The 56,912-nt window shown below is 61.7% G+C and carries 56 protein-coding genes and 2 tRNA genes (1 of these 58 running past the window's edge); 31 read left to right on the top strand and 27 right to left on the bottom strand.

The annotated features are described in order from the left end of the window. The 11 genes from flgH to flgB all read right to left on the bottom strand — a co-directional run. Positions 1–254 carry the 5' portion of a flagellar basal body L-ring protein FlgH gene (gene flgH, locus NGM28_RS12305; protein ID WP_240064284.1) on the bottom strand. It extends 442 nt beyond the left edge of the window, so 254 of the gene's 696 nt are visible here — the first part of the coding sequence; it begins with the start codon at positions 252–254; its stop codon lies beyond the left edge, outside the window. Positions 255–333: 79 nt separating this feature from the next. Beyond that, a complete protein-coding gene (gene flgG, locus NGM28_RS12300) occupies positions 334–1,119 on the bottom strand; it encodes a flagellar basal-body rod protein FlgG (RefSeq protein ID WP_213657743.1) in 786 nt (261 codons plus the stop codon). A 48-nt stretch (positions 1,120–1,167) separates the two neighbouring features. After that, positions 1,168–1,908 (bottom strand): flagellar basal-body rod protein FlgF, encoded by a 741-nt coding sequence (flgF, locus tag NGM28_RS12295; RefSeq protein WP_252090372.1) that lies wholly within the window; start codon positions 1,906–1,908, stop codon positions 1,168–1,170. A 216-nt stretch (positions 1,909–2,124) separates the two neighbouring features. Next, entirely contained in the window at positions 2,125–7,752 is a 5,628-nt protein-coding gene (locus NGM28_RS12290) for a calcium-binding protein (protein WP_252090368.1), read from the bottom strand. Positions 7,753–7,815: 63 nt separating this feature from the next. Continuing rightward, positions 7,816–9,129: an HlyD family type I secretion periplasmic adaptor subunit gene (locus NGM28_RS12285; RefSeq protein WP_252090366.1), complete on the bottom strand. Its 1,314-nt coding sequence runs from the start codon at positions 9,127–9,129 to the stop codon at positions 7,816–7,818. Beyond that, the gene (locus tag NGM28_RS12280; RefSeq protein WP_252090364.1) at positions 9,126–10,838 is read right to left on the bottom strand and encodes a type I secretion system permease/ATPase; all 1,713 of its coding nucleotides are present in this window, start codon (positions 10,836–10,838) and stop codon (positions 9,126–9,128) included. The genes NGM28_RS12285 and NGM28_RS12280 overlap by 4 nt, the downstream gene beginning before the upstream one ends. A 119-nt stretch (positions 10,839–10,957) precedes the next feature. Next, on the bottom strand, positions 10,958–11,143 hold the full coding sequence (locus tag NGM28_RS12275; RefSeq protein WP_240064288.1) for a hypothetical protein: 186 nt from the start codon (positions 11,141–11,143) through the stop codon (positions 10,958–10,960). A gap of 84 nt (positions 11,144–11,227) precedes the next feature. Next, complete coding sequence (flgE, locus tag NGM28_RS12270) at positions 11,228–12,619, bottom strand: flagellar hook protein FlgE (protein WP_240064289.1); 1,392 nt, start codon at positions 12,617–12,619, stop codon at positions 11,228–11,230. A gap of 30 nt (positions 12,620–12,649) precedes the next feature. Continuing rightward, entirely contained in the window at positions 12,650–13,354 is a 705-nt protein-coding gene (gene flgD / locus NGM28_RS12265; protein ID WP_240064290.1) for a flagellar hook assembly protein FlgD, read from the bottom strand. A 15-nt stretch (positions 13,355–13,369) separates the two neighbouring features. Continuing rightward, positions 13,370–13,813 carry a flagellar basal body rod protein FlgC gene (gene flgC, locus NGM28_RS12260; RefSeq protein WP_011534933.1) on the bottom strand — a complete coding sequence of 148 codons (444 nt, stop codon included), beginning with the start codon at positions 13,811–13,813 and terminating at the stop codon, positions 13,370–13,372. A 2-nt stretch (positions 13,814–13,815) separates the two neighbouring features. Further along, complete coding sequence (gene flgB, locus NGM28_RS12255) at positions 13,816–14,223, bottom strand: flagellar basal body rod protein FlgB (protein ID WP_011534934.1); 408 nt, start codon at positions 14,221–14,223, stop codon at positions 13,816–13,818. A gap of 354 nt (positions 14,224–14,577) precedes the next feature. On the opposite strand from flgB, the gene NGM28_RS12250 reads away from it, so the two are divergent. After that, positions 14,578–17,172: an autotransporter family protein gene (locus NGM28_RS12250; protein WP_252090362.1), complete on the top strand. Its 2,595-nt coding sequence runs from the start codon at positions 14,578–14,580 to the stop codon at positions 17,170–17,172. Between the two features lie 170 nt (positions 17,173–17,342). Here the strand turns inward: NGM28_RS12250 and cheR are convergent, their stop codons facing one another. Together cheR and NGM28_RS12240 are read right to left on the bottom strand one after the other, a co-directional pair. Continuing rightward, on the bottom strand, positions 17,343–18,170 hold the full coding sequence (gene cheR / locus NGM28_RS12245; protein ID WP_011534936.1) for a protein-glutamate O-methyltransferase CheR: 828 nt from the start codon (positions 18,168–18,170) through the stop codon (positions 17,343–17,345). A 51-nt stretch (positions 18,171–18,221) separates the two neighbouring features. After that, positions 18,222–19,151: a chemotaxis protein CheV gene (locus tag NGM28_RS12240; RefSeq protein WP_011534937.1), complete on the bottom strand. Its 930-nt coding sequence runs from the start codon at positions 19,149–19,151 to the stop codon at positions 18,222–18,224. Between the two features lie 63 nt (positions 19,152–19,214). On the opposite strand from NGM28_RS12240, the gene flgA reads away from it, so the two are divergent. From flgA to NGM28_RS12220, 4 genes are all read left to right on the top strand, one after another. Further along, positions 19,215–19,964: a flagellar basal body P-ring formation chaperone FlgA gene (gene flgA / locus NGM28_RS12235; protein ID WP_252090360.1), complete on the top strand. Its 750-nt coding sequence runs from the start codon at positions 19,215–19,217 to the stop codon at positions 19,962–19,964. 177 nt (positions 19,965–20,141) lie between these two features. Next, complete coding sequence (gene flgM / locus NGM28_RS12230; RefSeq protein WP_240064293.1) at positions 20,142–20,456, top strand: flagellar biosynthesis anti-sigma factor FlgM; 315 nt, start codon at positions 20,142–20,144, stop codon at positions 20,454–20,456. Positions 20,457–20,503: 47 nt separating this feature from the next. Beyond that, a complete protein-coding gene (locus tag NGM28_RS12225; protein ID WP_240064294.1) occupies positions 20,504–20,971 on the top strand; it encodes a flagella synthesis protein FlgN in 468 nt (155 codons plus the stop codon). Positions 20,972–21,051: 80 nt separating this feature from the next. Beyond that, positions 21,052–21,795, top strand: a complete 744-nt coding sequence (locus NGM28_RS12220; RefSeq protein WP_240064295.1) for a flagellar brake protein — start codon at positions 21,052–21,054, stop codon at positions 21,793–21,795. Between the two features lie 67 nt (positions 21,796–21,862). Here the strand turns inward: NGM28_RS12220 and NGM28_RS12215 are convergent, their stop codons facing one another. The 5 genes from NGM28_RS12215 to bkdR all read right to left on the bottom strand — a co-directional run bounded on the left by NGM28_RS12215 (position 21,863) and on the right by bkdR (position 27,205). Beyond that, positions 21,863–22,855, bottom strand: a complete 993-nt coding sequence (locus tag NGM28_RS12215; RefSeq protein ID WP_252090358.1) for a nucleotidyl transferase AbiEii/AbiGii toxin family protein — start codon at positions 22,853–22,855, stop codon at positions 21,863–21,865. Beyond that, positions 22,852–23,577: a DUF6088 family protein gene (locus NGM28_RS12210; protein WP_252090356.1), complete on the bottom strand. Its 726-nt coding sequence runs from the start codon at positions 23,575–23,577 to the stop codon at positions 22,852–22,854. The genes NGM28_RS12215 and NGM28_RS12210 overlap by 4 nt, the downstream gene beginning before the upstream one ends. Before the next feature lie 92 nt (positions 23,578–23,669). Continuing rightward, positions 23,670–25,010, bottom strand: a complete 1,341-nt coding sequence (locus NGM28_RS12205) for an MFS transporter (RefSeq protein WP_252090353.1) — start codon at positions 25,008–25,010, stop codon at positions 23,670–23,672. Between the two features lie 130 nt (positions 25,011–25,140). Then, on the bottom strand, positions 25,141–26,382 hold the full coding sequence (locus NGM28_RS12200) for a glutamine synthetase family protein (protein ID WP_252090455.1): 1,242 nt from the start codon (positions 26,380–26,382) through the stop codon (positions 25,141–25,143). 334 nt (positions 26,383–26,716) lie between these two features. Beyond that, positions 26,717–27,205, bottom strand: coding sequence for a Bkd operon transcriptional regulator BkdR (gene bkdR, locus NGM28_RS12195; protein WP_011534944.1), 489 nt, complete (start codon positions 27,203–27,205; stop codon positions 26,717–26,719). A 197-nt stretch (positions 27,206–27,402) separates the two neighbouring features. Here bkdR and NGM28_RS12190 point away from each other — a divergent pair, with 197 nt between their 5' ends. The 5 genes from NGM28_RS12190 to NGM28_RS12170 all read left to right on the top strand — a co-directional run bounded on the left by NGM28_RS12190 (position 27,403) and on the right by NGM28_RS12170 (position 33,151). After that, positions 27,403–28,635: a 3-methyl-2-oxobutanoate dehydrogenase (2-methylpropanoyl-transferring) subunit alpha gene (locus NGM28_RS12190; protein WP_252090352.1), complete on the top strand. Its 1,233-nt coding sequence runs from the start codon at positions 27,403–27,405 to the stop codon at positions 28,633–28,635. Between the two features lies 1 nt (position 28,636). After that, positions 28,637–29,695 carry an alpha-ketoacid dehydrogenase subunit beta gene (locus tag NGM28_RS12185; RefSeq protein ID WP_252090350.1) on the top strand — a complete coding sequence of 353 codons (1,059 nt, stop codon included), beginning with the start codon at positions 28,637–28,639 and terminating at the stop codon, positions 29,693–29,695. Continuing rightward, positions 29,696–30,964, top strand: a complete 1,269-nt coding sequence (locus NGM28_RS12180; protein WP_252090348.1) for a dihydrolipoamide acetyltransferase family protein — start codon at positions 29,696–29,698, stop codon at positions 30,962–30,964. It abuts the gene before it with no gap. A gap of 2 nt (positions 30,965–30,966) precedes the next feature. Next, positions 30,967–32,346, top strand: coding sequence for a dihydrolipoyl dehydrogenase (gene lpdA / locus NGM28_RS12175; protein ID WP_252090346.1), 1,380 nt, complete (start codon positions 30,967–30,969; stop codon positions 32,344–32,346). A gap of 235 nt (positions 32,347–32,581) precedes the next feature. After that, complete coding sequence (locus tag NGM28_RS12170; RefSeq protein WP_252090344.1) at positions 32,582–33,151, top strand: hypothetical protein; 570 nt, start codon at positions 32,582–32,584, stop codon at positions 33,149–33,151. Positions 33,152–33,190: 39 nt separating this feature from the next. Here the strand turns inward: NGM28_RS12170 and NGM28_RS12165 are convergent, their stop codons facing one another. Next, a complete protein-coding gene (locus tag NGM28_RS12165) occupies positions 33,191–34,606 on the bottom strand; it encodes an aminotransferase-like domain-containing protein (protein WP_240064302.1) in 1,416 nt (471 codons plus the stop codon). A gap of 513 nt (positions 34,607–35,119) precedes the next feature. Between NGM28_RS12165 and NGM28_RS12160 the strand changes: the two genes are divergently transcribed. The 6 genes from NGM28_RS12160 (at position 35,120) to NGM28_RS12135 (ending at position 41,999) form a co-directional block, all read left to right on the top strand. Beyond that, positions 35,120–36,325 (top strand): benzoate/H(+) symporter BenE family transporter, encoded by a 1,206-nt coding sequence (locus tag NGM28_RS12160; protein ID WP_240064303.1) that lies wholly within the window; start codon positions 35,120–35,122, stop codon positions 36,323–36,325. Beyond that, positions 36,322–37,494 (top strand): NAD(P)/FAD-dependent oxidoreductase, encoded by a 1,173-nt coding sequence (locus NGM28_RS12155; RefSeq protein ID WP_240064304.1) that lies wholly within the window; start codon positions 36,322–36,324, stop codon positions 37,492–37,494. The genes NGM28_RS12160 and NGM28_RS12155 overlap by 4 nt, the downstream gene beginning before the upstream one ends. 43 nt (positions 37,495–37,537) lie before the next feature. Next, a complete protein-coding gene (locus tag NGM28_RS12150) occupies positions 37,538–37,975 on the top strand; it encodes a Rid family detoxifying hydrolase (protein ID WP_240064305.1) in 438 nt (145 codons plus the stop codon). Positions 37,976–38,045: 70 nt separating this feature from the next. Next, complete coding sequence (thrC, locus tag NGM28_RS12145) at positions 38,046–39,290, top strand: threonine synthase (protein ID WP_252090342.1); 1,245 nt, start codon at positions 38,046–38,048, stop codon at positions 39,288–39,290. A 10-nt stretch (positions 39,291–39,300) separates the two neighbouring features. Then, complete coding sequence (gene glyA / locus NGM28_RS12140; protein WP_252090340.1) at positions 39,301–40,533, top strand: serine hydroxymethyltransferase; 1,233 nt, start codon at positions 39,301–39,303, stop codon at positions 40,531–40,533. 251 nt (positions 40,534–40,784) lie between these two features. Beyond that, positions 40,785–41,999: a site-specific integrase gene (locus NGM28_RS12135; RefSeq protein WP_252090338.1), complete on the top strand. Its 1,215-nt coding sequence runs from the start codon at positions 40,785–40,787 to the stop codon at positions 41,997–41,999. Positions 42,000–42,004: 5 nt separating this feature from the next. On the opposite strand, the gene NGM28_RS12130 is transcribed toward NGM28_RS12135, so the two are convergent. Further along, complete coding sequence (locus NGM28_RS12130; protein WP_252090335.1) at positions 42,005–42,478, bottom strand: hypothetical protein; 474 nt, start codon at positions 42,476–42,478, stop codon at positions 42,005–42,007. Between the two features lie 192 nt (positions 42,479–42,670). Here NGM28_RS12130 and NGM28_RS12125 point away from each other — a divergent pair, with 192 nt between their 5' ends. The 4 genes from NGM28_RS12125 to NGM28_RS12110 all read left to right on the top strand — a co-directional run bounded on the left by NGM28_RS12125 (position 42,671) and on the right by NGM28_RS12110 (position 44,057). Next, complete coding sequence (locus tag NGM28_RS12125; protein ID WP_252090334.1) at positions 42,671–42,871, top strand: helix-turn-helix domain-containing protein; 201 nt, start codon at positions 42,671–42,673, stop codon at positions 42,869–42,871. Further along, the gene (locus NGM28_RS12120; protein ID WP_252090332.1) at positions 42,871–43,242 is read left to right on the top strand and encodes a hypothetical protein; all 372 of its coding nucleotides are present in this window, start codon (positions 42,871–42,873) and stop codon (positions 43,240–43,242) included. The genes NGM28_RS12125 and NGM28_RS12120 overlap by 1 nt, the downstream gene beginning before the upstream one ends. Before the next feature lie 84 nt (positions 43,243–43,326). Beyond that, entirely contained in the window at positions 43,327–43,596 is a 270-nt protein-coding gene (locus tag NGM28_RS12115) for a helix-turn-helix domain-containing protein (RefSeq protein WP_252090330.1), read from the top strand. A gap of 59 nt (positions 43,597–43,655) precedes the next feature. After that, a complete protein-coding gene (locus NGM28_RS12110) occupies positions 43,656–44,057 on the top strand; it encodes a helix-turn-helix domain-containing protein (protein WP_252090328.1) in 402 nt (133 codons plus the stop codon). Between the two features lie 337 nt (positions 44,058–44,394). Here the strand turns inward: NGM28_RS12110 and NGM28_RS12105 are convergent, their stop codons facing one another. Both NGM28_RS12105 and NGM28_RS12100 read right to left on the bottom strand, forming a co-directional pair. Then, complete coding sequence (locus NGM28_RS12105; protein ID WP_252090326.1) at positions 44,395–44,865, bottom strand: hypothetical protein; 471 nt, start codon at positions 44,863–44,865, stop codon at positions 44,395–44,397. 91 nt (positions 44,866–44,956) lie between these two features. After that, on the bottom strand, positions 44,957–45,184 hold the full coding sequence (locus NGM28_RS12100) for a hypothetical protein (RefSeq protein ID WP_252090324.1): 228 nt from the start codon (positions 45,182–45,184) through the stop codon (positions 44,957–44,959). 172 nt (positions 45,185–45,356) lie between these two features. Here NGM28_RS12100 and NGM28_RS12095 point away from each other — a divergent pair, with 172 nt between their 5' ends. From NGM28_RS12095 to NGM28_RS12050, 10 genes are all read left to right on the top strand, one after another. After that, positions 45,357–46,016 (top strand): DUF4145 domain-containing protein, encoded by a 660-nt coding sequence (locus NGM28_RS12095; RefSeq protein WP_252090322.1) that lies wholly within the window; start codon positions 45,357–45,359, stop codon positions 46,014–46,016. Between the two features lie 437 nt (positions 46,017–46,453). Beyond that, positions 46,454–46,792: a hypothetical protein gene (locus NGM28_RS12090; RefSeq protein ID WP_252090321.1), complete on the top strand. Its 339-nt coding sequence runs from the start codon at positions 46,454–46,456 to the stop codon at positions 46,790–46,792. A gap of 703 nt (positions 46,793–47,495) precedes the next feature. Further along, a complete protein-coding gene (locus NGM28_RS12085) occupies positions 47,496–47,687 on the top strand; it encodes a hypothetical protein (RefSeq protein WP_252090319.1) in 192 nt (63 codons plus the stop codon). Further along, complete coding sequence (locus tag NGM28_RS12080) at positions 47,684–48,502, top strand: hypothetical protein (protein WP_252090317.1); 819 nt, start codon at positions 47,684–47,686, stop codon at positions 48,500–48,502. The genes NGM28_RS12085 and NGM28_RS12080 overlap by 4 nt, the downstream gene beginning before the upstream one ends. After that, complete coding sequence (locus NGM28_RS12075; RefSeq protein ID WP_252090315.1) at positions 48,499–48,945, top strand: DUF5681 domain-containing protein; 447 nt, start codon at positions 48,499–48,501, stop codon at positions 48,943–48,945. Before NGM28_RS12080 ends, NGM28_RS12075 begins: the two co-directional genes overlap by 4 nt. Then, complete coding sequence (locus NGM28_RS12070; RefSeq protein WP_252090312.1) at positions 48,942–49,385, top strand: hypothetical protein; 444 nt, start codon at positions 48,942–48,944, stop codon at positions 49,383–49,385. Before NGM28_RS12075 ends, NGM28_RS12070 begins: the two co-directional genes overlap by 4 nt. Then, on the top strand, positions 49,382–49,723 hold the full coding sequence (locus NGM28_RS12065; protein ID WP_252090310.1) for a hypothetical protein: 342 nt from the start codon (positions 49,382–49,384) through the stop codon (positions 49,721–49,723). Before NGM28_RS12070 ends, NGM28_RS12065 begins: the two co-directional genes overlap by 4 nt. Beyond that, positions 49,723–50,343, top strand: coding sequence for a tail assembly protein (locus NGM28_RS12060; protein ID WP_252090454.1), 621 nt, complete (start codon positions 49,723–49,725; stop codon positions 50,341–50,343). Before NGM28_RS12065 ends, NGM28_RS12060 begins: the two co-directional genes overlap by 1 nt. 52 nt (positions 50,344–50,395) lie before the next feature. Then, complete coding sequence (locus NGM28_RS12055; protein WP_252090308.1) at positions 50,396–50,878, top strand: hypothetical protein; 483 nt, start codon at positions 50,396–50,398, stop codon at positions 50,876–50,878. 222 nt (positions 50,879–51,100) lie between these two features. Next, positions 51,101–51,718: a recombinase family protein gene (locus tag NGM28_RS12050; RefSeq protein WP_252090306.1), complete on the top strand. Its 618-nt coding sequence runs from the start codon at positions 51,101–51,103 to the stop codon at positions 51,716–51,718. Here the strand turns inward: NGM28_RS12050 and NGM28_RS12045 are convergent. The 3 genes from NGM28_RS12045 to phnN form a co-directional block, all read right to left on the bottom strand. Continuing rightward, positions 51,708–53,036 (bottom strand): hypothetical protein, encoded by a 1,329-nt coding sequence (locus NGM28_RS12045; RefSeq protein ID WP_252090305.1) that lies wholly within the window; start codon positions 53,034–53,036, stop codon positions 51,708–51,710. The two genes, NGM28_RS12050 and NGM28_RS12045, sit on opposite strands and share 11 nt — an antisense overlap. Positions 53,037–53,172: 136 nt before the next feature. Further along, positions 53,173–53,249: transfer RNA gene (locus tag NGM28_RS12040), tRNA-Arg, on the bottom strand. A gap of 74 nt (positions 53,250–53,323) precedes the next feature. Then, on the bottom strand, positions 53,324–53,947 hold the full coding sequence (gene phnN, locus NGM28_RS12035) for a phosphonate metabolism protein/1,5-bisphosphokinase (PRPP-forming) PhnN (RefSeq protein WP_252090302.1): 624 nt from the start codon (positions 53,945–53,947) through the stop codon (positions 53,324–53,326). A 346-nt stretch (positions 53,948–54,293) separates the two neighbouring features. Between phnN and NGM28_RS12030 the strand changes: the two genes are divergently transcribed. Then, complete coding sequence (locus NGM28_RS12030; RefSeq protein WP_003254499.1) at positions 54,294–54,620, top strand: Arc family DNA-binding protein; 327 nt, start codon at positions 54,294–54,296, stop codon at positions 54,618–54,620. Positions 54,621–54,792: 172 nt separating this feature from the next. Here the strand turns inward: NGM28_RS12030 and mgtE are convergent, their stop codons facing one another. Both mgtE and NGM28_RS12020 read right to left on the bottom strand, forming a co-directional pair. Then, positions 54,793–56,235: a magnesium transporter gene (gene mgtE / locus NGM28_RS12025; RefSeq protein WP_240064327.1), complete on the bottom strand. Its 1,443-nt coding sequence runs from the start codon at positions 56,233–56,235 to the stop codon at positions 54,793–54,795. 492 nt (positions 56,236–56,727) lie between these two features. Further along, a tRNA-Arg gene (locus NGM28_RS12020) sits at positions 56,728–56,804 on the bottom strand. Positions 56,805–56,912 lie beyond the last annotated feature (108 nt).

The following is a 56,912-nucleotide window of genomic DNA, read 5'->3' as shown; positions in this document are numbered from 1 at the left end:
GCGTTCTTGCTGGCCGAGGTCCGCTCGTTGAGGGTGATGGTGATGATGTCACCGACCCGGAACGCCTTGCGGTCGGTGTACAGCCCCTGCTCGAAACCGGCCTGGTAGATCGAACCATTGTTGGCCGCTGCCGGCAGCGGGGTGCGCGGCAGGACCGGCGCGTAGTACGGGTCGTTGGGCTTGGGCGTCGGCGCGACGCAACCGGCCAGCAACACCGCCCCCCCAAGGGCGAAAACGGACAACAGATGTTTCATGACGCTTACCTCACGGTGGAACAGGCGCTGCGACAGCGAGCGGATGGTCAGTGGCCCGCGCCAGGCGGGCCACCCGGGCTTACAGCTGCTGGGTGACGAACGACAGCATCTTGTCGGCGGCGGAGATGACCTTGGAGTTCATCTCGTAGGCACGCTGGGTGGTGATCATGTTCACCAGCTCTTCCACGGTGCTGACGTTGGAGTTTTCCAAGGTCTTCTGCAGGGTCAGGCCAAAGCCGTTCAGGCCTGGGGTGCCGACCTGCGGCGCGCCGCTGGCAGCGGTCTCGAGGAACAGGTTGTTGCCGATCGCCTGCAGGCCGGCCGGGTTGATGAAGTCGGCGGTCTGGATGTTGCCGATGACCTGGGCGGCCGGGTTGCCGGCGGTGGTGATCGACACGGTGCCGTCCTGGCCGACGGTGAAGGTCTGCGCTTCTGGCGGCACGACGATGGCCGGTTCCAGGGCGAAGCCGTTGGCGGTGACGATCTGGCCGTCGGAGTTCAGGTGGAAGGTACCGTCACGGGTGTACGAGACGGTGCCATCCGGCTGCAGGATCTGGAAGAAGCCACGGCCGTTGACCGCCATGTCCAGCGGGTTCTCGGTGTTCTGCAGGCCGCCGGTCTGGAAGTTCTTCTGGGTGCCGACGACACGCACACCGGTACCGACCTGCAGGCCCGAAGGCAGCTCGCTGTCCTGGGTGGACTGCGCGCCTGGCTGGCGCTTGATCTGGTACAGCAGGTCCTGGAACTCGGCGCGATCACGCTTGAAGCCGGTGGTCGAGACGTTGGCCAGGTTGTTCGAGATGACCGTCAGGTTGGTGTCCTGGGCGGACAGGCCGGTTTTAGCGACCCAAAGAGCCGGAAGCATTTAGTGTTCTCCTCGTGCGCCTGTTTTACGGCACCCGTTCAAATGTGATTAGCCGATTTGCAAAACCCGAGCCATGGCTTGATCGCCTTCCTCGGCCGCTTTCATCATCTTGACGTGCAACTCGAACTGGCGGGACAGCGCCAGCACCGAAGTCATTTCTTCCACGGCGTTGACGTTGCTGCCTTCCAGGAAGCCCGACACCACGCGCACATTGACATCGGCGTCGGCCGGCTGGCCGTTCTTGGTGTGGATCAGCCCGTCCGGCCCCTTGGTCATGTTCTTGATGTCGGGGTTGACCAGCTTGATGCGGTCGACCTCGGCCATCACCCGCGGGTCCTCGCCCATGGCGCGGATGCTGATGGTGCCGTCGTCGCCGACCTCGACCTTCTGCTCCGGCGGAATCGCGATCGGGCCACCGTTGCCCATCACCGCCATGCCGTTGCCGGCGCGCAGCACGCCCAGGGCGTCAATGTTCAGGCTGCCGGTGCGCACGTAGGCTTCGCTGCCGTCCGGGGCCTGCACGGCCATGAAACCATCGCCAGTGACTGCCACGTCCAGCTCGCGACCAGTCTCGACCATGGGGCCGGCGCTGAAGTCGGTGGCCGGGCGCTCGCTCATGGCAAACGCACGCGCCGGAAAGCTGTCACCGAACACCGGCATCGAACGCGCCTGCTCGAGGTCGCGCTGGAAACCGTTGGTGGAAACGTTCGCCAGGTTGTTGGCGTGGGCCTTCTGCGCCAGCGCGTTCTGGCTGGCGCCGGTCATGGCCACATAAAGCATCTTGTCCACAGTCATCCTCCGCTGCACGGGCGGTCGATTGCCGCTCGCCGTGGCTTTGCGGTGCTTGGAGCAAGTTTCGCGCCAAGTGCTGCAGAAATGACAAAGGCCCCGTGTTTGCGGGGCCTTTGCTGAAACAGCCGCCGAGCGAGAGACAAAATCTCGGCGGCGGACTGCCGTCAACGGCAAGGGCTGGCCGCCCCGCCGTCATCGATCGTCACTTCGCTGTCAGGTGATGGTGAAGGTGTCTCCGTTGTTGGTCTGGAACGACTCGATGGTGTTGGCGCCGGCATACCAGTCGACGAGCTTGACACCCGAATCGACCTTGCCGGTTTCCCAGTTGGCCTTGGTGAACAGGTAGGCATCGTCGCCCAGGCGGCTGAGCACGACATCGCTGAAGGCTTCGAATTTCTTCAGGATGACCTTGTCGGTGCCGACGCTACCCGTGTCCTGGATCGAGACCTGCGCCCAGGAGTCGACGGTGTAGGTGTCGCCACCCTCCCCGCCATCGCCAAAGCCGGCAGCGTTCATGGCCAGTTGATCCGAGCCGGCGCCACCGAACAGCTTGTAGCCGACGCCATTGCCGGCCAGGCGGTCATTGCCATCATCCCCATAGGCCGTCCCTCTGGCGGTCAGGATGAAGTCGTTGCCCGCATCGCCATGATGGATGCCGCCGAGGTCGTTGCCGCCACCATAGATGGTGTCATCGCCATCGCCACCATTGATGATGTCGGCCTGGGCGATCAGATGGGTATCGGTGCGGGCGAACGTACCGAAATCGCCATAATAGATCCCGTCACCATAGAGGAAGTCGTTCCCCGCGCCACCATTGATGACGTCATTGCCCTCGGCACCGAAGATCGTGTTGGCGCCAACGTCCCCATTGAGCACATCGTCGTAGGCCGAACCCGCCAGCCCTTCGATACCGACCAGCACATCACCTTCGGCGTCGCCGCCGGTATTGACACCTGTGGCGAGGTTGACCGACACGCCGGCCGAGCTGTTGACGTACCAGGCGAAGTCCTTGCCCGCGCCGCCATTGATGCTGTCGGCACCGGCACCGCCCACGAAGTTTTCGTCGCGCGAGGTGCCGATCAGGGTGTCGTTGAAGGCCGAGCCTTCGAAGCTCTCGATGTTGAGGTAGGTGTCAGCGCCCGTCGCATTGAGGTTCAGGGTGATGCCAGCACCTTCGCCGGCGAACGTCAACAGATCGACACCCCCTGCACCATCGATGTAGTTGGCGTCGTCGTTGACGACAAACACATCACTGGCACCTGAGCCAGAGAAGCGCTCGATGCTGTCGAACGTATCGCCCGCCGCCACACCGGTATGCACCCCGGTCTTGAAGTTCAGGGTAACGCCCATCGCACTGTCGCCGTACGACACAGTGTCCAGGCCCGCACCACCAATGAAGCGGTCGGCGCCACCAGCTCCCGCATAGAACGTGTCATTGCCAACACCACCGGTGATGATGTTGTCGCTGGCACTGTCATAGGCCACGAAGTTGCCGGTGCCCAGGTAGGTCAGCGCCTCGACTTCGTTGGTCAGGCGGTAGCTGCCCAGAGTGGTGCGCACTTCGTCGTAGCCGCCACCCGCCTCCTCGAACACCGTCGCATTGCCATTGATGAAATACACATCGTCACCCGCCCCACCACGAAACGCCGTGGCAGCGGATGCAGTGGTGAAGGTATCGGCGAACGCCGTACCGGTCACCGTGGCAAAGCCGGTGAATACATCACCCTGGGCATCGCCACCGACGCCAGTGCCACGACCGGTGTTATCGACGTTGAGGGTGATCGCCTGGGCGGATGTCGAGTAGTCCAAGGTATCAGCGCCACCGCCCCCTTCGAAGAGGCGCGCGGTGCCGTCGCTCACGAAGACGTCGGCGAAGGTCGAGCCCCTGAAGACTTCGATGCTGTCGAAGGTATCGCCTGCGGCAATGCCGCCATGCACGCCGGTCTTGAAGTTCAAGGTGACCCCGACTCCGCCAGCGGCATCACCGTACGAAACGGTGTCATTGCCCGCGCCGCCGACGAAACGGTCCGCACCCGCGCCACCGTACAGCGTGTCGCTGCCGACGCCACCGGTGATGACGTTGTCGCTGGCGTTGCCATAACCGACGAAGTTGCCCGAACCCTGATAGGTCAGCGCCTCGACATCATTGGTCAGGCGATAGCTGGCCAAGGTCGTGCGCACCTCATCGTAGCCACCACCCGCGGCCTCGATGACTGTCGCGTTTGCATTGAGGTAGTAGATGTCGTTGCCTTCACCACCGCGCAGCGAAGTGGCCGCCGCCCAGGTGGTAAAGGTGTCGTCGAAAGCCGAACCGCCGACAGTGGTGATACCGGTGAACACATCCCCGGCAGCATCGCCGCCGGCACCAGTACCGCGCCCGGCATTGTCGACCGTGATGGCAATGGCCTGGCCGGAGCCCGAGTAGTCCAACGTGTCAGCACCGCCACCTCCTTCGAAGGTGTGGGCAGTGGCGTCACTGATGAAGGTGTCGGCTGCGGCCGAGCCACGGAACACCTCGATTCCTTCGAAGGTGTCCCCGGTGGCGATTCCAGTGTGTTGACCGGTCTTGAAATCAAGGGTGATGCCTGTGCCGCCATCGGCATAAGACACCGTGTCGACACCCGCACCACCGACGAAGCGGTCGCCACCGGCGCCACCGAACAGCAGGTCGTTGCCCACGCCACCAGTGATCACGTTGGCGCTGGCATTGCCGTAGCCGGTGAAGCTGCCACTGCCGATATAGGTCAGCGCCTCGACTTCATTGGTCAGGCGATAATTGGCCAAGGTCGTGCGCACTTCATCGTAGCCGCCACCGACCTGCTCGAGCACGCTCGCGCCGCCATGCAGGATGTACACATCGTCACCGGCGCCACCTTGCAGGTAGGACGAGGTCGACGACGTGAAGGTGTCGTTCTGCGACGATCCCATCACCGTGGTGATGCCCGTGAACACATCGCCCTGGGCGTCACCGCCCACGCCCGTGCCACGGTTGGTGTTGTCGATGGTGATGGTGACCGCTTGCGCGGAGCCCGAATAGTCCAGCACATCGAGGCCGCCGCCACCTTCGAAGGTATGTGCCGCGGCATCGCTGACGAAACGGTCGGCTGCAGCCGTGCCACGGAACACCTCGATACCCTCGAAGGTGTCACCCGCCGCGAACCCGGTGTGCACGCCGCTCTTGAAGTCGAGGGTGATGCCCATGCTGCTGTCGGCATAGGACACGGTGTCGACACCCGCGCCACCGACGAAGCGGTCGCCGCCGTCACCACCGAGCAGCAGGTCGTTGCCGGCACCGCCAGTGATCACGTTGGCGCTGGCATTGCCGTAGCCGGTGAAGTTGCCGGTGCCGACGAAGGTCAGCGCCTCGACTTCGTTGGTGAGGCGATAGGTGGCCTGGTTGGTGCGCACTTCGTCGTAGCCACCACCGGCCAACTCGTACACGCCTGCACCGCCATACACGTAGTACACATCGTCACCCACACCACCCTGCAGCGTGAGCGAGGCCGTCGAGGTCAGGGTGTCGTTGAACACCGAACCGATCACCGTGGACATACCGGTGAACACGTCGCCCTGGGCATCGCCGCCCACGCCCGTGCCACGACCGAGGTTGTCGATGGTGATGCTGACCGCCTGCCCCGACCCCGAGTAGTCCAGCACGTCAAGGCCACCACCGCCTTCGAAGGTATGCGCGGTGGCATCGCTGACGAAACGGTCGCCCACAGCGGTACCACGGAAGACTTCGATACCCTCGAAGGTGTCACCCGCCGCAATGCCGGTGTGCTGGCCGCTCTTGAAGTCAAGGGTGATACCCGTGCTGCTGTCGGCATAGGACACGGTATCGACCCCCGTGCCACCGACGAAACGGTCGCCACCGGCACCGCCGAACAGCAGGTCGTTGCCCGCGCCACCGGTGATCACGTTGGCGCTGGCATTGCCGTAACCCGTGAAGTTGCCGGTGCCGACGAAGGTCAACGCTTCGACTTCGTTGGTCAGGCGATAGGTGGTCTGGTTGGTGCGCACCTCGTCATAGCCACCACCGGCAAGCTCGTACACACCTGCGCCGCCATACACGTAGTAAACATCGTCACCCGTGCCGCCTTGCAGCGTGAGCGAAGCTGTCGAGGTCAGGGTGTCGTTGAGCGCCGAACCGATCACCGTGGAGAAACCGGTGAACACGTCGCCCTGGGCATCGCCGCCCACGCCAGTGCCACGGCCGAGGTTGTCGATGGTGATGTTGACCGCTTGCGCAGAGCCCGAATAGTCCAGCACATCGAGGCCGCCGCCCCCTTCGAAGGTATGCGCGGTGGCATCACTGACGAAACGGTCGCCCACGGCCGTGCCACGGAAGACCTCAATACCCTCGAAAGTGTCACCCGCCGCAATGCCGGTGTGCTGGCCGGTCTTGAAGTCGAGGGTGATACCGGTGCTGCTATCGGCATAGGACACGATGTCGACACCCGCGCCACCGACGAAGCGGTCGCCACCGGCACCGCCGAACAGCAAGTCGTTGCCGGCACCGCCAGTGATCACGTTGGCACTGGCGTTGCCATAGCCGGTGAAGTTGCCAGTGCCGACGAAAGTCAGCGCCTCGACTTCGTTGGTCAGGCGATAGGTGGTCTGGTTGGTGCGTACCTCGTCATAGCCGCCACCGGCCAGCTCGTACACAGCCGCGCCACCGTACAGGTAGTACACATCGTCGCCCGCGCCACCCTGCAGGGTGAGCGAGGCCGTCGAGGTCAAGGTGTCGTTCAACGCCGAGCCCATCACCGTGGTGAAGCCGGTGAACACATCGCCCTGGGCATCGCCACCCACGCCGGTGCCACGACCGAGGTTGTCGATGGTGATGTTGACCGCCTGCGCGGAGCCCGAATAGTCCAGCACGTCGAGGCCTCCGCCACCTTCGAAGGTGTGCGCCGTGGCATCGCTGACGAAACGGTCGCCCACGGCCGTGCCACGGAAGACTTCGATGCCCTCGAAGGTGTCACCCGCCGCAATCCCGGTGTGCTGGCCGGTCTTGAAGTCGAGGGTGATGCCCGTGCTGCTGTCGGCATAGGACACGGTATCGACACCCGCGCCGCCGACAAAGCGGTCGCCACCGGCACCGCCGAACAGCAGGTCGTTGCCGGCGCCGCCGGTGATCACGTTATTGCTGGCGTTGCCATAGCCGGTGAAGTTGCCAGTGCCGACGAAGGTCAGCGCCTCGACTTCGTTGGTCAGGCGATAGGTGGTCTGGTTGGTGCGCACCTCGTCATAGCCGCCACCGGCCAGTTCGTACACAGCCGCGCCACCGTACACGTAGTACACGTCGTTACCCGCTCCGCCCTGCAACGTGAGGGAGGCCGACGAGGTGAACGTGTCATTGAGCGCCGAACCGATCACCGTGGAGATACCGGTAAACACGTCGCCCTGGGCATCGCCGCCAACGCCGGTGCCACGCCCGGTGTTGTCGATGGTGATGTTGACCGCCTGCGCGGAGCCCGAGTAGTCCAGCACATCGAGGCCGCCGCCACCCTCGAAGGTGTGCGCCGTGGCATCGCTGACGAAACGGTCGCCCACGGCGCTACCGCGGAAAACCTCGATGCCTTCGAAGGTGTCGCCTGCGGCGAACCCGGTATGCGCACCGGTCTTGAAATCAAGCGTGATGCCCGTCGTCGAATCGGCATAGGACACCGTGTCGATCCCCGCCCCACCGATCAGCCGGTCGGCGCCATCACCACCAAACAGCGTGTCGTTGCCCGCCCCGCCATCGATCACATCGTTGCCGGCGCGCCCATAGATCTGGTCATCCGCGGCGGTGCCGACCAGGTTGTCGGCCCCTGCGGTTCCTTGAATAACAGCCATCGCAACTCCTTCCTTGCTCCAATGTTGAACGTCCCTGTGCTGACGCCAATCCTTCGATGGCGCTCACCCTTCCCTGAATGCCCGTTGCGCGTGGTCGCCTACTGGCTTGAGCAGATAGGACAGCACGGTGCGACGACCCGTCTGGATCATCGATTCCACCGGCATGCCCGGCACCAGCGTGAGGCCGTCGAGCTTGCGCTGCTCGGCCCTGTCGATATGAATACCGGCGCGGTAGTAGCCGAGCCCGGTCTGCGGGTCGCTCACCAGGTCGGCGGAAAGCCGGACCACCCGCCCCATGACTTCGGGGGTGGTGGCGCGGTTGAAGGCGCTGAAGCGCAGCAAGGCATCCTGGCCGAGCATCACCTGGTCGATGTCCTGCGGGCTGACCCGCGCCTCGACCAGCAGCTCGTCGCCCAATGGCACGATCTGCATCAGGGTTTCGGCCGGCGAGATCACGCCACCCACGGTGTGCACGGTGAGCTGCTGGACGCGCCCGGCACTGGGTGCCAGGACATCAACGCGGCGAAGTTGATCGGCGGCAGCGACTTCGCGCTCCACCCACTCCCCTTGCCGGGCCATGAGGTCGCGCAGCTCTTCGGAAACCTGTTCGCGGAAACGTTGATCGACCTGCAGCAATTCCAGCTGGGTCTCGGCAATGCGTGCGCGGGCTTCGGCAATCGAGGCGATCAGTTGGCCGCGCTCGCCCTGCAGGCGGGCGATGCCGCGTGCCAGGGCATTGACCCGATCAAGGGTCATCAGGCCTTTCTTCTGCAGCGTCTTGACCGCCTGGTATTCCTCGTCGATCAGGCGGATTTCCTCGGCTTTGGTACGCTGCTGCAGATCGTGACCGCCGATGGTCTGTTTGAGCTGCTCGATGCGCTCGCGCAGTTGCGACTTCTGCCCCTCGCGGGACTGCCGGCGATCGGCAAACAATTGCCGCTCGCTGGCCATGACCGCTTGCACTTGTTCATCCGCTTGGCGCGACACCAGGCGCGCAGGCATCTCCACCTGCGCCTTGCCGTCACGCTCGGCCTCCAGCCGGGCCTGGCGGGCCTGGGCTTGGTCCAGCGCCTTGGCGACTATGGCGTGGCTGGCCTCCTGCACAGTGGCATCCAGGCGCACCAGCACCTCGCCCGCCTGCACCGCCTGCCCCTCGCTTACCAGCAACTGCGCGACCACACCGCCATTGGGGTGCTGCACTTTCTTCACACTGTCCTGCACGGCGACGGTGCCCGGCGCGATGACCGCCCCGGCCAGCTCGGTGACGGCCGACCACATCAGAGAACCACCCAGCAGCACCACCACCACTGTGGCGCCCACCCAGAGGTGATTGCGCAACGACCCCAACAGCTGCTTTTCGTTATCGACAGTCTTCATGCCTGAGCCCCTCCCTTCACGGCCACCGGCCGCGCCAGCACCGCGTCCCGCGGGCCAAAGGCGGCCTGGGCACCCTGCTCCAGCACCAGCACCTGGTCCATCACCGACAACAAACCCGAGCGATGGGCGATGGCAACCACCACGCCGCCGCGCGCCTTGACCCCCAGGATCGCCCGCGCCAACGCCCGCTCGCCCTCGGCATCGAGGTTGGCGTTGGGCTCGTCGAGCACCACCAGGAAGGGGTCGCCATACAACGCCCGGGCCAGGCCGACACGCTGACGTTGCCCGGCGGACAGGTTGGCGCCACCAGCGCCGATCGGCGTGTCGTAGCCTTGCGGCAGTTGCAGGATCAGTTCATGCACGCCGGCTTGTTGTGCGGCCGAGACAATGGCCGCGGCATCGGCGTCAGGGTCCAGGCGTGCGATGTTCTGCGCCACGGTCGCCTCGAACAGGTCGACACTCTGCGGCAGGTAACCGGTCTGCGCCGCCCGCGTGGCATCCGGCCACAAAGTCAGCGCCGCGCCATCCAGGCAGACCTGGCCACGCGCTGCCGGCCAGGCACCCACCAGCGCCCGCGCCAGCGACGACTTGCCCGAAGCGCTCGGCCCGACCACCGCCATGGCACTGCCTGCGGCCAACGTGAAGTTGATGTTGTTCAGTACCAGGCGTTGCCCACCGGGCGGCGCGACGCACAAGCCCTCCACCTGCACCTGATGCCGCGCGGTCGGCAGCGCGGTCTTTTCGGCAGGCGCCGGGAAAAGCGCCAGCACCTCTTGCAGTTGCTGCCAGGCCAGCCGCGCCGACACCAGGCTGCGCCAGGTACCAATGATCTGCTCGGCCGGCGCCAGTGTACGGGCGACAATGATCGAGGCGGCCACGATGGCACCGCCACTGAGGTCGCCCTGGATCACCAGCCAGGCGCCCACGCCCAGCGACGCCGACTGCACCAGCTGGCGCAAGGCCTTGGTGATGCCACCGTAGAAACCACTCACGTCGGCGCTGCGCCGCTGCAAGGTGGCGTAGTGCGCCTGCAAGCCCTGCCAGCGCTCGGCGGCGCGCCCGGTCATGCCCATCGCGGCAAGCACCTCGGCGCCGCCGTGGGCCTGCTGGCCCAAACGATTGCGCTGGCTCGCAAGCTCGGCAGCATCACGCATGTCCTGGCGGGTACCGCGATCGGTGAGCCAGGTCAGCAGCACCATCAGCATGATCATGCCCAGCGCCAGCAACCCCAGGGAGGGATGGATATAGAAGCTGACCGCCAAGTACACCGGCATCCAGGGCAAATCGAAGAAGGCCATGAGCCCTGGGCCTGCGATGAAAGCGCGGATCTGCTCCAGCTCATGGGCGGGCTTGAGCGGGTCATGGCGCATGACGATCTTCAGCGGCGCCCCGGCGATGGCCCGGAACACTTGCGCGGACAGCGCGCTGTCGACAGACGCAGCCACCCGCGACATGACCCGGGCACGGATGATGTCGACCAGCGCGAACACCACGTAGATACCCAGCACCAGCAACCCCAGCGCCACCAGCGTGGGCAGGCTGCGGCTGGGGATGACCCGGTCGTAGACTTCAAGCATGAACAAGGGGCCGACCAACGCCAACAGGTTGATCACACCCGAGAACAGGGCCGCACCGATCAAGCCCTTTTTCAGGGCCACAGACAGCCGCTCCGGCAGCACGCGTGCGCCAGCATCCTTACTGCTTTTCAAGAGTTCCGGTCCTTGGAAGAGAGACGTTGCGAGACACGCAAACGAATGGGGATGTCGCGGATCATACCTGAAGGAAATGCCGCAATCGATGGCCTCAAGCCATCAATTTTTGCCTTGCGTCAAAGCGCTCGGCAGGCGGCATTGTTGTAGGGCCCGGCAAAGCGTTTCCAGCCATCGCCCGGCGACCATTGCGAGCAGACCAGGCGCCCATCGGCCTGGCTTTCCCAGCGCCACCAGGGCGCCATGGCGGCCTGGGCCTGGAGCAGGCAGAACGCCGCGGCAACAGCGACGATCAGTGTTTTCATGAGCCAACCCTCAAAGACGACGAACCCCTTCGCGAGAAAGGGGTTCGTGTGGTTACGCGTAGTGCGGCGACCTGCCAGCGACCATCAGGTCATCTGGATGATGGTCTGCATGATGGTGCTTTCGGTGGAGATGGTCTTGGCGTTGGCCTGGTAGTTGCTCTGCGCCTTGATCAGCTCGACCAGCTCCTGGGTCAGGTTGACGTTGGAGGCTTCCAGCGAGTTGGACTCGACGCTGCCCAGGGTGCCGGTCTTCGGCGCATCGATGCCCGGGATGCCCGAGGCGAACGACTCTTTCCAGCGGGTGCCGCCGATCTGCTGCAGGCCCTGCGGGTTGGCGAAGCTGGCGATGGCGACCTGGCCGATGGCGCGGGACTGCTGGTTGCTGAAGCTGGCGAACATCACGCCGGTGGAGTCGATCGACAGGTTCGACAGGATACCGGTGGCATAGCCGTCCTGGGACTGCGACATGCGCGCGGTCTCGGTGTTGTACGAGGTGGTGCTGTTCATCGACAGACGCATGCCCGCAGCGTTGCCGACCGCGCCATTCGACGCCCAGTTGCCGGCGGAGTCCTTGGCCGCAGGCACCCAGCCTTTCATGCTGAAGATGTTGTTGGTGACGCTCCAGTCGAACTGGCCAACCGGCGTGCTCGGCACGCCCGTGGCGGCGGTCGTCATGCTCTTCACGCTGCCATCGGGGTTGAAGTCAATGGTGCCAGTCAGCGGAGTGGTACCCGCTGGGGCGGCAGCACCTGGGGTGAATGGGTTGCGCCCATCGACCAGGGTATACATGGTCCACTGGTTGGTGCCGGTCTTGCGGTAGAACTGCTCCATGACGTGCTCGTTACCCTGGCTGTCGTACACCTTGGTCGGGAACGAGTCGGAGTAGGTGCTGCGGTCGGACGGATCGAACGGCTTGTTCGGCACCATCGCCGGTGGCGTCGCGGTAGGGTCCCATACCTGCAGCGGGATATCGACGGCCGACGAGTTCAGGTTGATACCCTGATCGATCAGGGTGGTGGACTTGGGCGCCAGCGCCGAGGTGTCGATCTTCAGGTCGGTCAGCACGCCCTTCTGGATCTTGCCATTGGCATCGGCGGCATAGCCCTGCAGACGCACGCCGTCGGAGGTGACGACAAAGTTGTCCTTGTTGGTCTGGAACGCACCGGCACGGGTGTAGCTCAGCGAGCCGTTGTCGGACAGCACGAAGAAGCCCTGGCCCTGGATGCCCATGTCCAGCACGTTGCCGGTGTTGTTCACGTCACCCTGGCCGAACTGCTGGGACACGTTGGCCAGGCGCACGCCGTTGCCGACCTGGTTCTTGCCCACGCCCAGGCGGTTGGCGCCGGCATAGACGTCGGCGAACTCGGCGCGCGACGACTTGAAGCCGTTGGTGTTGACGTTGGCGATGTTGTTGCCGGTGACGTCCAGTTGCTTGTTGGCTGCGTAAAGACCGCTAAGGCCGATATTGAAAGACATGTATTCGCTCCTTCTGCCGTTCTAGCGGCCTTAGATTCCGATGGTTTGTACTTTGGAGATACCCAGCTTGCCGATCCCGGCAAGGTTGAGCATCATCTCGCCGCCGTTCTGGAAGCTGACGCTGTTCACCGTGGCCGGCAACAACGTGTACATGGTCGCTGCCTTGCCATCGACCATGGTGGTGGCGGTGAAGGTGTAGTTGCCTGGGCTGAGCTTCTCGCCCTTGTCGTTGGTGCCGTCCCAGATGAAGTCGGCGTTGCCCTTCTTCTGCTCGCCCAACTGGATGGTCTTGACCACGTTGCCATCCTTGTCCTTGATGGTGACCTTGCCCTCGGTGATGTTCTGCGGCACGACCACCTGGCCGGTGAAGCTCTTGGTGGTGTCGACCATGGCCTTCTCGTTCTGCACGATCACCGAGCGCCCGACCAGGGACGAGGCCTGCAGCGCCTGGGACGAGCCCATGCCGGTGATGATCGAGTTGACCGAACTGTTGAGGGTCTGGATACCCTCGAGGCTGCTGAACTGCGCCAGTTGGGCCACGAACTCGCCGTTGTCCTGGGGATCCAGCGGGTTCTGGTGCTGCATCTGGGTGACCAGCAACTGCAGGAACGCATCCTTGCCCAGGGCGTTCTTGTCGGTCTTCTCGGTGGTGGGCTTCTTGGTCGTGCCGTCGCTGACGCCCGAGTTCTTCAGGACATCATTGAGGTTCACGCCAGTAGTGCTTTCGACTGCCATGGTCCGGTTTCCTTATCACTGACCCAGGGTCAGCACTTTCTGCATCATGGTCTTGGCGGTGTTCATCAGCTCGGCGTTGGTCTGGAACGCACGGCTGGCGGAGATCATGTCGGCCATCTCCTCGACCACGTTGACGTTCGGGTAGTAGACGTAGCCGTCCTTGTTCGCCGCCGGGTGGTTCGGTTCGTAGCGCGCCTCGAGGTTGCTCTGGTCCTCGATGATGCCCTTGACCTGCACGCCCTGCCCCGCCTCGCCCTGGTCCTCGAACAGCGACTGGCCGACGCCGCCCTGGGCCTGCTGGAAGGTGGTGGCGAACACCGGGTGACGGGCACGGTAGGTCTGGTCGAGGCTCGACGAGACGGTCTCGGCGTTGGCGATGTTCGAGGCAACGGTGTTCAGGCGCGTGTTCTGCGCGCTCATGCCGCTACCGGCGATATTGAAGACACTGGCAAGGGACATGGTCACTCTCCGCGCAGGGCTGCGACCAGCCCTTTGAATTTACTGTTGAGCAGGGTGAAGCTGGCCTGGAAGCCGACGGCGTTCTCGGCGTAGTTCGACTGCTCCATCTGGGCGTCCACGGTGTTCTGGTCGATCGACGGCTGCATCGGCGTGCGGTACTGCAGCGTGTCGTCGGCCATCGCCAGGCCTTCGGCCTCGATGTGACGGCTGTTGGTACGGTCGAGGGCGATGCGCCCCTTCTGCTGCTTGTCGGCCTCGGCGGCGAGCACCGACGAGAAGTCCATGTCACGCGCCTTGTAGTTGGGCGTGTCGGCGTTGGCGATGTTATTGGCCAGCACCTCGGCGCGCTGGGCGCGGAAGCCCAATGCCTTTTCGTGGATGCCGAGCGCTTTATCGAAGCTGATGCTCATGTCGGGGAAACCTTCGAAGGTTGACCAGAATTTCGTTGGCAAAGCTTTAGCAAGGGTTGTGCCAACCAACAAATCCCCGATAAATACTGGCCTCTCGCCCTTCCCATCGCCCGACAGCTGCCAGAAAAGCGGCAAAGTGCTTCCGCCTCGCGGAGCGCGAGCGGCAAATGACAGGCGGCAAAAGCGGCAAATCAAAAAATTGACGTCAACAGAAGTGTCAATGTGCCACCACCTGAGATAGGATTCGCTCCCCGCGCAGAGGCGTGCCCGAAGGACACTCCCGAGAGGATTGCAGACCTCCCGTCACGCATGGATGCGCGCCGCTTCCCAAGACGATTTCCAAGGAACGAAAACGTGCCTGCGCCCACCTTCCGCAAGACCCTGCTGGCCCTGACCATCGGCGCCAGCCCCCTGCCTGCCTTGGCAGTACCCGCCCCCCAGACCATCGTCCTGACGGACGCCGGCTATAGCAGCCAGCACCAGACCTACGGCGACGATCTCACATTCACCGGGAGTTCCACCGACATCTTCCGCACCGCCATCGACCTGACCGATGCCAAGGTGCAGGGTGACCTGGCGTTCGATAGCGCGATCAACGCCAACAAAGGCAACACCTTCGGTTCGAAGAGCGGGGTCGACGGCATCCGCATCACCGACAGCCAACTCAACGGCTACTTCTATAACCGCGGCATCGTGAAGACCACCAGCGCGCAGGGCTCCGCCCTGAAGATCAGCGCAACCGTGCTCGACGGCGACCTGGTCAACGAAGGACTGCTGCAGGCAGGCGGTGATATGACCTCGGGGCCTTTCAACCCTGCGAAGGCCGCCATCGACTTGAGCACTCACAATGGCGGTCGCACGGTCATCAATGGCGACCTGATCAATGCCAATGGCGCGCGCATCGTCAGCAACGGCACGCAATCGCGCGGTATCAACCTCGCCGGCGCGAGCCTTGAAGGGCGGGTCATCAACAATGGCGAAATCAATGTCGTCGGCCCCAGCGCAATCGGTATCGACGCCACCACCGGCAGCGTCCTGGCCGGCGTGACCAACACCGGCCTGTTGTACATCGGGGCGCAGGAATCGATCGGCATCAACCTGGACGGCACCACCCTCGTCGGCGGCATTAACAACCACGTGGTCAACACCGGAAGGATCACCGCCGGCAACATCGCGATCAAGGTCGGCAATGTCGTCTATGACGGGCCGGGCCTGCAGCCGCAATACAAGGCCAACGGCGACCTGAACATCTTCAACAGCGGCCGGATCTGGTCCAGGGTGGCTGTCGACGCCACCACCAGCAACCGCCCGGTTGAGCTGATCATGCGCGAGGGCAGCGATATCCTCGGCGACCTCAATGGCCTGGCCAACATCGAAGTCGAGGGTAATGCCAGTTATGGCGCCTACTACCCCTCCCTGGGCAACATCCGCTTGCGCGATGGCGGCTGGCTCGAGGTCGGCAGCGCCGACGAGCCTCCGATCACCTTCAACCTGGACAGCCAACAGATTAACCTCGAAGGTAACCTGCGGGTCGCGGACCACTCTTCGCTGGGCCTGTACCTGAGCGAGGAGAGCAACCCAGCCCTGCCCGTGCTCAAGGTCAGCGGTATTGCCGAGTTCGGCCAGGATGCACGAATCGCGCTGGCCCCCGAGAGCGAAGACTACCTGCCCGCTGGCGGGCGCTATCTGCTGCTCGAGGCCGGGCAGGTCCAGGTGCTCGACGCCAGCGGCCAGGCCGTCGACCCTAACGGCAAGCCCAAGGTGGTCAGCACATCGGCACTGCTGAACGTGCGCACCAGCACCCTGGAAGACAACAAGGTCTATGTCGAGGTCAACACCAAGTCAGAGCAGGCCATCGATGAGATGGTCCAGGAACAAGGTGGCGACAACAACGCCCAGCACGCCCTGAACGGGCTGGCCGGTTCCGGCCTGCTGGCGCTGTTGAGCAAGGACGATCCGCTGCTGCGCATCGCGTCCCAGGCCGACGAGGCGCAACTGACCCGGCTGGCCGAGCAACTGGCCCCGGATGTCAGCGATGGCGCCCGCCAGGCCGCCACCGCCAGCCAGCGCCTGATCAGCAACGTCACCCTCAACCGCACCAGCGGCCTGCGCGGGGTCGCCTCGGGCGACACGCTCAAGGACACCGGCGTGTGGGTGCAAAGCCTGTACAGCGACGCCACCCAGCAACGCCGGGACGGCATCGCCGGCTACAACGCCTACAGCCGCGGCATCGCCGTCGGTGCCGACGGCAAGCTCGACGACCAACTGACCCTGGGCCTGGCGTACAGCTTCATCAATACCGACGTCAACGGCCGAAGCGGCAGCAAGACCGACGTCGAGGGCCACGCCTTTACCCTGTACGGCGGCTATGAGCTGGGCAACTACTTCGTCGACGGCAACCTCACCTACGGTTTCAACGACAACGAAGGCAAGCGCGACATCGCCGGCACCCGCGCCAAGTCCGACTACGACAGCAAGCAACTGGGCCTGAACCTGATCGCCGGCTACACCTGGCAGGCCAGCTCGCAATGGCTGGTCGAGCCGCGCATGGCCGCGCGCTACAACCGGGTCGACATCGATAGCTACAAGGAGAAAGGTTCGTCCGCCGCGCTGAAGATCGAAGACCAGCGCTACGAAGCCATCGAACTGGGCGCCGGCGTGCGCCTGGCAGGTAGCTACGCCCTCGGCGCCGGCACCCTGGAGCCGCAGTTCAAGCTGATGACCTATCACGACTTCGCCGCCGACAAGGTACAGAACACCTCGACCTTCCTGGTGGGCGGCACACCGTTCGTGACCAACGGTGCCAGTACCGCGCGCAACAGCTACGAGGCCGGCGTGGGCGCCGACTACAAGCTGGGCGCGGTCACCGTCGGCCTGAACTACGACTATGTCGGCAAGTCAGGCTTCGATGCCGACGTGTTCTCGGCCAAGGTGCGCTACGACTTCTGACGGTTCGCCCGCAGGAAATCTCTGTAGGAGCGGCTTCAGCCGCGATCACCCGCGAAGCGGGTGCCAGACACCGCATCGCGGCTAAAGCCGCTCCTACAGGCGAACCACCCGATTGATCAACAAAAAAGGCCGGCATCTCGCGATGCCGGCCTTTTTTGCCTCATCCAGCCTTACTTGGCCTGGTAGATGATCCCCGGGCTGCACTGGACCATCTGGTAATGGTCCGGCAACCCGTTGAGCGCCTCGGATGCCCCGAGGAACAGATATCCGCCCGGCTTCAGCGTGCTGTGAATACGCATCAGGATGTCCTTCTTGACCTGGGCCGAGAAGTAGATGAGCACGTTGCGGCAGAACACGATGTCGAACTTGCCCAGCGGCGCATAGCTGTCGAGCAGGTTGTACGAGCGGAACTCGACACGGCTGCGGATCGGCGGCTTGATCGCCCAGCGCCCTGGGCCCTTGGTGTCGAAGTATCGTTGCAGGCGCTCCTGGGACAAGCCGCGGGCGATGGCCAGGCTGTCGTACTCGCCGGTCTTGCAGTTGTTGAGCATGGCACCGGAAAGGTCGGTGGCGACGATCTGCGCGCCCATCTTCAACTGGCCGAGGTTGGTGCGCTCGAACTCGTCGATCGACATCGAGATCGAATACGGCTCCTGCCCCGACGAGCAGGCCGCCGACCAGATGCGCAGGCGCTGGCCCGGGTTGTTCTTGATGAACTCCGGGATCACCTTGTTCTTGAGCACCTCGAACGGATAGGTGTCGCGGAACCACAGCGTCTCGTTGGTGGTCATGGCATCGACCACCTGTTCGCGCAGGCCGCCCCGTGGCTGCGCCTGGATGCGCTGCACCAGTTCGCCAAGGGACTTGATGCCCTGCTGCTCCATCAGCTTGTTGAGACGGCTGGAGACCAGGTACTGCTTATTCTCGCCCAGCAGGATGCCACAGGCTTTCTCCAGGAAGACCCGGAACTGTTCGAAATCCAAATTACCCGTAGACAATGCTGCCGCCTCTTTCTAAATCGCTAGCGCCGGGGACAGGCCCCGGCCGTTTCAATGGGACGCCTTGATCCGGTCGACCACGCGCTGGGCGAGATCGTCCGGCCTGAACTTGGCCAGGAAGTCATCGGCACCGACCTTCTTGACCATCGCCTGGTTGAATACCCCGGACAACGAAGTATGCAGGCAGATGTGCAACTTTTGCATGCGCGGATCGCTGCGAATCTCAGCGGTCAGGGTATAGCCGTCCATCTCCGGCATTTCAATATCCGAGATCATCATGAGGAACTCGTCCTCCGGACGCTTGCCCTCGTCCACCAGCTTGCGCAGGTAATCCAGGGCCTGGCGACCGTCGTTGAGCGCCACCACCTCGACTCCCACGGTCTGCAGGCAACGGCTGACTTGCTTGCGCGCCACCGATGAGTCGTCGACGGTCAGCACCCGCAGCATCACGGCCTTGTCCTGCACCTCGGCATCCACCACGCCCGCCGACACCGATTCGGACGACGGCGCCACTTCCGCCAGCACCTTCTCGACATCGATGATCTCGACCATGCGGTTGTCGACCCGGGTCACCGCGGTGAGGTAGTGATCGCGACCGGTGCCCTTGGGTGGCGGATGGATCTCTTCCCAGTTCATGTTGACGATGCGTTCGACCGAGTGCACCAGGAAGCCCTGGGTCTTGGTGTTGTACTCGGTGATGATCACGAAACTGTTGCGCGTTTCTTCCTGCAGCCCTGGCAACCCGGTCGCCATCGACAGATCCAGGATCGGGATCGTCGCCCCGCGAATATTGGCCACGCCGCGCACCACTGGGTGGGACCTGGGCAGCAGCGTCAGTTCCGGGCACTGCAGCACTTCCCGGACCTTGAACACATTGATGCCGTAGAGCTGGTCGCCATTGAGGCGAAACAACAGCAGCTCCAGGCGATTCTGCCCCACCAGTTGCGTGCGCTGGTTGACCGAATCCATCACTCCAGCCATGCCAGTCTCCTTCAACGATTGCCTGTTTACCAAGTCGGCACGGGCTTTGCTTTTTTGAGCGCCATGTATACGAAAACGACATTTTTCCGACGACTGACGCACCTGCTGACCGGCTCGCTCGCCGCGATGTGCCTGATGGCACCCGGCGTTCGCACGCTGGCGGATGCGTTTACCTTGCCTGAACAGCTTATCGGTGTCACCCAGGGCTTTCTTGAATTCACCGTAGAGGATTATCTGGCGACCACCCAGACCCAGGGCCGCTACGAGATCCAGGTCAACACCCTCGACCCGCGCCTGCGCATGCCGTTGTGCAGCCAGCAGCTGGACGCCTCGCTGGAAAGCCCGACGCCGCTGGGGCGGGTCACGGTCAAGGTGCGCTGCGACGGCACCGCGCCCTGGACGGTATTCGTGCCGGCCCAAGTACGCCTGCTGCGCGAAGTCGTGGTGATGACCCGCCCGCTCAAGCGTGAAAGCGTGATCGACCAGGGCGATGTCGCCCTGCGCGAGCGCGACGTGGGGACGCTGACGCAAGGCTACCTCACCCAGCTGGAGCAGGCCGTGGGCATGAAGCTGGTGCGCCCCACCGTGCTCGACCAGGTGCTCACCCAGCAACACATGGAGCAGGCCGACGTGATCCGCAAGGGCGACCAGGTGGTGATCGTCGCCCGCAGCGGTAGCCTCAGCGTGCGCATGCCCGGCGAAGCGCTGGACAGGGGTGGCATGGAAGCGCAGATCCGGGTGCGCAACCTGAATTCCAAGCGTGTGGTCAAGGCACGGGTGACCGGCCCAGGCCAGGTCGAGGTGGCCATGTAGGGGAAAAGGGCGACAGGATGACGACAGAAAGCTGGCGGTGAGTAGGCACTCCCCCTAAACTGTGTCGGAAATCGGGTTACGCAAGCCAACTGACCGGCGGTGATGCATTCCTGCCTAAAGTTTCTTTCGGGTTGGCCGAAAACCAGGCATGCGTCCAAATACCCAGAGGTTCTGATCATGGTCATCGACTTCAGTCGTTTGAATAATTCTCCGTCCGTCACGGGCGGCGTGCGCGGTAATGCCGCGGCCAGCCAGGCTGACAAAGCCGACGTGGCAAGCGCTGCGCCCAAGCAGGCCAGCGCCAGCGGAGAAGCGGTACACCTCAGCCAAGAGGCACAGCAGTTGCAGAAGATCAGCGACAAGCTGCGCGATCAGCCGGCAGTCAACAGCGCCCGCGTGGCCGAGTTGAAGCAGGCTATCGCCGACGGCAGCTACAAGGTCGATGCCGGCCGGGTCGCCAGCAAACTGCTCGAATTCGAAGCCCAGCGCTGACCTCCAGGCGCGCTGACTTCAAGGACGCAACAAGCCAAGAGTTAGCCATGCACGACATCACTCTGCTGCAATTGATCGAAGACGACATCGCACCCACGCAGGAACTGCTCGACCTTCTACAAAAGGAAGCGGTGGCCCTGCATGGCCGGGAAATGGGAATGCTGGAACAGATCCTGGCCCGCAAGCAGTCATTGATCGTGTTGCTCGAGCAGCAGGGCCTGCGGCGCAACCAGCTGCTCGCCAGCCTCGGCCTCAGCGCCGACCGCGCCGGCGTGCAGGCGGTGGCCGCGCAGTCGCCCAACGGCGAGATCATCCTGCAACAACTCGATGTGCTCACCCAGTTGATGGATGCCTGCCAGAAGGTCAACGAGACCAATGGCCGGATCATCCAGGTACAGCAGTTCGCCACGGCCAACCAGATCAGAATCCTCATGGGCGGCGATTCTCCGTCGCTCTACGACAGCCGTGGCGCCACTTCGCCGATGGACAGGCCCCAGGCGCTTAGTCAGGTGTGATTAGTTCTATCAAGGCACGGAACATACTGGCAAAATGCCGTTACTTGCGTGTGTCGTTTTTGCCTGGAGATTGATAACCCGTGTTCAATGAATCCGATGCTCCCCAGCCGCCAAAGGTGCTCACCACGCCTCTGGAGATTGCGGCCAACCTGCGCCAGCTGCTGGAGAGCCACGACCCGCTGATCATCAGCTTCCACGAGCGCAGCCAGCGGTTCCAGAGCTACGTGGTGCATGTCGACCGGGACAGCAACGCCCTGGCGCTGGACGAGATGATCCCGCGCGACGGCGAAAAATACATCGAGAACGGCGAACCGTTCCGCGTCGAAGGCTTCCACGACGGCGTGCGCATCGCCTGGGAATGCAACACCCCGCTGACCATCAGTGCAATCGACGGCCACCGCTGCTACCGCGGCCCGCTGCCTGAAGAAGTCACTTATCACCAGCGCCGCAGTGCCTTCCGCGCCGCCCTGAAGCTGTCGCAACTGGTCGACATCGTCCTCGACGGCACCCACCTCAAGGGCAATGGCGCCCTGCGCGGCAAGCTGCTGGACATCTCCGCCACCGGTTGCAAGCTGCGCTTCGAAGGCAATGTCGAAGATCGCCTGCAACTGGGCCAGGTCTACGAGCGCTTCAAGGCCGGCAACCCACTGGGCCTGAGCGACACCATGGTCGAGCTGCGCCACTTGCATTTCGAGGAGCGCATCAACACCACCTTCGCCGGTGTGCGCTTCCATAACCTCAATGGCCAGGCGCAGCGCAAGATCGAAAGCTTCGTGTACCAGTTGCAACGTGAAGCGCGGCGCTTCGACAAAGACGATTACTGATCGGCTGCCGAACGCAAAAACGCCACCCTCCGGGTGGCGTTCTCATTTCAGCTGGCAAACGCCAATGTCAGCATGATGCCTTGGTAGATGTCTCAACATGAAAGCGCTCCAGGCATTTGCCAAGCCGTTGAAGCACCTGAATCACCTCATCTTGATCCGGGATATCATCGTCGTAGAGCATATCCTTGAAACTACCGTAGAACTCCTCGGCAATTTCTCCCCATACACGCTCCGCCTCAGCGAACAAGCAGGCGGCGTGCAAAGGTTCCAATAACCAAGTACAGCTTCCCTTAAACTGGCGGCGATCAGTGTCAGCTACAATCTCGACCATCTCCAAAAATTGCTCCGTATCAAGAAAGCCCTTGATGCGCTCATGCCTTAGCATCATGCAAACATCGTAGACATGCCTGATCTTCTGCTTCAACGCATGGGCGTAATCTTGCTCCTGACTTGCCCTCACCAAGCCAAATATTTTTTCAACAAGCGTGCGCTCCACACACAACACCATGACCTGAAACTCCACCAGCTCATATTGCTCAACGAGCTCTGCACGGCCTTTCTCTAGAAGAGCCTGGGCAATAAGCGCACAGATAGGCCTTGGCTCGGCTGGCTCAGGTGTCGTGAATGAGTTGGTCTCGATTAGAATGTGGCGCCCAACCTGCCCCATGCCTTCTTGATCAAAAACACTGGGATACTGGTACACCACCTTTCTGAACTGGCTGCCCTTGCTGATTCTTATGTCATCCAGTACTTCCACCAAGTCGCCAGCCACAAGTGCTTCAGCTTTGCTGATGCTCTTTTTGATCTGTGCGCCCGTCACCGTACCAAAACAGATAGCTAGATCAATGTCTTCAGAGAATCTATTGATCATCCCGTAAGCCTTGGAGAGAGAAGTCCCGCCCTTAAAAACAATATGCCGTGACATCTCAGGCACACTAAGGTTTTTCAAAGCCCGCGTAACCCAGTAATCCTTTTCAACGTAAGACTCAGGAACCCTCATAAATTGAGCAGTTAATTGAACAAATTCTTGGAACGCATCCTTGTCCTCATGAAGTTTCATTTTACATACCAGCTCCTTGCCAGCGGCCATTCAGCCAGACTAATCGACAAGTTGTAAACTGTCGAAGGATTCAAACTATAGCGTAGATCATCAAGCACCTTGGCGCCTGAGCTCTCCACCATCAACCCTACAATAGCACGCACCACGGGCGGGTAGTATTCCGCAGCGAGGCGCTGGATCCTTACAACCTCGGACTCCTTCAAGCCGCGCACACGAGGATATATAAGAGTCAGCGCTTCACGCGAAGAAGTATCAGGAATCGATTTTATACCTTTGAACACATCAAGAATCTCAAGACATGGAATATCTGTTTCCACTACTGGCGCCAGCGCCTCTACCAGCCTGACTCTAAAGCTATTAAAATCCTTTACCTGACGCGCCCGAGCGGTGGCTACCTCAATGGTTTTAGGCTGCTGAGTACTTAGACCCATTCGATTATAAAGAGCAGCGCCCGTCACATACCCCGTACGCCTACCCGCTTTATAAAGCAAGGTTTTCAAGACATCATTATCGCTAGGCCTTAGCTCACCCAAAATCCCCTTTTTGGGTACATAGTAAAGACCTTTGCTTATTTTTTTTAATTTATCAGCAACTACCATACGACTGAGCGCCTTAAGCGTCGCCGTAGGGTTTATTTGGTACACAGTAATTTCTGAGCAATCAAAAATCTGCCCCGGTTTAAACTCTTTTATCGAGTCCCTGACCTGAGTCGCCACATTCACGACATCACCTCTCTTGAAGACCTAATGATGCAAAGGTGGCCGCACACAACGTCAAAGTCAAGTTTTTAACGTGAAAAACCTGACGACTGGAGCTAGCGCTTCCGCTCTAAGTCAGCAGCTTTAAGGTCGTCCGCTTCCTTGAGTTGACTGTCCTCTTCGGTATCCTCCGCCGCCACCGGCGCCTGCATCACCTCCTGCACCGTCTGCTCGTCGACCCGCGGATCGAGCGCCGCCGACAACGGCGAACCCGCCGCCGGCATGGCCACGTGGCCCAGCGGCGCGTCCTGGACCTGATGCAGCCCAGTGACCGCCTTGGGCCGAATGCGCCAGACCAACACCAGGGCGAAGAACAGGAAGAAGGCATACAGCATCTGCGGCCCGAACACTTTCATCAGCACCCCGGCCGCCAGAGGCCCGATACAGGCCCCCACGCCATAAGTGACCAGCAGCATGGCCGTGAGCGATACCCTTCGCTCGCTCTCCACATGGTCGTTGGAAAAAGCCACTGCCAGCGGATACAGGCAGAACTGCAGCAGCGAAATGACGAAACCGATGGCGAACAGCAACTCCAGCGGTACGCCCGGCAGGATCGCCAAGGGCGCCGAAGCCAGCGCCAGGCCAATGGCCGCGCCACGGATCAACACCGCGCGGTCATAGCGATCGGACAGCCAGCCCAACGGCCACTGCACCACCAGCCCGGCAAAGATGCAGCTACCCATGAACAAACCGATCTGCTCGGTGGTCAGCCCCTGGGTGGCCGCATACAACGGTGCCAGGCCGTAGAAGGAACCGACGATCAGGCCCGAGCCGAGCACCGTGGAAAGCGATTGCGGCACCCGCTTGATGAAGAACTTCGGCTCCATCGGAGCAGGACGCAACGGCGCGGGGTGGATGCGCCGGGTCATCGCCACCGGCACCAGGCACAGGGCAAAGCACATGGCGACCAGCATCAGCAGTTCTGGCCCCAACTGCGGGTGCACGACAAGGATCAGCTGCCCTAGCACCAAGCCGAGGTACGAGGCGATCATGTAGCCGCTGAACACCGCGCCACGGTGCTTGGCGTCGGCCTGCTCGTTGAGCCAGCTCTCGATGACCATGTACTGGCACATCATCCCCAGGCCGACGATCATCCGCAGCCCGACCCAGGCCGGCAGCCAACTGGTCAGGCCATGCCCGAGCACCGCCGCGCCAACGATGCCGGCACAGGTGGCATAGGCACGGATATGCCCGACCCGACCGATCAACCGGTGCCCTACCTTGCCACCGACCGCCAGGCCGAAGTAGTTGGCCGCCATCAGCGCACCGACCCACAGGCTGTCGACATGATCCGCGGCCAGGCGCAGCGCCAGGTAGGTGCTGAGCAAGCCCGAGCCGATCAGCATCATCAGGGCGGCGAAGTACAGCGACTGAAACGGCTTCCAGATGTTTCGCATACGTCCCGTCAAGCTCCTTGATCAGGTGGCGTTGGGTTGCAGCCAAGCATAAGGGCAAATCCGTCGCGACGCAGGCCCCCGGCGGTGAAAGTGGCCGCCGAGGGCGCATCCAGAGGGGGTCGTGTCGCGCTCAGGCCTGTGCCGCCAGCACGCGCCGCTCCCAAGGTGTGATCTCGTCGAAGAAATCGGTCAGCTCCAGGGTCTTGGTGGCGATGTAGCCTTCGATGAACTCCCGGCCGAACAATTCCCGCGCCAGCTCACTGCGCTTGAGGCGCTCCAGCGCCGCATGCAAGGTGCAAGGCAGGCTCAGGTGCTCCGGCACCTCGAATTCACCCTGGATCGCTGGTGCCGGAGCGATCTGCCGCTCGATGCCATGCAAGCCCGCAGCCAGGCTGGCGGCGATGGCCAGGTAAGGGTTGGCGTCAGCGCCCGGCAAACGGTTCTCGACCCGTCGCGCCACCGGTGAACTGGCCGGAATGCGCAACCCGGCCGCACGGTTGTCCTCGGACCAGCAGGCATTGTTGGGCGATGCGTAGGGGTGGCACAGGCGCTGGTAAGAGTTGACGTTGGGCGCGAACAGCACGGTGAAGTCGGCCAGGCACGCCTGCAGGCCGCCGATGAAATGGTGGAAGGTATCGGTCGTCCTGCCCTGCTCGTCGCTGAACACATTGCGCCCGGTGGCGATGTCCACCAGGCTCTGGTGAATGTGCATCGAACTGCCGGGGGTATGCGCCAGCGGCTTGGCCATGCACACCACGGTCAGCCCGTGACGCAGCGCCACCTCCTTGAGCAGGTGCTTGAACAGGAAGGTCTGGTCGGCCAGCAGCAGCGGGTCGCCGTGCAGCAGGTTGATCTCGAACTGGCTGACACCCATCTCGTGCATGAAGGTGTCGCGGGGCAGACCCAGTGCCGCCATGCAACGGTACACCTCATTGAAGAAAGGCCGCAGGCCATTATTGGAGCTGACACTGAAGGCCGAATGGCCCATTTCCCGACGGCCGTCCTTGCCCAGCGGTGGCTGGAACGGTTGGCTTGGGTCGTTGTTCGGTGCAAAGACGAAGAACTCGAGCTCGGTGGCGACCACCGGCGCCAAGCCACGCTCTGCGTAACGGGCGATCACTGCCTTGAGCTGGCCGCGACTGGACAGCCCCGAAGGCGTGCCATCGAGTTCCACCGCATCACAAATGGCCAGGGCGCGAGGCTCGTCGCTCCAGGGCAGGCGATGGATCTGGCTTGGCGCGGCCACCAGCGCCAGGTCACCGTCGTCGCTGCCGTAGAACCTGGCCGGCGGATAGCCACCCATGATGCATTGCAACAGCACACCACGCGCCATCTGCAGGCGCCGACCCTCGAGAAAGCCCTCGGCGGTCATCACCTTGCCGCGTGGAACGCCATTGAGGTCCGGGGTGACACATTCGATCTCGTCGATGCCCTTCAGGGACTCTGCCTGGTTGCGTGGGCCTTCGGTCGTCATGACGCTGTCCTTCTTGTTGTTTTCGCATGCCGGGAATGGCGACGAGCACAACATAGGCCTGGGGTGTTTAAAATATCAAGCACCCAGCCTTTCACAGCATCCTGTAGGAGCGGCCTTGTGCCGCGAAAGGGCCGCAAGGCGGCCCCTGCGATGTTTGCTCACCGCTGAAACCCTGGGGCCGCAACGCAGCCCTTTCGCGCCTACAAAGGCCGTGTAGTCGGCGAGATACAGGTTACTGCTCACGCAACGTCATGCCATTGGCCGGCAACGGCAACGCGGTCTTGTAGCGCACCTGCTTAAGGGCAAAGCTTGAACGAATGTTCGCCACCCCCGGCAACCGCGTCAGGTAGTCGAGAAACCGCTCCAGCGCCTGGATACTCGGCAGCAACACCCGCAGCAGATAATCCGGGTCACCGGTCATCAGGTAGCACTCCATCACCTCCGGCCGCTCCGCGATCTCCTCCTCGAAACGGTGCAGCGACTGCTCCACCTGTTTTTCCAGGCTGACATGGATGAACACATTCACGTCCAGCCCCAGCACCTCGGGCGCCAGCAACGTCACCTGCTGGCGAATCACCCCCAGCTCCTCCATGGCCTTGACCCGGTTGAAACAGGGCGTGGGCGAGAGATTGACCGAACGCGCCAGCTCCGCGTTGGTGATCCGCGCGTTTTCCTGCAGGCTGTTGAGGATGCCGATATCGGTGCGATCCAGTTTGCGCATGAGACAAATTCACCTGGTTTTTGTGTTTGTACGGAATGTTTATCTGCGCCGCCGAACAAACGCAACGAACTTGAGAGAAAAATTCTCCCGCCGTCCCCCTATGATGTAAAAGACGCTGACTTGCCAGTCACAAGCCGGTACTCAGCGGCGGCCGCTTCAAAGCTCACAAAAACAACATTCGAGCGAGCGTAAAAAGCATGAACGAGTACGCCCCCCTGCGCCTGCATGTGCCCGAGCCTACAGGCCGGCCAGGCTGCCAGACCGATTTCTCCTACCTGCGCCTGAACGACGCGGGTCAAGTCCGTAAACCCCCGATCGATGTCGAACCCGCCGATACCGCCGACCTCTCCGGCAGCCTCGTGCGCGTGCTCGACGAGCACGGCAACGCCGTCGGCCCGTGGGCCGAAGGCATCGCCCCCGAGGTGCTGCGCCAAGGCATGCGCGCCATGCTCAAGACGCGCATCTTCGACAGCCGCATGGTGGTTGCCCAGCGCCAGAAGAAAATGTCCTTCTACATGCAGAGCCTGGGCGAGGAAGCCATCGGCAGCGGTCAGGCATTGGCCCTGAACCGCAGCGACATGTGCTTCCCCACCTACCGCCAGCAGAGCATCCTGATGGCTCGCGAGGTGTCGCTGGTGGAGATGATCTGCCAGTTGCTCTCCAACACCCGCGACCCACTCAAGGGCCGCCAGCTGCCGATCATGTACTCGGTGCGCGAGGCCGGCTTCTTCACCATCAGCGGCAACCTGGCCACCCAGTTCGTGCAGGCGGTCGGCTGGGCCATGGCCTCGGCGATCAAGGGCGATACGAAAATCGCCTCGGCCTGGATCGGCGACGGCGCCACCGCCGAGTCCGACTTCCACACCGCACTGACCTTCGCCCACGTCTACCGCGCCCCGGTGATCCTCAACGTGGTCAACAACCAGTGGGCGATCTCCACCTTCCAGGCCATCGCCGGGGGCGAGTCGACCACCTTCGCCGGCCGTGGCGTGGGCTGCGGCATCGCCTCGCTGCGGGTCGACGGCAACGACTTCATCGCGGTCTACGCCGCCTCGCGCTGGGCCGCCGAACGCGCCCGCCGTGGCCTGGGCCCGACGCTGATCGAATGGGTCACCTACCGCGCCGGCCCGCACTCGACCTCGGACGACCCGTCCAAGTACCGCCCCGCCGACGACTGGAGCCACTTCCCGCTGGGCGACCCGATCGCGCGCCTGAAGCAGCACCTGATCAAGGCCGGGCACTGGTCCGAGGACGAACACCAGGCCGTCAGCGCGGAGCTCGAGGCCGAGGTGATCAAGGCGCAGAAGGACGCCGAGCAGTTCGGCACCCTGAGCAATGGCCATATCCCCAGCGCCGCCTCGATGTTCGAGGACGTGTACAAGGAAATGCCCGACCACCTGCGCCGTCAGCGCCAGGAACTGGGGGTCTGAGATGAACGATCACAACAACAGCATCCATCTGGAAAACGCCATGTCCACCACCACCATGACCATGATCCAGGCCCTGCGCTCGGCCATGGATGTCATGCTCGAGCGCGATGACAACGTGGTGGTCTATGGCCAGGACGTTGGCTACTTCGGCGGCGTGTTCCGCTGCACCGAGGGCTTGCAGACCAAGTACGGCAAGTCCCGCGTGTTCGACGCGCCGATCTCCGAGAGCGGCATCGTCGGCACCGCCGTGGGCATGGGCGCCTATGGCCTGCGCCCGGTGGTCGAGATCCAGTTCGCCGACTACTTCTACCCCGCCTCCGACCAGATCGTCTCGGAGATGGCGCGCCTGCGTTATCGCTCGGCCGGCGAGTTCATCTCCCCGCTCACGCTACGCATGCCTTGCGGTGGCGGCATCTACGGCGGCCAGACCCACAGCCAGAGCCCGGAGGCGATGTTCACCCAGGTCTGCGGCCTGCGCACCGTGATGCCCTCCAACCCTTACGACGCCAAGGGCCTGCTGATCGCCTCGATCGAATGCGACGACCCGGTGATCTTCCTCGAGCCCAAGCGCCTGTACAACGGCCCGTTCGACGGCCACCACGACCGCCCGGTAACGCCGTGGGCCAAGCACCCGCACAGCGCCGTGCCCGATGGCTACTACAGCGTGCCGCTGGACAAGGCGGCGATCACCCGCCCCGGCAACGACGTCACTGTGCTGACCTACGGCACCACCGTGTATGTCTCGCAGGTGGCCGCCGAGGAGTCCGGCGTCGATGCCGAGGTCATCGACCTGCGCAGCCTGTGGCCACTGGACCTGGAGACCATCGTCGCGTCGGTGAAGAAGACCGGCCGTTGCGTGGTCGTGCACGAAGCCACCCGCACCTGCGGTTTCGGCGCCGAACTGGTGTCGCTGGTCCAGGAGCACTGCTTCCATCACCTCGAGGCGCCGATCGAGCGCGTCACCGGCTGGGACACCCCCTACCCCCACGCACAGGAATGGGCTTACTTCCCAGGCCCTTCGCGGGTAGGCGCGGCATTGAAACGGGTCATGGAGGTCTGAATGGGCACGCACGTCATCAAGATGCCGGACATTGGCGAAGGCATCGCGCAGGTCGAGTTGGTGGAATGGTTCGTCAAGGTCGGCGATGTGATCGCCGAGGACCAGGTGGTGGCCGATGTCATGACCGACAAGGCCACCGTGGAAATCCCTTCGCCGGTCAGCGGCAAGGTATTGGCCCTGGGCGGCCAGCCAGGTGAAGTGATGGCGGTCGGCAGCGAGCTGATCCGCATCGAGGTCGAAGGCAGCGGCAACCATGTCGACACGCCTCAGGCCAAGCCGGCCGAACCGCAGCCCACGCCAGTCAAAGCCGAAGCCAAGCCCGAGGTGCGCCTCGAGGCACAGCCGCAGGCAACCACCAGCCACACCGCCGCCCCTATTGTGCCGCGTGAGGCCCACGATAAACCGCTGGCCTCGCCCGCCGTGCGCAAGCGCGCCCTGGATGCCGGCATCGAACTGCGCTACGTGCATGGCAGCGGTCCGGCCGGGCGCATCCTGCACGAAGACCTCGACGCCTTCATCAGCAAGCCACAGACCAGCGCCGGCCAGGCGCCGGGCGGCTATGGCAAGCGCACCGACAGCGAGCAGGTGCCGGTGATCGGCCTGCGTCGCAAGATCGCCCAGCGCATGCAGGACGCCAAGCGCCGCGTCGCCCACTTCAGCTACGTCGAGGAAATCGACGTCACCAACCTGGAAGCCCTGCGCCAGCAGCTCAACGCCAAGCACGGCGACAGCCGCGGCAAGCTGACCCTGCTGCCGTTCCTGGTGCGCGCCATGGTCGTCGCCCTGCGCGACTTCCCGCAGATCAACGCCACCTACGACGACGAAGCCCAGGTCATCACCCGCCACGGCGCGGTGCATGTGGGCATCGCCACGCAAGGTGACAACGGCCTGATGGTGCCGGTACTGCGCCACGCCGAAGCCGGCAGCCTGTGGAGCAATGCCAGCGAGATCGCCCGCGTCGCCCATGCCGCGCGCAACAACAAGGCCACCCGTGAAGAGCTGTCCGGCTCGACCATCACCCTGACCAGCCTCGGCGCCCTCGGCGGCATCGTCAGCACGCCGGTGGTCAACACCCCGGAAGTGGCGATCGTCGGTGTCAACCGCATGGTCGAACGGCCGATGGTGATCGACGGCCAGATCGTCGTGCGCAAGATGATGAACCTGTCCAGCTCCTTCGACCATCGCGTGGTCGACGGCATGGACGCCGCCCTGTTCATCCAGGCTGTGCGCGGCCTGCTGGAACAGCCTGCCTGCCTGTTCGTGGAGTGATCATGCAAGAACTCATCAACACCACCCTGCTGATCATCGGCGGCGGCCCCGGCGGCTACGTGGCCGCCATCCGCGCCGGGCAGCTGGGCATTCCCACCGTGCTGGTCGAAGGCCAGGCGCTGGGCGGCACCTGCCTGAACATCGGCTGCATTCCCTCCAAGGCGCTGATCCATGTGGCCGAGCAGTTCCACCAGGCCAGCCGCTTCACCGAACCGTCGCCGCTGGGTATCAGCGTGGCCTCGCCACGCCTGGACATCACCCGCAGCGTCGAGTGGAAGGACGGCATCGTCGACCGCCTCACCAGCGGTGTCGCCGCACTGTTGAAGAAACACGGCGTGAAGGTGATCCACGGCTGGGCGAGTATCCTCGACGGCAAGAGCGTCGAAGTCGATGGCCAGCGCATCCAGTGCGAACACCTGCTGCTGGCCACGGGCTCCAGCAGCGTCGAACTGCCGATGCTGCCGATCGGCGGGCCGATCATTTCGTCCACCGAAGCCCTGGCGCCCAAGGCACTGCCCCAGCACCTGGTGGTGGTCGGTGGCGGCTATATCGGCCTGGAACTGGGCATTGCCTACCGCAAGCTCGGCGCCAAGGTCAGCGTGGTGGAGGCGCGCGAGCGCATCCTGCCTACCTACGACGCCGAACTCACCGCGCCGGTGGCGGACTCGATCAAGAAGCTTGGTATTGCGCTGTACCTGGGGCACAGCGTCGAGGGCTATACCGACGGCTGCCTGCTGGCCAGCGATGGCCAGGGCGGGCAACTGCGCCTGGAGGCCGACCAGGTACTGGTGGCCGTGGGCCGCCGCCCACGCACCAAAGGCTTCGGCCTGGAAGGCCTGGACCTGAAGATGAACGGCGCCGCCATCGCCATCGACGAGCGCTGCCAAACCAGCATGCGCAACGTCTGGGCCATCGGCGACGTGGCCGGCGAACCGATGCTGGCGCACCGGGCCATGGCCCAGGGCGAGATGGTCGCCGAGATCATCGCCGGCAAGGCGCGGCGTTTCGAACCGAGCGCCATCGCCGCCGTGTGCTTCACCGACCCGGAAGTGGTGGTGGTCGGCCAGACCCCGGAGCAGGCCAGCCAGCAAGGCGTGGACTGCCTCGTCGCGCAATTCCCCTTCGCCGCCAACGGCCGAGCCATGAGCCTGGAGTCGAAAAGCGGTTTCGTGCGCGTGGTGGCCCGCCGTGACAACCATCTGATCCTGGGTTGGCAGGCCGTGGGTGTGGCGGTCTCGGAGCTGTCCACAGCCTTTGCCCAATCGCTGGAAATGGGCGCGCGCCTGGAAGACATCGCCGGCACCATCCACGCCCACCCGACCCTGGGCGAGGCCGTGCAAGAGGCTGCGCTGCGTGCCCTCGGCCATGCGCTGCATATCTAGACACTGAAGCGGCACCAGCCGATTTGGCCCGCCGCGCCGCCAGGCGCTGCGGGCATTTTTTTGTTCGGCGACCCGATAGTTGCCGCTCCCGGCAATCCTGTGCCCCTTAAAGGCAAGCCTGTTCCCAGCGGCCGACTGATGGATCGGCCCAGGCGGCCTGTTTTACTCGCCTGCACGCACTGGCACAGCTTTTGCCACCTTCGTCGTACCGTTTCGGACAATCCAAGGAGGAGACATGCTGATCACCCCAACCGGCCTGGGCTGGCAGCCCGCCGTGCAACCCCAGAACCGCACCGGCAGCGAACAGGCGCCGGTCGCCTTCATGCCATCGTTTCAGGTTGCGGCAACCGGCAACACCGCGGCGCAACAGAACAGCCAGGGCAGTGCTTCGCAGCAGAACGCCGAAGACAACCGCAAGGAAGCCTTCGCCAAGCTCATGGTCATGCTGCAGAACCCCGACGCTGCCGCCCGCCAGCAGGCCAGCGTGGGCAAGCAAGAGGAATCCACGGCAGCGCAGGACTTCCACGACTACATGGCCAAGTCGCCAGCGGAGAAGATCAAGGAGAAGTTCCTCCAGGAAATGGGCCTGACGGAGGAGGAGTACAACGCGCTGCCACCGGAACAAAAAGCGAAGATCGATGAACAGATCGTCCGACGCATTCAGGACGACGTGAAAGAGAAAGCCCAGGCCAAGCTCGAGCAGCAGGCGCTGCGGGCCCAGGCCACGGGTAATCTGAACAGCGAGCTGGCCGCCACGCCAACCCGCGCACGGGATGCTGAGAAGCTGAAAACAGCCGAACTCTGAGTGCCTGATCGTGGCCCGTCACCAGGCGGGCCGCATCATTCAATAGAAGCGCTTCGGGTCGCCCGACTCGAGCAAGCTGGCCAGCTGTGTCAGGGCAAAACGCAATTCCTCCTGGCTGGTGGGCGACATCAGCACCACCCTCACCCCTCGCGGATCCCCGCTGCGCTCCACCTGGAATTGGCTGCCACTCATGACGATCACGCCATTGGCCCGCGCCAACAAGGCGAACTCGTCACTGCGCCACTGTTCCGGCAGATTCAGCCAGACGTGGTAACCATGGGGTTGGCTGCGCAACACGCCGGTACCGAACACTTCGCTGGCAATCGCCTGGCGTGCGGCAGCTTCTGCCCGGTGCATGCGGATCAACTGGCTGTCGAGGCCTTCGCCAATGACATGGCTGGCCAGCTGCGCAGTCAGCGGAGAAGGCATCCATACCGTGCTGCGCACCATGGAGGTCAAGCGCGACAGCAGCTTCGGCGGGCTGTACAGGTAGCCGATGCGCAGCGCCGGCAGCACTGACTTGGACAGGCTGGTGAGGTAGATCGAGCGGTCCGGGGCGAAGGTGCTCAGTGGCCGGGTGTCGGCGTCGGTGGCCAGGAAGCCGTAGATGTCATCGTCGAGCAGCAGGAAGTCGAACTCTTCGGCCAACGCGGCAATCTGTGCCCGTCGGGCGTTGGACATGATCGCGGTGGTCGGGTTCTGGCAGGTAGCCACACAGACCAGCATCGCCGGTTTCTCGCGCTGGCAGATTTCGCGCAGGGCCTCGGGGATGATCCCTTCCTCGTCCATGGGCACACCACGCAAGCGCCGGCCAAGCCCATGGGCAACCGAGATGATGCCCGGGTAGCACAGCGACTCGCACAGCACCAGGTTGCCGGCTTCGGTCAGGGCACTGATTGCCACCATCAGGCCGTGCTGGGCGCCACTGGTGATGACCACCTGCTGCCACTGCGCGCCCGGCAGCCAGTGCCGCAGCCACTGGGCGCCGGCTTCACGGTGCAGGGGATGGCCGCCATCGGGGGTGTAGTCGAGTGCCTGGTCGAGGTGGCTGGCGTTGGCCAGTTCGACCAACGCGTTGCGCAGCCAGTACTGCAAGGTCTCGCCGTAGGGCTTGATGATCGACAGGTCGAGTTCTTCGGCGCGTGGCGAACTTGCCGTGGTGAACAGTGGCCGTTGCACGGGCTTGGCGGCGGAACGCTCGTCGGCCTTGTCGCTGATCCGGTCGAGCACGTAGGTGCCACGGCCCACTTCGCCTTGCGCCAGCCCTCGGCGCGAGGCCTCGATGTAGGCACGGCTGATGGTGCCGGGGGTCACGTCCAGGGCAGCGGCCAGCTCACGCAGGGTTGGCAGGCGCTCGCCGCGCTTGAGCGTCCCGCTGGCGATGTCCCGGGCCAGCGCATCGGCGATGGACAGGTACATTGGCTGGTTGCTTTCGCTGATCTGAGGAACCCACATGAGACGGCTACCGAGTGGTAAATGATTGTATTTTGATCATATCACATGACTTGAGTCGATCCATTAAGCGATTCAAATTGTATCCAACGTGTGTGATAAGGCTCACATTGGGTCACTCGGAGCCCTCTTGGAGCCAACGCTTTCAGCCGGTAGCCCTTCAGTGTTCTCCAGATCGAGCGCCGCCCGCGCGGCGCATCGCGGATGAATCCGCTCCTACTTCTATTGCAACGTGCCGCACCTGTGAGGCCATGGTTGCCAGCCTTGGCGCCTACCGACATACCGTGTCGTGCCGAACTGGCCCGGAACAAACCTGTGGGAGCGGATTCATCCGCGATGCGCCGCGCGGGCGGCGCTCGATCTGATAAACGCCACAAGGCTTTCGACCTACGCCTGCCCACTAAAACGCGAGATTTTGCATTGAGCCTATTGAAACAAATCAATGCATCGATATAGAGTCAATCGCATTCGACTCAATCGAATCAATCATCCACGAGCCAACAATCCGGACGCACCATGGACACCATCAGAAAGGACTTTTCACTCTCAGCGCTGGTCGCCGGCCTCATCGCGGTGATCATCTCCTACGCCGGCCCCTTGATCATCGTGTTCCAGGCCGCCCACCAGGCGCAGCTGAGCAACGAGGTCACCGCCTCGTGGATCTGGGCGATTTCCATCGGCAGCGGCCTGACCGGCCTGCTGCTCAGCTGGAAACTGCGGGTACCGGTGATCACCGCCTGGTCGACCCCCGGCGCCGCCCTGCTGGTGTCGATGTTGCCAACCGTGTCCCTGGCACAGGCGGTCGGCGCCTATATCGTCGCCTCGCTGCTGATTACCGTGGTTGCATTGAGCGGGGCCTTCGACCGCCTCATGAACCGTCTGCCCAAGGCCATCGCCGCCGCCATGCTGGCCGGTATCCTGTTCCGCTTCGGCGCCGAGCTGTTCAGCTCGATTCGCGTCCAGCCGCTGCTGGTGCTGTCGATGCTGGTGGCCTACCTGGTGTTCAAGCGCCTTTCGCCACGCTATGCGATCCTGTCGGTACTGATCGTCGGCTGTGCGCTGGCCGCCGGGCTGGGCCAACTGAACAGCCAGGCGCTGGTGCTGGAGATGACCGTGCCGGTCTGGACGGCCCCGGAATGGAACTGGCACGCCATCGTCAACATCGGGCTGCCGCTGGCCCTGGTGTCGCTCACCGGCCAGTCGGTACCTGGGATTGCCGTACTGCGCACCTCCGGCTACCAGACCCCGGCCCGGCCGATCGTGTCGGTCACCGCCATCGGTTCGTTGCTGATGGCGCCCTTCGCTTGCCACGGCGTCAACCTGGCAGCGATCACCGCCGCCATCTGCACCGGCCGTGAAGCCCATGAAAACCCGGACAAGCGCTATATCGCCGGGATTGCCTGCGGCGCGTTCTACCTGCTGATGGGCACCTTCGGCGCGACCCTGGCCTCGGTGTTCTCCGCATTGCCCAAGGAGCTGATCGCCGCCCTCGCCGGCCTCGCCCTGTTCGGCGCCATCGCCAACGGCCTCACCGGAGCAATGGCCGACGAGAAGCAGCGCGAACCTGCCCTGATCACCTTCCTGGTCACCGCATCGGGAATGAGCTTCCTCGGCCTCGCCGCCGCCTTCTGGGGGTTGATATTCGGGCTCGTCGCCCACTTCGCCCTGAGCTACAGCCGCCCGGGCAAAGCCAGCCAACGCCAGGAGGCGCGCGCATCATGAGCCAGAGCTTCGATTTCGTTGTCGTCGGGGGCGGTATCGCCGGTGTCTCGGTCGCTTATCAACTCGCTGAACATGGCCGTGTCTGCCTGCTCGAACGTGAGCGCCAGCTGGCCTACCACACCACGGGCCGGTCGGCGGCCATCTCCATGGAAAGCTACGGCAACCAACATATCCGTGCACTGACCTGCGCCTCCCGCGGCTTTTTCGAAGCTCCACCGCCCGGACTGGCGAGCACACCCCTGTGGTCGCCACGCGGAGCGCTGATCGTCGCCACTCACGAACGTGAGGATCAACTGCGCAATCGCTTCGAAGCGGTGCGCCAGCATGTGCCCGACGCGTGCTGGGTCGATGCCGCGCACGTGATGGCGCTCGCACCCTATCTGGCCCCCGGGCGTTGGAGCGCCGGCATCCACGAACCTGGGGCCTTCGACCTCGACGTGCACGCCATCCACGGTGCCTACCTCACCGGCCTGCGCCAGCGTGGCGGCGAGGTACGCCGTGACTGCGAGCTGTTCGGCGCCCAACACCGGGATGGGGTGTGGCGCCTGCTCTGCGGTGATGGCAGCACCTTGCACGCCCGACTGATCGTCAATGCCGCCGGCAGCTGGGCGGACACCTGCGCCGAGCGTTGCGAGGTGCCGGCGATTGGCCTGCAGGCCCTGCGCCGTACCGTGTTGGTTGTCGACCCCCATTGCGAGGTGCACAACACCCCTTACCTGGGCACCTTGGACGAAGACATCTTCATCAAGCCCGAGGCCGGCCGCCTGATCGTCTCCCCCTGTGACGAGACGCCCTCCGCGCCCTGCGACGCGCAGCCCGAGGAACTGGACCTGGCCATCACCCTCGATCGCCTGGAACAAACCACTCAACTGCGCCCCAAGCGCATCGTCAACCGCTGGGCCGGCTTGCGCAATTTCGTCGCCGATCGCACCCCGGTGGTCGGCGTCGACCCGCAGCAACCCGCCTTCGTCTGGCTCGCCGCCCTCGGCGGCTATGGCATCCAGACCGCACCGGCGCTGTCGCGCCTGTGCTGCCACAGCGCGCTGGGCCTGCCGATGCCGGCAGACCTCGCCGCACGCGGCCTCGACTATGCGCCGTTTTCCCCCGAGCGCTGCCGCACCCCGACCTTCGCCACGCGCCGCGTGACCGAGGTCGCCCAACTGCACTGATCCACCCACACAAAAACAAATGCCATCACAAGGAGTGAACACCATGCAAAGCACCGCCCACGCCCAGGCCAGCCAAACCCAGCCGTTCCTCACCGATGACAACGTCATCTACACCGACCAGGCACCCTTCCCCCTGGGCACCTACTCCCAGGCCATTCGCGTCGGCGACACCGTCTACCTCTCCGCACAGACACCGGTCGAACCCATCTCCAACGAAGTACTGGCCAAGGACTTCGAAGGCCAGCTGCGCCAAACCCTGGACAACCTCAAGGCCATGACCGAGGCCAGCGGTGGCAGCCTGGCCAATGTGGTCAAAGTCACCGCCTTCATCACCGACCTCAGCGAATTCCCTACCCTCAACCGGGTGATGGAAGCCTATTTCAGCAAGCCCTACCCGGCACGCACCACCGCCGGCGCCAGCGCCCTGGCCCGCGGCACCCTGGTGGCGATCGACGCGATCATGGCACTGCCACCGCGCTGACCCGCGCCCGCGGCGCCGTCATGCAGACGGCGCCGCCCCTCCTTCCCCTTCTTCTGCGCGAGGACACGCAATGGACCGCCTTTGCACGCCCTTCGTTTTGCAATGCATCACCTGCGGCACCCGCTACGCGCCCTACCAGGTCGAATACTTCTGCCCTCATTGCCGTACCGATGGCGCCCTCGACACCCTCTACGACTACGACAGCGTGCGCCGGGAATGCGACCGCGACGGGCTGGCGGCCCAGGCCGGGCTGGGCATGTGGCGCTACCGCGCGCTGCTGCCGCTGGGCAGCGAGCGCTATGTGCCACGGCTGCTGGTCGGCAGCACACCCCTGTATGAACGCCCGGGCCTGCTCGAGCCCGGTAGCGGCATGAAAGTCTGGGTCAAGGACGAGTCCCGCCAGCCCACCGGCTCGCTGAAGGACCGTGCCAGCGCCTTGGCGGTGGCCCTGGCCCTGGAAAGCGGCGCCAGCACGGTGGCGGTGGCCAGCACCGGCAACGCCGCGTCCGCCCTCGCCGGCATGAGCGCCGAGCGCGGCTTGCACAATGTGATCTTCATCCCCCGCACCACCCCACGGGAAAAACTGGCCCAGATGATCGGCTATGGCGCCGAGGTGATCCTGGTCGACGGCGCCTACGACGAAGCCTTCGAACAATGCCGCAGCGCCTGCGAAAGCAATGGCTGGTACAACCGCACCACCGGCATCAACTCGTACATGACCGAGGGCAAGAAGACCGTCGCCTTCGAAATTTGCGAGCAGCTGGGCTGGCAAGTACCCGACCTGATCTTCGTACCGGTCGGCAACGGCTGCATCCTCGGCGCGGTGCACAAGGGCTTCCTGGACCTGCTCAAGCTTGGCTGGATCGAGCGCATGCCTCGGCTGATGGGGGTGCAGGCCAGGGAGAGCAACTTCATGTACCGCGCCTGGTCCAGCGGCACCGCCCTCGACCAGGTAGAGAAACGCCCGCCGGCAAGCCTGGCGAGCAGCATCAACGTGGCCTTCCCCCGCGACCGCCTCAAGGCATTGCGTGCGGTACGCGACAGCGAAGGCGCATTCCTCTGTGTCGACGACACGGCCATCGTCCAGGCGGCCTCGCGACTGGCGGCACGCACCGGGATCTTCCCCGAGGCCGGCGCCGCCAGCAGCTATGCCGGCCTGCTGCAGTACGCCGAACAACACCCCGGCAGCCGCGAAAGCGCCGTGCTGCTGATTACCGGCAGCGGCCTGAAGGACACCTCGATCTACTTGCCCGCCACCAACGCCTCCTCCCCTGCGGCTGCCTGGCAGACGCCAGCCGCCGCCATTGCCTCCTGAAGGGAACGCCATGAACCTGGAAACCCGTGACGCCAACATTGCCCGACTGATTTCCCGCGAACGCTTCCGCCAGGAAATCCATATCGAACTGATCGCCTCGGAGAACTACGTGAGCCGCGCGGTGCTCGAAGCCCAAGGCTCGGTGCTGACCAACAAATATGCCGAAGGCTACCCTGGCCGGCGCTACTACGGCGGCTGCCAGGTGGTCGACGAAATCGAGTCGCTGGCCATCGAACGTGCCTGCGCGCTGTTCGGCGCTGAATACGCCAACGTCCAGCCCCACTCGGGCTCGCAGGCCAACCAGGCGGCGATGCTGGCACTGCTGCAACCGGGAGACACCCTGCTCGGCATGGCCCTGGCTGACGGCGGCCACCTCACCCATGGGGCCAAGGTGAACTTCTCCGGCAAGTGGTTCAACGCCGTGACCTACGGCGTCAACCCCGAGAGCGAAACCCTCGACTACGAACAACTCGAGCGCCTCGCCCGCACCCACCGCCCGAAGCTGATCATCGCCGGGGCATCGGCCTATGCGCGACACATCGACTTTGCCCGGTTTCGCGCCCTGTGCGATGAAGTCGGCGCCTACCTGATGGTCGACATGGCCCACTATGCCGGCCTGATCGCCGCAGGGCTCTACCCATCGCCAGTGCCCTACGCCGACATCGTCACCTCCACCACCCACAAGACCCTGCGCGGCCCCCGTGGCGGGTTGATCCTGGCCCGCCAGGAGCACGCCGCCGCGCTCGACAAGGCGATCTTCCCGATGTATCAGGGCGGCCCGCTGATGCATGCGATCGCCGCCAAGGCCGTCGCCTTCCACGAGGCGGATACGGAGGACTTCCGTCGCTATCAGGCGCGGGTGATCGAGAATGCCAGGGGCATGGCCCAGGTGCTCACCGAACGCGGCCTGCGCATCGTTTCCGACGGTACCGACTGCCACATGTTCCTGGTCGACCTGCAACCCCTGGGGCTCACCGGCAAGGCCGCCGAGGCGCTGCTGGAAAGCGCGCGCATCACCCTCAACAAGAACGCCATCCCCAACGACCCGCAGGCCCCGACGATCACCAGCGGCATCCGCATCGGCACCCCGGCCATCACTACCCGTGGCATGGGGCTCGAACAGGCCAGGTTGCTTGCACAGCTGATCGCCGACCTGCTGCACGCGCCGGACGACACCGAAGTGCACAGCGAGGTGTGCCGTCAGGTGGACCGGTTGTGCGAGGCGTATCCCGTGTATCGCTGAAATCCGACGGCAGCCGACTCCGCGCCATGGCTCAAACGGCCAGGGGTCGGCTGTATCGATGGAGAGGCATGGATGGATCGGATGGTGTCCCAGGCAGGATTTGAACCTGCAACCTTCCCCTTAGGAGGGCCTTTTCCACTCTCGAAGCCACTGGCCTTCGCCCGTATTTGCTAGGTTTTTCGTCCGGTTGCGTCCTACCAGACACCGCCGTATATTCATTTCTGCACCCATATTACACCCACGGGGACGAAGTGAAGGGAAAGCTCACCGCCAAGTTGCTGGCCGGCCTGCAGGTCACCGGACGCGAGTACGAAGTGCACGACACCACCATCACCGGACTGTTCGTGCGCTTGACCGCCGCGGGGGCGAGGTCCTATGTCGTTACCTGGGCCCGGGGCCGCAAAAAGACCCTTGGCCGGGTAGGCATCCTGACTCTCGAGCAGGCGCGCCAGGAGGCGACCCAGTACCTTGCTGAGGCACGCAAGCACGGCGAGCCCACGGCCGTCTCGCAGGGGCGCCGAGGTGCCACCCTACCCTCCCTGCGCGAATTCATCGCTGACGCCTATCTGCCCTGGTTCAAGGCGCACCACCGCGGCCACGAGAAGACCGCACACACCCTGACCAAGAACTTCAACACCATCATGCCTCAGCGCATCGATGCGATCACCGGCCGTGACCTGGAACAGATCCGCACGACCTGGCTGCAGGCCGGCAACAAGCCGGCAACGGTGAATCGCAAGATGGGCAGCATCAGCGGCGTGTTCAGCCGGGCCGTAGAGTGGGGGATCATCATGGACCACCCCATGGCCAAGCTCAAGCAATTGAAAGTCGACAGCAAGGGGGTGGTGCGCTACCTGAGCGCCGACGAGAACCGGCAACTGCGCAAAGCCCTAGACGCGCGGCAGGATGACGCCCGGACAGATCGAGAAAGCGCCAATAGATGGCGAGCGGATAGAGGGAGAAAAATGCTCCCGTCATTGGCCGATCGAATGTTCACCGACCATTTAAAACCAATGGTGCTAGTTTCGCTAAATACTGGAATCAGGCGCGGAGAGCTTTTCAATCTCGAATGGCCAAGAGTCAACTTTTCTACAAAAACACTTACAGTCATAGGAGACACAACCAAAACTATCGAGACGCGCCACATCCCATTAAACAAGGAAGCCCTAGAAGCCCTACAAGAATGGCAAAAGCAATCCAAAAAGAAATCGGGATATGTATTCCCTTCAGCAGATGGCGGTCGTCTTGAAGACGTTAAAAGTTCGTGGCTTGGGCTGCTAGAGCGCGCCGAGATAACCGGATTCCGATGGCACGATATGCGTCACGACTTCGCATCGCGCCTGGTGATGGCCGGCGTACCGCTGAACACGGTACGCGACTTGCTGGGACACTCTGACATCAAGATGACCCTGCGCTACGCTCACCTCGCACCCGACAGCAAGGCGGCAGCCGTCGAACTTATCTAAAAGTTCTAGAAAGGGATCGTGCTATAAGGAACAACTGATGGTGAGTTCTTGAATTTATCCACGTGCTCTTTTAGCTTATCCCAATGGTCGCGCACTATAAATTCACTTAGGTGATTTCGGTATTCCGTCGCTTGTGGCGTAGTCCAAAAATCAGGACTTAGCACGATAGTATCCCATAGTCTCATTTCGTCGTAAGTCATAAGCGATGGAACTTCGAAGCACATATTCAGAAACCTCGTAGCTTCATCTGTAGACCAAATAGAATCAATTATCTCGTCTACTGTTCTCGGGCCTCGCGCACTTTCTATTCCCTGCTGAGACATCGCCGTTGCGATAGCCCATTCAATCACTGCGGTGAGCGATCGCTTTTGTGAACGCCCCATCATATCCAGGGCGAACTTAATCTTTGGATCGATCCTGATACCAACGCTGACAGTCGTGCTTGTCTCGCCGGTTCGCTTACTGGTCTTGGTAGCCATTTCTCACCCTGATTTTCTGCCAGCCGTGGTCAGCTCAGCTGACCTATTAGGGTTAGCTTGCTGGACGAGAAATTCCATGTCAATCCATGGATGTTCTTAACTGTATAGCAAATGCTTGCACGTTAGATTTGAGCGATGTAGCCTAGCTCTAGCTGGCACGAGTCAGCACCACCAAAAAGCCAGGAGCTAGGTATGGAACAGGCACAAAACGCAGCCCCGCTGTCCGTGGGCGTAGAGGAGGCCGGCCGCATTCTCGGGATTTCCCGGTCGGCCACTTATGAGTTCATCGCCAAGGGCGAGATCAAGACGTTCAAGATCGGGCGCCGCCGCCTGGCCCTGATGTCGGAGCTGAAAGCGTTCATCGAGCGCGCAGCAAAGGAAGGTGGGCGCTAATGGCCAGGGACGAGCAAACACCGAAACTGGTGCTTGTGAAAGGTGGTGCCGAGCCAGTGTTAGAGGCACTGGCCCAGCGTGCCGCAAAGCAATCTGGAGACAGCCCGCAGCGCCTCGATTCTATCCATTCTCCCGCATCGGGCGCCACCCCTTACCGGCCCACCTATGACGACTTGCGAGAAGCCGTGGACGAAGCCCACGCAATGCTCAGCCTTTTGGCTACGGGTATGCGAATGATCGCCGGCGGCTATGGCAGTGCGCAGGAAGTCAGAAGGTTGGCCAGTTCAACGGCAAAGGCTGCAGCTACAAGTCAGCACTACCTTGGGCGCCTGCTTGAGGGGCTTGCGGCGACTGATGGCCGCGGGGCATAGCGAAGGAATGGATACGAGGAGAGAGAAATTGCCCAGGCAGTGCACCACCACCACCTGGGCTGACCCCTACCGAAAGGAGCCTGTATGACGGCCGAAACTATCGCAGATGCTGATCTGCCTGACAACCACTCCACGAATGCCCAGGCCTTGCGGATGATCGCCGCATTGCGCAAGGGCCCTGTGTCGTCCATCGAGGCGGCGAAGGCGTTGGATATCGTCCATCCACCCTCCACGATCCGGCACCTTAGGCGCCAGGGATGGGGCATCTTGACCCGGTGGTGCTACCAGGCGGCAGCGCCAGGCCGGCGCCCTCACAGGGTGGGGCTGTACATCCTGGACAAGGAAATCGACTGAGGCAGCGGCCGGAGGCGCGAACCCTATCGTGCTTCCGGCTTCTTGGTGTGAGCCGCCGAATGGCAAGAAAGAAAAATTACAAGGTCGACTTTGGGGGGCGGGTGTTCGCCCTCCCCCATCGACTGCTCGTGCACCCCGCTTTCGACAACCTCAGCCCGAAAGCGGTTACCGTCCTCATCAAGCTGGGGCGGCACTACAACGGGCGCAATAACGGCGATTTGGCGTGCACCGTCGAGATGATGGCCGAGGGTCGTAAAATGGACGCGAAGACGCTCGCATCCGCTCTCCAAGAGCTGATTGATGCTGGGCTGATCATTCGCACCCGCACCTACCGAAAGGGCGGCAGGGAGCCAGGAATGGCACAGTGCGCGCTCTATGCGCTCGCTTGGGCTTATATCGATGAATGCCCCGGGAAAAACCTCGAGGTGGCACCAGGGCCGGCACCTTTCAAGTTCACCTGATTTCGTTTTTTTCGGTGGGATTTTTTCCGCCACCGACTGGGATTTTTTCCCATACGGCTTTCCGATTGTGTCCGGTTGTGTTGGGCGCCCATCGAGCGACTGGGATTTTTTCCTAGTCATCTGCCGGATTTACTGGGTTTGCCGGGAGCCTGTGAACGGAAAAATTCCCAGTCTTTATAATTTACCACCCCCAGGGGTATTAATTACGCGCACTGCAGGACCAGGGCGGCGACACCATGATGCAGATCAGGACTATCTGGCCAGCAACGAAAAAGGGCCCCCCGGCCAAGGGGAGTGCCCAGTTGTTACCATCATGGTGATGGTTCGCTTGTCGTCCTCAGTCCTTCCACTCTGCCGGAGCTCTGAACGCGAGGCCCTTGTTCGCCTCCTTGAGCAGACTCTTCTCATCCCAGGAATCAGTGTCATAGCCAGCGTGAAACAGGCCGCCGATTGCCGCCACCTCAACGGTACGCATGAAGCCGAGCACCTGGCCGCGCAACGTCGCGAACTCCTCTGGTGTGGCGTGCTGAGCGCGTTCCAGCCAGCTCGCCGCGATCCCACCGAGGTGGCCTATCGGATTGTCATGGTTGGCCTTGATGTGTTTAAGGGCAATAAGCGAGAGAGCCCGGCCAGTGTCCCATCCTCCCCAGTAGTCACCGGTCAATGGGACATCCCACAAACAGCGCCCATAGGATTTGGGGGTGTAAAAGTCAGTACCGTTGTATGGCAGTTTCGCCGCCGGATGCTTGCGCCGCTTGAACTTAAGTTGGCCTTGTTGCTTAGCGCTGGTATCTTGTTTACGTTGCATGACGTGTGCCTTATAGCGTCGTCGTGTGATAGGCCCTCCCGGTGCTCGAACACCGGGTTGGCCACCTTCAAATGTGGGGAAATCCCACCCTTTACTGCTTACCCTTCTCGTTCAGCCACCCGATCGCCCAACTGACGGGGTCTTTGCTCCCCTGCGGCTTAAGTGGCTTGCCGTCTCGCGCCGCCAGGCGCCCTTCCTGCTCTGTTTCGGTGTGAATCCATACCGTTGCTTGTCTGAACCCTGCTTCACGCTGACGCTCCTTGTAGAGCCTCTGGCGATCTGCTGCCGATAGCGGCCCCTTCGACTCTTCTTCCTTCACCACAACCTCCGTTAGCAGTCACGATTAAAAGATAATGACCGTCCGTTAGCAGTTACGCAAGTGCCAGGGTGAAATTATTTTGCAGCCCCAATGCACGGGCCAGCGTTCAGGGATCTTGCCGTACCAATCAGCCCAGGCGAACATCGGCCATCTCTCACGGAAGGATCTTGAAATGACGGCACTTTTTGCGAAACGCTTTGTTGAGCTAAACCAGCAACTGGAAGACATTCAGGCGTCAGTGACCAGGCGTACCAGTCACTACACGGGGAGCACATACGACCACCTGGAGTCAGACACGCTGCTGAATTGGGGAGTAAAAGTGAAAGCCCTTTTCGAAAGATTGGGCGTGGAGGCATCCAGTCAGCTTGTGATGTTCGCTGAGGCTGAGCAGTACCAAAGCATGGATTCGGAGGCTGACCGCCTAAAGCGGATGCGAGCAGTTTTTCTGGCCACAAAGGAAGATTTTGAGGGCGGTTACCTCATCTCCTACCGCAGCCTTGTCCAAGCAGAGGTATTCACCAGTGAACTGGACCAGGCTCGGGACCAGCTGAGCTCAGGGTATAAGGTTCCCGCTGCCGTTATCGCGGGCATCGTCCTGGAAACGAAGCTTCGTGATATGTGCACGCCGCTCCAAATCCCCGTGGGCAAGCTCGACAAAATGAATGCCGATCTAGCCAAGGCGCAGGTATATAACTCCATTCAGCAGAAAAGGATCACTGCGATCGCGGGGATCAGGAACAGCGCAGCTCATGGCAAACCAGAGGAGTTCACCGCGGACGACGTCAAGGGGATGATTGAGGACGTCGAGCGTTTCCTCAACGCTCATCCATAGCTCGAAACGTATCCAGATCTGGATGCATCAGGCTGATGCGTCCAAAACTGGACGTAACTCTGTAGGAGCGGGCCGGCGAGGTGTGAGCAAAAGTCCGCGCATCTCCGTAAGAGTGAGCCGTGGTGATCATCACCACACCCTACGGCAATGGTGTCTCCGAGATGGAGATACCCTGAAATCTGAGGACATTGCCAGGCCGAGAGTTGTGCTCAGACCTGAGCGCATCGGGATGTGCCCGCCGGGCTCCCGGCCATCCGATCTGGTCATTACTACCGGAAATACATGTTTCCGCGACCAATGACCGCCATTCACCCGGCACGAAACTACCAATATCAGTCGACTCGACTGATTACTTTCCAGGCCGGAAACCCAAGCCGCACTCCCCTCCAGAATCGACTATGTTGAGCCTAGATCACCAATAGTGGCCAGGAGTCATCATGACTGATCGGGCTCGACTCAGCTTCATAGCACGCTGCCTGGTATTGACGGGTGGGGCGCTGTTTGCAGGCGCATTCCTTTATGGCGTCGGCAACTCAATGCTCAACACCACTGAGCTATTCCAGGTGATGACCAACCACTTTGCTGCGGTCGTGGGCCTTCCTTGTGCAGCGCTGGCCGCCCTGGGCCTGGTGATGTTCTTGGAACAGACGTCCGGCGCAATCGAGTTTGAAGGCTTCGGCTTCAAGTTCAAGGGGGCCTCAGGCCCTATCATCATGTGGGTCATCTCGTTCATGGCAATGACCGTTGCCATCAAACTTCTGTGGAATCCCAGCTAACCGAACTATCTCCCACTTTGAAGCCAGACCCTCGGACCACAAACCGAGACAGACCATTTCGTCTGATTCGGATCAACTGGCCGGTCTGCCCCCCCTGCCCTGACAGCAGGCCAGAGCAGGTAGAGGTGATCGTGGCTCACATGTAAGCCATGGGTGGGGGCCGGCGAACTGCGACCCCTGCCGCTTCATCCAACCACCAATAGTGTGTGGGAGCGATTTCAAATCGAACCCCTTCTGCTCGCCGGGTGTTCCCCCGCTGGGGGTGAACGAATCGTTCACCTGGTGGCCGGGGTGTCCGCAAAAATGCGGAGTCGGAAATTACCCTGAATCCCGGCAATTTAACTACCCAGCAATTGGGTTGTTGCCCACCGCTGGTGAATCACCTCGACACTGCCGGCATTCCGGTAATTCGCGCGCCACGAAACTGAACCTCGTCATTTTGTGGCGCGAGGTTTTCACCATCGGTGTGAACCTGGTCATACCTCGGAAAATTCGTAGTTTGGCGACTCGTATCACTTAGGGCTACGCCAATATAGTGCAACGAAAACACCGCTTTCAGACACCTGGAAATCAGGCTTATTCGTCCCGTTCTGTCCCGTTACGTGTAACACCTGAGGTGCACCCATAAAACACTGGATATACATTCACATCAGGCCTAATGTCATCTTTGCAAGGCGCATAAAAAGCTCCTAGAGGATCGACCATGACAGCTTCCATCAAGCATCGCGGCCAACAGGCCAAACCAACTCGTTCTGAATTGAAAGCCGCTTGGGGTCGCCTCCGAACGGCAGCTGAGCAAGGAAACATCCAAGCAAACGCAGCATTGATTGCTCTCACCGAAAACAGGCCGGTTCACCTGGAATCCTGCCCGCAATTTAAGGAAGTGACTAAATGAAAACCATCAAAAGCGGCACTGTATCTATCACATACCCTGCAATTGACTGGGAGCAAATTGGATCGATGCAGTTACGCGTCAACGATGGTCACGGCCAACCAGGCACCTGGGATGCCAGCTTCGCAGTGAAGGCCGCCAGACTCGCAGAGGAAAAGGTTCTGGCTCTAGCTGTCACGGCAGGTGCAGATCTCCAGGCTCTAAAGGACGACAAGGACCTGAACCACCAAGCCAAAGCTCGCAGAGCTGGAGAGATTGGCAATCGATTTCATGTGCAGAGCGAATCGATGGTCACCGAGCTCGATAGCGCGGCAGGTCGCGTACTGAGCGAAAGTCACGAGCTCTTAAGTCCAGTCAAGCAGCTCCAGCAAGGAGATGTAGTTGGTGAGCTAAAGGACCAAGAGGTCCGCGCGTATGTGCGCAGCCTAACGCTGCAAGATCGCAATGAGCTTATCGCACGTGCAGCCCAAGGCCTCTCACCCCAAATTACTCAGGCCATTTTACGCGGTTTGCCAGAACTATCTGGGGTCTCTCAATCGGCACAGGATAGGCTTGAGCTGTCCGGTATTGCGGCAAATCACAGCCCGGAAATTCTCAAACTACGAGAGCTTGCCACTGCATTCTCATCAGTGCTCATCACTGTTTCTCAAGCTGGGCGCGCCGTGCTAGCCGCATCAGGCATTCATGGGGCGCTCGTCGGTGATTATGAAGCGTTGGCAGAAGGGACCAAAAATACCCGCAATTTACGCAGCTGGGCAGGTGAAATTCCAGCCTATGCGGATCGAGCACCTGAAAATAGCAGCGGATTACCGGCATGAAGGAAGACCGCGCACAGACAACCGATATTGGTGCGCGCCGGAGAAACGGCACATTTGCCAAAGGTCATTCAGGCAATCCAGGTGGGAGATCAGGAGAAACTCAGGCTATTAGGGCGCGGCTAGCAGAAGGAGCTGAAGCCGTCACCAAAAAAGTTCTGGCAGCCGCCAAGAAAGGCGATATGCAGGCGTGCAGGATGATCCTGGAGCGCCTGGTGCCTCCGATCAAGTCCACTGCCGAACCGGTCCAATTCGAGCTGGACGATACCGATCTGCCAAGCGCGGCGAAATCGATCCTTAGGGCTATTGCCGCTGGCGACCTCCCTCCCGACCAAGGCCGGCACTTGATCGAAGGGCTGAGCGCTGTGTCCAGAGTGATCGAGGTGGCCGAACTAGAAAAGGCCGTCGAAGAACTCCGACAGCAGGTAGAGGAGATGCACCGGTGACTATCAAGGGCCTGAAGTCGGATATTCGGCGCCTGGCCTCACGCATCGGTGCGGATGAAGAGCCGATCACCATGGTCACGATAACTGTTCTAGATGCCAACAGCGCGACTTGCTCGATGGACTTCCCTGACATGGTTGGTCACACGCTCAGCTATCGCATCACAGGCCATTACGAGACCTTTTTCTTCCCCTTTACCGAAATGACCAGTGAGCAGGCCGAGGAGATCGCCCACGCCATAATCACGCATACGCGCCAGGTTGAGCGTCTCGGGCGACTGTTCCCTGCAGGGATCCTCGACATGACGCTTGAGCCATCTGGGTCACATCGCGTTGCTCTACCGCCACCTAATACGACTGCCAAGGAGTACGCCGCCGAGATGTATCGGCAGATCCTCGAAAGCCGTATCTCATCCACTTCAGTTTCCGAGGCCATCCAGTGACCTACAAAGATCGATTCAGCGAAGCGTGCAAAACCGGCGACTTCGCCGTCAATCCCATAGCCGTGAGCGGCTATGACGTTTGGAATGTGCAGTGCGTGCAGCGTGGTCGCCACGTCGACATAGACGGTCCATTTTTCACCGAAGAGGAAGCACGCATCTCAGCCGACCTGCTGCGCGGATCTTACCGCGGCGTGAAGGCGGTATCGGCCTGCCACTGCGCCGCTTGGAACCCTGATCCTGCCCGTGAGAAGGCTATCCGCATCCAGGGCCTGCAGAGCCGTGAGATGTTAGCTCGCCGACTCGGCGTGTACCTGCCCATGCCCAAGGAGAACCCATGATGGCTGCCCAAGTCCGAAACACACCTACCATGACCACCGTTTACCTGTCCGGGCCACTGATTCGTAAATTCTTCCGCAAGAAGGACTACCTGCTAGACAGCCAAAACACCTGGGAGGTGTTCCGAGCCTTGAAGGCAACGCTGCAAGGCTTTGAGCAGGAGATCAAACGGCTGGAAGCACTTGGTATGCGATTCGCGATATTCCGCAATAGAAAGAATGTCGGCGAAGAGGACTTCGAGCGTGGCGGCGCCAGTGAGATCCGGATCGTGCCCGTAGTTGGTGGGAGCAAACGCGGGGGTACCCTGCAGACCATCGTGGGCGCCGTGATGGTCGTGGTCGGGCTTGTCATTACTGGAGGCACGTTCGGCGCCGGTGCTCCGTTCGGCTCAGCGTTGATAACGATGGGCGCATCAATGATGGTGGGCGGCGTTATTCAGATGCTCAGCCCACAGGCCAAAGGGCTATCGCAAAGCGGCGCGCCTGAAAACTTGCCGTCCTACGCCTTCGGCAGCGCCAAGAACACCACCGCCAGCGGCAACCCGGTGCCGATCTGCATCGGTGAGCGCCGATGGGGTGGAGCGATCATCTCCGCTTCGATCTACGCCGAAGACAAAGCTTGACATCGACGCTGTAAAATATGCCTTTCGAAAAGCCCAATTTGGAGAGTTATGTATGAGCTACGTTCTGCTTGTGAAAACGGATGAAAAGTGGGTTGATCAGAAGAAAAGGTGGTTCGAAGTGGAGCTCTCCGATGGCGTCCAGCTTACTGACGTAAAGTATGTATGCATCTACAACGGTGATGGCACTGGTGGTGCAAATGATCACGGAGGGTACGTACTAAAAGTAAAAGAGTGGTCGGTGTCTGAGGTTGATGGGCTGGCCAAGCGGAGCATCGGCATTGGTGCGTATTCGGCTAAGCCCGGTCACTTTTTCACCGCCTGGAAGCTGATAGATGAGGGAATCATCAGCCTGGAGTCGATTCAAACCAAAGCGGTTACGCGTTTTGAAGCTGAGCTGAAGTGGGTTGAAATACCGGTCGGGCCGCGCGCGCCCGACTTTGGGAATCTGGCGATCGACCTACAAACCGCCAAGCAGTCAGTCGCAAACTTTTACGGGTTTTCTGCCGATCAGGTTTTCATAAAAATCCAAGGCTGAGTAGCTAACCCTGTGCGCTCTTGCAGGCCCGGCACTCCTGGGCCTAACGCTCAGTCAACTAGTGCCAGGCAGCGTAGTCCCTCCTCCCACGAGACACTCGGTTTTTCGAGTATACCTAGGCTGATACGGGCAATTTGAGCCTTTATCAGCCTTATCGCTTGATAAGTGCCACCCAAAATGCAACAGCATTAGGACAACACCTTAACTGATACAGGTTGCACTATGTTCATCCGCGCCTACCTCCGAGCCTCCACCGACGAGCAGGACGCCGGCCGCGCCCGGGCCCACCTGGAGAAGTTCGCCAGCGACCATAACAAGGTCATCGCCTGTGAGTACTTGGAGAACGCCAGCGGTGCCGCCGCAGATCGGCCGGAGCTGCTGCGCCTGCTGAAGGATGCCCGAAAGGGTGACGTGCTGCTGGTTGAATCCATCGACCGCCTCTCCCGCCTCCCCGCCGACGACTGGGCCAAGCTCAAGGGTGCGATCGACGCCAAGGGCCTGCGCATCGTCGCGCTCGACCTGCCAACCAGCCATCAGGGTATGCGTGACGCACAGGGCGACGAATTTACCGGCCGAATGCTGGCCGCGATCAACTCTATGCTGGTAGAGATGATGGCGGCAATCGCCCGGAAGGACTACGAGCAGCGCCGCGAGCGCCAGGCCCAGGGCATCCAGAAGGCCAAGGCCGCTGGCAAGTACCAGGGCCGGCCGGTGGACGAGGAGCTGCACAAGCGAGTCAAAGAGCTGCTGGCCGCCGGCCTAGGCATCAGAGCCACCGCCAGGCACGCTCAATGTTCAACTACGACGGTTCTGAGAATCAGAGATACCTCTACCCTTTAGACACATCCTCAGCCTCAGGAGTTACCTTCACTGCAGCGATCGGGGTATTGGCTGCGGGCGGCACCTTGCGCGGGTGCAGATTATCCAATGAATCTTTGGCCATTCGCACAACCTTAGAGGCAAAGTCCGGTACCGATTGGGCAGCGTTTTTAACCACATCTGAAGCCAGTAGTTCGTGCCATGGACTTCCATAACTCGCTGGCTCGACCAAGCGGAGAGGCTGCTCGTCTAGTCGATTCAATGCAGAGCTCAATAGCTGTGTTTCAAGATCTTCGTCAATGCGAGCAGCCTCGCGACGATAGCCTTCGTAGGCCTTAGACACGGAAGCTTTGAAGGCATAGTCCTCAGAAATTCTAAATCGTTGACCGATTTGCTTCGTCGACAGCCAGGCAAACCAAACGGGTGCTCCCACAGATAGGATTGATAGTATCAACTGGACACCTAGAGCAAACTGAGACGCGCTTGTTGAATTGATTGCGTCAGCCAAGTTCTTTAACTGAGCAGAACCAACCACCCCACCAACCACAAGCGAGGCGACTAGCCCTCCTACCCAAATCCACATGGATGTATCCAAAGTTTTGGATCGATCAGCAAACGCGCCCGCAAGCCCTTGGCTGGTAGCTGAGGCGTACGCCGTGTCACATTTGTTTAGGACTGCCTCGGCTTGTTTCGACTGAAGCGTAAGAGAACCTACCAATTCGTCAGAGCTAGCGCGCGCCGCCAGGATGTGGGCTCTGTCACTTTCAGCGCCCCTGAGAAGCTTGTCCACCTCAACGCGGGCCTCCTTGAGCGAATGGAGATCTGTTGGAAGCTGGTCCGCAGACTCATGGGCTTTTTCAATCCTCTCAACCATCCCTTCAAGATCGTTTGATCTGTCGGCCAGGCTTGAAATGCGCGCTTCCATAGCCCGCACCTGCCTGGTGGCGGTACGTAATGCTGTCGCCAGATCTTGCTGTGCCGTACTCGGGAGAGCTCGGTCCAGCAAGCGGCGCAATCCATCGAGGGTCAGCACATAAGCACTCACGCCAGCCCCAGCATTAGCCCAAGTGTTGGGTATTGTGCTTGAGCGAAGGAAAGCAAGGCGCTTGATGTAGCTTTTCACCCCCTCTTCATTGACTAGGGTGGTTTCGTCTGAGCCTCGATCAGAAATCATTTCGACCAAGGAGATCGCCATTTCCATCAGCTCAGTTCCCGTGAGCCCTGGGAAGCTCCAGTTAGCGTGGGCAATGCTCAGAGGTTCGTCACTACCGAAGCTATCAGCAACCGTTTGGGCGATAGCTTCGAGCTCATCAACAAGATTCACCAGAGTTTTATGCACATCAGCTCCTGCTATCAGTCAGAAATTTGAGCTGCGCTTTGAGCTGGTGGGCAAACCAGACCGGCCAAATGCACCCACAACGCACCCATGATGAAAAACATGAAAACGCTAATTTGGCTGAAGCCCTTGAAAAGTATGGCGTCTCAGGCAGGATTTGAACCTGCAACCTTCCCCTTAGGAGGGGGATGCTCTATCCAATTGAGCTACTGAGACCCTGAAGCCGGCAACGAACGCTGCACAGCAGAGACGGCGAGCATGTTAACCAGCATGTAGCCATTTGTCATGCCTCAATCGGGCAATTTGCACGTCAGATTTTTCGCAGGCAATAGACCGAGCACGCCCTGCTCACCCAGCAATCTCAGCAACGCTTCGACGGCACTGGATAATGAAGCCGAATTATCCAGCACATGGACTGAAGCATCGTAAGCCTGCATACCCGCACTGCGTGCCAACCGCTGCTCGATCTCCTCGCGGCTTTCTCGGCCACGGGCCAGGAGCCGCTTACGCAGCACCTGTGGTGAAACAGCCAGCCCCACCGCCAGCAAGTCGGAATAACGCTCACGCGCTTGCGCCAGGTGCCCCCGTGAGCCATTGACCAACACCGACAGCCCCTGGTCAAGCCAGTCATCCACCTGGATCGGAATGCCGTAAGAAAGCCCATTTGCCTGCCACGACAGGGCAAACTCACCGGCCTGGCGCAGCGTTTCAAAGCGTTCCGCGCTCACACCGACCGCGGCCTCACCTTTCGCCTCGGCCGAGCGGGTTATGACACGCCGGGCAATTTCAACACCTTGCGTAAGCAGTTGCTCGCGCGCGGCATCGATAAGGGAATCTTTCCCAGAGCCCGATGGTCCTATCAGGAAGATCAAGCGCCCCCTTGAGGGCAGTGTGCCGCTTGCGTCATATTGCATAGCCACTATGCTCAATGTGAGGGGAACCCGCGCATTCTAGGCTTTTTCCCTGACCTTTGTCGCCAGTTACCAGATTTTGACGACAAAGGTCTGACACCTTGGCGATTCGGTGGATGTAAAACTTTTCAAACCAGTGCTCATTTCTGATAATTGGTACTAGCAAAAAGCCTTTATCCGGATCACTATTTGTCACAGAATTGACGCCAAGGAAACGGCGACCATGAGGCAAGATGAAGACCCAAAATCACATCACGGTTGAACATTTTGTCGTCGCCGCGGTCGTACCTCCACCGTGCGGCCAATTTGAGAACCGCTTCCCCTGAACCAGAACAACCGGTCAATTTATATGCGCCCAATGAAACAGGCTATCTATTCGAGCCGCACCGCTGACAAGTTCGTCGTCCGCCTGCCAGACGGTATGCGTGAGCGCATTGCCGAGGTAGCGCGCAACCACCACCGCAGCATGAACTCCGAAATCATCGCACGCCTGGAGCAGAGTCTTATCCAGGAAGGTGCGCTGGGTGACGAGCTGAGCATGCGCCTGGACAGCCCAGAGCTCAGCCTGCACGAACGCGAACTGCTGCAGCGCTTCCGCCAGCTTTCTCACCGCCAGCAAAACGCGCTGGTCGCCCTCATCGCTCACGATGTGGAAATGGCCGCCGACGCGTCCTGATAGCGATCTTCCAGCCGCACACAAAAAAGCCAGCTTGCGCTGGCTTTTTTGTGTGCGGAACAACCATGCCCCATTGATTTGGCGCGCTCTCTGTAGGAGCGGCTTCAGCCGCGATCACCCGCGAAGCGGGTGCCACACACCGGCGGCGCCTGCATCGCGGCTGAAGCCGCTCCTACAGCAGGAACAGCGTCGCCAACCCCAGGAAGATGAAGAACCCACCACTGTCGGTCACGGCGGTGATCATCACGCTCGAACCCATCGCCGGGTCACGCCCCAGACGCGTCAAGGTCATTGGGATCAGCACGCCCATCAAGGCCGCAAGCAACAGGTTCAGGGTCATGGCGGCCGTCATTACCAGGCCCAGTGACCAACTGCCATATAGCCAGAAGGCCACGACACCAATCACCCCACCCCAGATCAGGCCATTGAGCAGCGAAACCGCCAGCTCCTTGCGCATCAGCCGGCTGGTGTTGCCCGGCGAAACCTGGTCGAGTGCCATCGCGCGCACGATCATGGTGATGGTTTGGTTACCCGAGTTGCCGCCGATACCGGCAACAATTGGCATCAACGCCGCCAATGCCACGAGCTTTTCGATCGAGCCTTCGAACAGCCCGATCACTCGCGAGGCCACGAATGCCGTGATCAGGTTGATAGCCAGCCAGGCCCAGCGGTTACGCAGCGAACGCCAGACCGACGCGAAGATGTCTTCCTCTTCACGCAGGCCTGCCATGTTGAGCACTTCGCTCTCGCTTTCCTCACGAATCAGGTCGACCATCTCGTCGATGGTCAGACGGCCGATCAGTCGCTCACCCTTATCCACCACCGGTGCGGAAACCAGGTCGTAACGCTCGAAAGCCAGGGCCGCGTCGTAGGCATCTTCCTCAGGATGGAAGGCCACGGGGTCATTGGCCATGACCTCCGCAACCTTCTTGTCCGGGTCGTTGACCAGCAGCCGCTTGATCGGCAGCACACCCTTGAGCTTGCCGTCGTAGTCCACCACGAACAGTTTGTCGGTGTGCCCCGGCAGCTCCTTGAGCCGACGCAGGTAGCGCAGCACCACTTCAAGGCTGACGTCTTCGCGGATGGTGACCATCTCGAAGTCCATCAACGCACCGACCTGCTCCTCGTCATAGCTCAGGGCCGAACGCACGCGCTCGCGCTGCTGGGCATCGAGGCTTTCCATCAGCTCGTGAACGACATCTCGCGGCAGCTCGGGCGCCAGGTCGGCCAGCTCGTCGGCGTCCATCTCCTTGGCGGCGGCCAGCAACTCGTGGTCGTCCATGTCGGCGATCAGGGTCTGGCGGACGGCGTCGGAAACTTCGAGGAGGATGTCGCCGTCACGATCGGAGCGCACCAGCTGCCAGACCGTCAGGCGATCTTCCAGCGGCAGCGCTTCGAGAATGTAGGCTATGTCGGCGGGGTGCAGGTCATCGAGCTTGCGCTGCAGTTCGACGAGGTTCTGGCGGTGGACGAGGTTTTCCACCAGGTCGTGGTGATGACCTTCCTGACGGTGCGTCAGGTCCTCGACCACCCGCTGGCGCTGCAGCAGTTCGATCACCTGGGCCAGGCGATCCTGCAGGCTCTCTTGGGCTTTCTTTACTTCGACTTCGGTCATAGGCGAACTCCACTCCCAGCAGCGGAGCACGCCGGGAGAATCAATCGGTCAGATCTTTCTGTATGAATCTTGTTAGCGAGTAACTACTGGGTAAGTCCATGGTGGGATTCCACAAGCCCCGGCGGGGCTGACGGGCGCAATCATACACTGTGTAAGCTGTCGGATCGCTTAAATTTTTGGCCAGAACAATCGTTTGCGAGCCAAAGCTGTGACAACGCTCGAAGCCAACAGTGCGACGGTGGGTCGGACGGAAAAAGCACATCGCATTCAGTGCCGCGAACAATTCGCGACTGGCCTCTACCTGTAGGACCCAGCCTTGCTGGCGGACCAGGCGACACGATGGTTGGCACCGGCTGCGCCGGTGTTCGCCGGCAAGGCCGGCTCCTACACGGACCGCGAGACCTCTACAGAAAAGCGTAGATGCACATCAGCGACAATTCAGCGCACCAGAAAAACAAAAAGCCCGCTCGAATGAGCGGGCTTCTTGATGTATGGCGGACTCAGGAGGATTCGAACCTCCGACCGCTCGGTTCGTAGCCGAGTACTCTATCCAGCTGAGCTATGAGTCCGTGAGGTAGTTTTAGACCAGATTACCACTGGTGGTTGAAGTTGCCTTGCAAGCAAAGCCACTTCAAAAGTGGCGGACTCAGGAGGATTCGAACCTCCGACCGCTCGGT

This window comes from Pseudomonas sp. MWU13-3659, from assembly GCF_023757525.1.
GTDB lineage: Bacteria > Pseudomonadota > Gammaproteobacteria > Pseudomonadales > Pseudomonadaceae > Aquipseudomonas > Aquipseudomonas entomophila_E.
This window is presented reverse-complemented; position numbering and strand designations above follow the sequence as displayed.

Excerpts from the sequence above, each read along its gene's own strand:
- flgG (WP_213657743.1), bottom strand. The coding sequence starts at position 1,119 with ATGCTTCCGGCTCTTTGGGTCGCTAAAACCGGCCTGTCCGCCCAGGAC.
- NGM28_RS12290 (WP_252090368.1), bottom strand. The coding sequence starts at position 7,752 with ATGGCTGTTATTCAAGGAACCGCAGGGGCCGACAACCTGGTCGGCACC.
- NGM28_RS12285 (WP_252090366.1), bottom strand. The coding sequence starts at position 9,129 with ATGAAGACTGTCGATAACGAAAAGCAGCTGTTGGGGTCGTTGCGCAAT.
- NGM28_RS12275 (WP_240064288.1), bottom strand. The coding sequence starts at position 11,143 with ATGAAAACACTGATCGTCGCTGTTGCCGCGGCGTTCTGCCTGCTCCAG.
- flgE (WP_240064289.1), bottom strand. The coding sequence starts at position 12,619 with ATGTCTTTCAATATCGGCCTTAGCGGTCTTTACGCAGCCAACAAGCAA.
- flgD (WP_240064290.1), bottom strand. The coding sequence starts at position 13,354 with ATGGCAGTCGAAAGCACTACTGGCGTGAACCTCAATGATGTCCTGAAG.
- flgC (WP_011534933.1), bottom strand. The coding sequence starts at position 13,813 with ATGTCCCTTGCCAGTGTCTTCAATATCGCCGGTAGCGGCATGAGCGCG.
- flgB (WP_011534934.1), bottom strand. The coding sequence starts at position 14,223 with ATGAGCATCAGCTTCGATAAAGCGCTCGGCATCCACGAAAAGGCATTG.
- NGM28_RS12240 (WP_011534937.1), bottom strand. The coding sequence starts at position 19,151 with ATGGCTGGAGTGATGGATTCGGTCAACCAGCGCACGCAACTGGTGGGG.
- flgA (WP_252090360.1), top strand. The coding sequence starts at position 19,215 with ATGTATACGAAAACGACATTTTTCCGACGACTGACGCACCTGCTGACC.
- flgM (WP_240064293.1), top strand. The coding sequence starts at position 20,142 with ATGGTCATCGACTTCAGTCGTTTGAATAATTCTCCGTCCGTCACGGGC.
- NGM28_RS12225 (WP_240064294.1), top strand. The coding sequence starts at position 20,504 with ATGCACGACATCACTCTGCTGCAATTGATCGAAGACGACATCGCACCC.
- NGM28_RS12215 (WP_252090358.1), bottom strand. The coding sequence starts at position 22,855 with ATGAAACTTCATGAGGACAAGGATGCGTTCCAAGAATTTGTTCAATTA.
- NGM28_RS12205 (WP_252090353.1), bottom strand. The coding sequence starts at position 25,010 with ATGCGAAACATCTGGAAGCCGTTTCAGTCGCTGTACTTCGCCGCCCTG.
- NGM28_RS12200 (WP_252090455.1), bottom strand. The coding sequence starts at position 26,382 with ATGACCGCCGAGGGCTTTCTCGAGGGTCGGCGCCTGCAGATGGCGCGT.
- bkdR (WP_011534944.1), bottom strand. The coding sequence starts at position 27,205 with ATGCGCAAACTGGATCGCACCGATATCGGCATCCTCAACAGCCTGCAG.
- NGM28_RS12190 (WP_252090352.1), top strand. The coding sequence starts at position 27,403 with ATGAACGAGTACGCCCCCCTGCGCCTGCATGTGCCCGAGCCTACAGGC.
- NGM28_RS12185 (WP_252090350.1), top strand. The coding sequence starts at position 28,637 with ATGAACGATCACAACAACAGCATCCATCTGGAAAACGCCATGTCCACC.
- NGM28_RS12180 (WP_252090348.1), top strand. The coding sequence starts at position 29,696 with ATGGGCACGCACGTCATCAAGATGCCGGACATTGGCGAAGGCATCGCG.
- lpdA (WP_252090346.1), top strand. The coding sequence starts at position 30,967 with ATGCAAGAACTCATCAACACCACCCTGCTGATCATCGGCGGCGGCCCC.
- NGM28_RS12170 (WP_252090344.1), top strand. The coding sequence starts at position 32,582 with ATGCTGATCACCCCAACCGGCCTGGGCTGGCAGCCCGCCGTGCAACCC.
- NGM28_RS12165 (WP_240064302.1), bottom strand. The coding sequence starts at position 34,606 with ATGTGGGTTCCTCAGATCAGCGAAAGCAACCAGCCAATGTACCTGTCC.
- NGM28_RS12160 (WP_240064303.1), top strand. The coding sequence starts at position 35,120 with ATGGACACCATCAGAAAGGACTTTTCACTCTCAGCGCTGGTCGCCGGC.
- NGM28_RS12155 (WP_240064304.1), top strand. The coding sequence starts at position 36,322 with ATGAGCCAGAGCTTCGATTTCGTTGTCGTCGGGGGCGGTATCGCCGGT.
- NGM28_RS12150 (WP_240064305.1), top strand. The coding sequence starts at position 37,538 with ATGCAAAGCACCGCCCACGCCCAGGCCAGCCAAACCCAGCCGTTCCTC.
- thrC (WP_252090342.1), top strand. The coding sequence starts at position 38,046 with ATGGACCGCCTTTGCACGCCCTTCGTTTTGCAATGCATCACCTGCGGC.
- glyA (WP_252090340.1), top strand. The coding sequence starts at position 39,301 with ATGAACCTGGAAACCCGTGACGCCAACATTGCCCGACTGATTTCCCGC.
- NGM28_RS12130 (WP_252090335.1), bottom strand. The coding sequence starts at position 42,478 with ATGGCTACCAAGACCAGTAAGCGAACCGGCGAGACAAGCACGACTGTC.
- NGM28_RS12125 (WP_252090334.1), top strand. The coding sequence starts at position 42,671 with ATGGAACAGGCACAAAACGCAGCCCCGCTGTCCGTGGGCGTAGAGGAG.
- NGM28_RS12120 (WP_252090332.1), top strand. The coding sequence starts at position 42,871 with ATGGCCAGGGACGAGCAAACACCGAAACTGGTGCTTGTGAAAGGTGGT.
- NGM28_RS12115 (WP_252090330.1), top strand. The coding sequence starts at position 43,327 with ATGACGGCCGAAACTATCGCAGATGCTGATCTGCCTGACAACCACTCC.
- NGM28_RS12110 (WP_252090328.1), top strand. The coding sequence starts at position 43,656 with ATGGCAAGAAAGAAAAATTACAAGGTCGACTTTGGGGGGCGGGTGTTC.
- NGM28_RS12105 (WP_252090326.1), bottom strand. The coding sequence starts at position 44,865 with ATGCAACGTAAACAAGATACCAGCGCTAAGCAACAAGGCCAACTTAAG.
- NGM28_RS12095 (WP_252090322.1), top strand. The coding sequence starts at position 45,357 with ATGACGGCACTTTTTGCGAAACGCTTTGTTGAGCTAAACCAGCAACTG.
- NGM28_RS12090 (WP_252090321.1), top strand. The coding sequence starts at position 46,454 with ATGACTGATCGGGCTCGACTCAGCTTCATAGCACGCTGCCTGGTATTG.
- NGM28_RS12085 (WP_252090319.1), top strand. The coding sequence starts at position 47,496 with ATGACAGCTTCCATCAAGCATCGCGGCCAACAGGCCAAACCAACTCGT.
- NGM28_RS12080 (WP_252090317.1), top strand. The coding sequence starts at position 47,684 with ATGAAAACCATCAAAAGCGGCACTGTATCTATCACATACCCTGCAATT.
- NGM28_RS12075 (WP_252090315.1), top strand. The coding sequence starts at position 48,499 with ATGAAGGAAGACCGCGCACAGACAACCGATATTGGTGCGCGCCGGAGA.
- NGM28_RS12060 (WP_252090454.1), top strand. The coding sequence starts at position 49,723 with ATGGCTGCCCAAGTCCGAAACACACCTACCATGACCACCGTTTACCTG.
- NGM28_RS12055 (WP_252090308.1), top strand. The coding sequence starts at position 50,396 with ATGAGCTACGTTCTGCTTGTGAAAACGGATGAAAAGTGGGTTGATCAG.
- NGM28_RS12050 (WP_252090306.1), top strand. The coding sequence starts at position 51,101 with ATGTTCATCCGCGCCTACCTCCGAGCCTCCACCGACGAGCAGGACGCC.
- phnN (WP_252090302.1), bottom strand. The coding sequence starts at position 53,947 with ATGCAATATGACGCAAGCGGCACACTGCCCTCAAGGGGGCGCTTGATC.
- NGM28_RS12030 (WP_003254499.1), top strand. The coding sequence starts at position 54,294 with ATGCGCCCAATGAAACAGGCTATCTATTCGAGCCGCACCGCTGACAAG.
- mgtE (WP_240064327.1), bottom strand. The coding sequence starts at position 56,235 with ATGACCGAAGTCGAAGTAAAGAAAGCCCAAGAGAGCCTGCAGGATCGC.